Origin of the sequence: Stenotrophomonas sp. 704A1, from assembly GCF_030549525.1 — a bacterium.
GTDB lineage: Bacteria > Pseudomonadota > Gammaproteobacteria > Xanthomonadales > Xanthomonadaceae > Stenotrophomonas > Stenotrophomonas tuberculopleuritidis.
In genome coordinates this window covers 397,501-453,923 of the sequence record NZ_CP130831.1, presented here as the reverse complement: position 1 = coordinate 453,923, position 56,423 = coordinate 397,501, and the positions used below count along the sequence as shown (strand labels likewise).

Sequence of the window (56,423 nt, the reverse complement as noted above, 5' to 3'; positions counted from 1 at the left end):
TGTCGCCCAGCACGTCTGGTTCGGCTTCTATGGCGAGATCGATACCGCAGTGGTCGAGGTCTCCGCCATCCGCGAGGACGGCTCGCTGGTGCCGTCCACCTCGGTCGGCAACAACAAGACCTGGCTGGACCTGGCCAAGAAGGTGATCGTCGAGGTCAACGAATGGCAGCCGGCCGGCGTCGACGGCATGCATGACATCTACTACGGCACCGCGCTGCCGCCGCACCGCAAGCCGATCCCGCTGGTGAACGCCAACGACCGCATCGGCGACACCGCGCTGCGCTGCGACCCGGACAAGATCGTGGCGGTGGTGCGCACCAACGGCCCGGACCGCAACAGCCCGTTCAGCCCGATCGATGCCACCAGCGAACAGATCGCTTCGCACCTGATCGACTTCCTGCAGCACGAAGTGAAGAAGGGCCGGCTGCCGCCGAACCTGCTGCCGCTGCAGTCGGGCGTGGGCAACATTCCCAATGCGGTGCTGGCCGGCCTGGCCAAGAGCGGTTTCCGCGACCTGGCCGCGTTCACCGAAGTGATCCAGGACGGCATGCTCGACCTGCTGCGCGACGGCGTGCTGAGCTATGCCTCGTGCACCGGCTTCGCGCTGAGCCCGCAGGCCAACGAGACGTTCAAGGAGAACATCGATTTCTACCGCGAGCGCATCATCATGCGCACGCAGGAGATCTCCAACCATCCCGAGCTGGTGCGCCGCCTTGGCTGCATCGGCATGAACGGCATGATCGAGGTGGACATCTACGGCAACGTCAACTCGACGCACGTGATGGGCACGCGGATCATGAACGGCATCGGCGGGTCCGGTGACTTCGCCCGCAACGGGTTCCTGTCGGCGTTCCTCAGCCCGTCCACGGCCAAGAACGGCACCATCTCGGCGATCGTGCCGATGGCCAGCCATGTCGACCACACCGAGCACGATGTCTCGGTGATCGTGACCGAGCAGGGCCTGGCCGACCTGCGCGGGCTGACCCCGCGCAAGCGCGCGCAGGTGCTGATCGACAACTGCGCGCATCCGGATTTCCGCCCGCAGCTGCAGGACTACTTCGACCGTGCCAGCCGCGAGAGCTACGGCAAGCACACCCCGCACCTGCTGCCCGAGGCGCTGTCGTGGCACCAGCGCTGGCTGGATACCGGCACGATGAAGGGCTGAGGTTCGCCGGGCATGGCCCGGCGCTACCGGGGCATCGCGATTCGCCGGGCGTGGCCCGGCGCTGCCTGGGCATTGCGATTCGCCGGGCTTGGCCCGGCGCTACCTGGGCATCGCGGTTCGCCGGGCGTGGCCCGGCGCTACCGGGGCATTGCGATTCGCCGGGCGTGGCCCGGCGCTACCGGGGCATTGCGGTTCGCCGGGCATGGCCCGGCGCTACCGGGGCATTGCGGTTCGCCGGGCGTGGCCCGGCGCTGCCTGGGCATCGCGGCTCGCTGGAGGTGGACCCGCGCTACCGAGGCATTACGGTAGCGCCGGGCCATGCCCGGCGGATGCCCCGCATCAGCTGCGCAATGCGGCCAGCGAATCGGCCTGGATGCGCTCGTAGATCGCGAACTCGTCATTCACCGCCACGCCCAGCGCCTGCTCGAAGGCCTCGCGGTTGGCATGCGCGGCATAGGCGCGCTGTTCTTCACCGCCCAGGTTCGACTGGAAGATGCCGGCGGCGCTGACCGGCAGGAAGTCTTCGTAGACAATCGGGTCGGCCGTGGCCAGCCCGGCGGCCACCAGCACTTCGGCCGGCAGGTCGGCCACCCGCTCCGGTGCGGCGCGACCGGCATCGGTCAGCTGGTAGCGGTAATACCCCAGGCCTTCCTGGCGCAGCGTGTCATGGTCATCCGGGAAGCTGGCGAACACCGCCTGCAGGCGCTGGCCGTAGTCGCCACCGGTGCTGCCTTCGCCACCGGCATCGCGCGCCTGCGCCAGCAGCTGGTCGTACAGCGCGCGGCCCTTCGGGGTCAGGGCCAGGCCGCGCTGTTCGATCTCGCCGAAGCGCGCAGTATGGGTGCCGGCGTCGCCACCGTCGGTATCCGGGAAGTGCACCGCCTCTTCCAGCGCCTTGAAACTGGTCTGCCGCAGCAGGATCGGGCAGGCGCGGCGCGGCGGGCCTTCGATCACCGCCTTGGCCGCCATGCCGTGCTCGATCATCGCGGCCTGCGCGGCATCGATGTCCAGCGTGCGCGGGGTCAGGTGGTTGATGTGCGGGCCCCGGAAGCTGACCACGTCGGCCACCAGGCGATGGGCGTTGTGCAGCGCGTGGTAGGTCGGCAGGTCAACCGTGGCGTCGCTGTGCCAGCGGAAGGTTTCCAGCGCCTGTTCGATGAAGCGCTCGGCGTCGGCCTGCGCCAGCCCTCCATCGCGCTCGGCCTGCTCGATCAACGCCAGCGCGCCGTCGGTGAAGATGCGGCGACGGGCCAGGATCTGCGCCGACTGTGCGCGCAGGGCCTCGTCTTCGATCAGCTCCAGGCGCAGCAGCGAGGTGAACACCCGGAACGGGTTGTGGGCCAGCGCCTCGGCGGTGAGCGGTCGGAACGCGGTGGAATGCACCGGCACGCCGGCCACCGACAGGTCGTAGTAACCCACCGGGTACATCCCCATCACCGCGAACAGGCGCCGCAGCGTGGCCAGTTCCTGCACGGTTCCGACGCGGATCGCGCCATGGCGTTCTTCATCCAGGCGGCCGCGCTCGTCGTTGCGCAGCAGCTGCGCGGCCAGCGCCGGGTCCTGCTCCAGCACCTGCGTGTTGATCCGCTCCACCAGCTCCACCAGCGTGCCGTACAGCGGCACTTCGGTGCGGTACATGCGGGACATGGCCTGGGCGAACAGGCGGCGGATCACATCAGGCGAAACGAAAGAGGCGCTCATCAGTCACTCGATTACGGGAACGGGGAACGGCGAGAGCCGTATTGTCGCCGGAGTGCGCGATGGGGGCGATATGCAGAGCAACATGACGACTGCCGTTCGCCGGAAACACCCCGGTAGCGCCGGGCCATGCCCGGCGGGCTCCCTGGCCGCGCTGCACGCTCGCCGGGCATGGCCCGGCGCTACCGCTTCAGCTGGCGCTTCAGCGTGGCATCGAGGGTGATCGGCCGGTCCCAGTGCTCGTAGCTGGCCACGATGGCGTGGCGCACGGCGCGATAGTGCAGGTTCTGCGGCTTCACCGGCAGCCGCGACACCACCGCCTCCCAGCCGCCGTCCGGATTCTGGCTGAAGGCCCGCACGCTGTCGCGGCAGCTCAGGCCGCTGGCCTTGGCCCAGAAGCAGGCGAAATAGATGTCACCGGCCTGCCACTGATGGGTGTTGGCCAGCGCCGCGATGTAGCTGCGCGGAATGCCGGCATAGCGCGAGACCTCGTCGAGGAAGGCGTCGGGGTAGCGCTCGGCATAGTGGTTGATGTCGGCCAGCTGGGCGTCGATCCAGGCATCGCCGGTATTCACCTCGTAGGCCGCCGAGCGTTCGGCGGTCTGCTGGGCCAGCGCGATGGCCGGCGCCAGCAGCAGGGACAGCAGCAGCGCGCGCAGTGACAGGTTCATGCCCCGATTCTGCCGCAGCTGCCGCGCCCTGTCAGGCCGCCGCAGCGGCCTTGGCCTCGATCGCGGCCAGCGCGGCCGGCCAGTCCCACGCGGTATCGGCGTTGACCATGCGCGGTTCGTCGTCGGCGACGCCGTGCTGGGTCTCGTGCGCCCAGGTCACCGCATACGGAGTATGGATGCCCCAGCCACCCAGGGTGATCACCGGCTCGATATCCGAGCGCAGCGAATTGCCCACCATCACGAACTGCTGCATCGGCAGGTCGAATTCGGCCAGCACGCGGGCGTAGGTGTCCGGGTCCTTCTCGGACACGATCTCGATGCGCGGGAACAGGTCCGACAGCGCGGCGACCTTGATCTTGGCTTCCTGGTGGAACAGGTCGCCCTTGGTGATCAGCACCACCGGATACTGCGCGGCGATGGCGGCAACCGATTCGCGCACGCCGTCGATCAGCTCGACCGGATGGCGCAGGGTGTCATGGCCGATATCCAGGATGCGCTGGATGTCGTTCGCTTCGATGCGCTGGGCGGTGATCTCGATGGCCGCTTCGATCATCGACAGCGTCATGCTCTTCACCCCGTACCCGAACACGCCGAGGTGGCGCTGCTGCACTTCCAGCAGGTGGCGGGCGATCTGGGTGTCGTGGACGTCGATGTAGCGCGACAGCAGGTCCAGGTAATCCTGCTCGGCCTTGCGGTAGTAGTCCTCGCTCTTCCACAGCGTATCGTCACCGTCAAAACCGACCAGGCCGATGGCGCGCGACGGCGCAGGCGTGGAGGTGTTCATCGGCCAAGGATACAGGGGCGGCGATGACGAAAAAAACCCGGGCGGCCGCAGCCGCCCGGGTCTCCCATGCGCCGGTTGTCCCGAAACAACCGTGGATCAGCGGCCCTGGCCGGCGGCAGTGCCGCCCGCGCCGGCACCGGCCTGCTGCGCGGCCACGTAGGCCTTGTACTCATCGGCACTGAGCTGGCCGTCCTTGTTGGCATCGGCCTGGTCGAACACCTGTGCCAGGCCTGCGTTCACCTGCGCCTCGCTCTTGCTGATGGTGCCGTTGCCGTCGGTATCGATGCTGGCCCAGGTCTGGCCACCACCGTTGGCCTGGGCCGATGCCGCCGCGGCCGCGTCGGTCGCCTGGTCGGCGGCCTGGCCGGCCTGCGCCGCCGACTGCTGGGCCTGCGCGGCCTCGTTCTGCGCCTGCGCCGCCTGCTGCTTGGCGGTCTGCGCCATCGCCGGAATGGCCAGCACGCTGCCGGCGGCGACGATCAGGGCGATCAGGGGCTTGCGGTTGCGAATAGTCATCTGGGGTGTCTCCTTTGGGTGGTTGCGCGGCCTGTTGTTTCCGCACGGCCTCCACCCTGCCACCGTGTTTCTGAATCGATTTTGCGCCGCGATCAGCGCCCACACGCCGGGTTAACCACCGGCGCCATGGCATGCATTAGCGCGCTGGTTAGCGTGAAGTGAGTGAGGAGTAAGACGCGCATTCAGCGCCGGCGGATTTAACCGGCAGCGAACGAAAAAGCTGCGTCAGTCGACGGTTTTTTCCGCTGACCGCGAACTGAACATCAGCCATCCCAACGCAACACCGGCGAGTGCGCCGGCGATCTCCAGCACCACGCGGCTGCCCAGTTCGTTGGGATCGTGGATGGTGGACAGGAACAGGCGTGCGTACAGCGGCGACTCCAGGCGCACGATCCCCATGTAGAACAGCTTCCAGGCATCGATGCCGGCGGAGAGGATCACGGCGATGACGCATGACCAGCCGATGGCGTGGCCCATCGTCCAGTGCAGCAGCCGGCACACGCGATGCCACAGCAGGTACACCAGCAGGCCGACCAGCAGGGCGATGGCACCCGCTTCGAGCGTACCGAGCAGGCCGAAATGCAGGGGAAGGTTCATCAGCGACGCAGGGGTGAGAAGGCCGCCAGTGTAAGGGCATCGGCTGGGCTGCGCCCGGCACCCACAGGCGTCCTGGCCGTTGCCGCCGGCAACCCGTGCGGGGCTCGCCCCGCCCTACCGGACCGGCACGTCGTACGCGGTGCCCGGGTCCGGTTCGGGCTGCAGCGTGTAATGCCACCACTCCTGCGGGTAGTTGGCGAAGCCGTGGCGCGCCATCGCCCGCAGCAGCTGCTGGCGGTTGGCCACCTGCGCCGCGCTCAGCCCGGGGCTGGCGGTGTGCGCACGCGGGCCGAAGAAATCGAAGTCGGTGCCCATGTCCATCGCCGTGCAGGTGCCGCTTCGGCAGTCGAGCAGGCCCAGATCCACGGTGGCACCGCGGCTGTGCCCGGAGTGCTCGGCGATGTAGCCCTCGGCCAGCAGCCGAGGCTTGTCCAGGTCCGGATACTGCAGCGCCCTGCGCGACTGTTCCTGCGGATCACGCACCCAGGCCATGAACGCCTGCACCGCACGCACCGGGCGGTAGCAGTCGTAGATGCGCAGCGCGAACCCTGCGGCGCGCAGCTCGGCCTCGACGCGGGCCAGCGCCTGCGCGGCCGGTGCCAGCAGGTAGCACGCCGGCGCCTGGTAACCGGGCACGCGCACACCGGTGAAGTTGTCTGCACCGGCGTAGCGGATGTCCAGATCGATCTGCGGCGCCAGCGCGCGGATCTCCACCAGCCCCGCTGCAGCAGGATCGCTGGCCGTCGATACACGGGGTGGCTCAGCCGCGCGCGCCGCCGGCAGCAGGACAACCGCCAGTGCGAGTGAAATGCAGGTCCTGGAAGTCATAGCTGAAGTCGATCTCCGGATCGATGGCGCGCAGTTGCAGCGTCGGCGTGCCTTCGCCGGGCTGCAGCCATGCCTGCGCCGAAGGTTCCAGCGTATCCCAGCGCAGCAGCCAGCGCCCCTGCAGCTGCTGCACCTGCGCGCGAAGCCGCGGTGACTTGTCGACACTGAAACGCAGGCCATCGGCCTCCGGGCACAGCGACGCCGCTCCCAGCCAAGGGTCGCGATACCGTCCCTGCGCCTGCAGCAGGTCGGCCGCGCCCGCCGGACGTGCGGCGCGGGTGGACGGTGCCACGTCGCCGCGGGCGGCACGCGTCGCGCGCTCGCCTGCCAGCTCCGCCAGGTAGTACCTCGCCGGCTGCGCCTCCTGCGGCGCGGTGAACCGTTTCAACGTCGCCTGCATCAGCGCGCTGCGGGCGTCCTCGCCGTCACCGTTCATCAGCATCACCACCCCCACCCTGCGCTCGGGCAGCAGCGCCAGCGAGGAGTACATGCCGGACAACGTGCCGGTGTGCGCCACTTTCCACTGCCCATCCATGTCCGACACGCGCCAGCCATAGCCGTATCCCAGGAAACGGGCGTTTTCCCAGTCGCGCTGGCGCCTGCCCAGCGGCATCGGCATGTGCAGCGTCCACAGGGTTCGGCGCTGCCCGGCATCCAGCCAGTCCGGTGCCAGGGAAGGGTCCAGCAGCACCTGCATCCAGCGCGTCATGTCGCGCAGCGAACAGCGGATGCCACCGGCCGCCATCGAGGCCAGGTCGGGGCTGATGGTGCCATCGGCGCCAGCCACCCGCATGCGGCCATCGCGCCGCACGTGCGGCTGGGCCACGTTGCCGACCTGCTTCACCGACCAGGCACCGACCTGGCAGCGGCGCATTCCCAGCGGCGCGAACACCCGCTCGCGCAGCAGCTGGTCATACGGCTTGCCGCCGGCCGCCGCCGCCACCTCCCCGGCCACGACATACATCAGGTTGTCGTAGGCATAGCCGCTGCGGAAGCTGCTGGCCGGCTTCAGATGTGCCAGCCCGGCGATGATGTCGGCGCGGGTGAAGGCGTTGGGCTCGGGCCACAGCATCAGGTCACCGGCGCCCAGGCCGAGGCCACTGTTGTGGATCAGCAGGTCGCGGACCTGCAGGTGCTCGCCCACCCAGGGGTCATGCATGCGGAACGCAGGCAGGTGGCGGCGCACCGGATCGTCCCAGCGCAGCAGGCCGTCCTGTACCAGCGTGGCCAGCAGCGCGGCGGTCATCGCCTTGCTGTTGGAGGCGATCTTGAACACGGTGTCCTCGTCGATGCGCCCGCCATCACCGCGCACGCCCTGGGCATGCCGATAGACCACCTGGCCGTCCTCGACCACCGCCATCGCCAGCCCGGGCAGGCGCTCGTGCTGCATCACCGCCGCGACATCCGCGTCGATGCGCGCGCTGTCGGCCGCCGACGCCGGCGCGCCGGCCCATGCTGCCGGCAACAGCGCCAGGCCCGCGGCGACCAGGGGCCCATGGCAGCGCCGGGCGATGCCCGGCGGCCGCGGTGGCGCAATCCTCAGTAGGCCCACGTCACCGTCAACTGTGCGTAGCGCGGCGACTGGAAGCCGGTACCGTAGCCATACAACGGGTTGGGCGTACCGATGCTGTCCTGCGGCTCGTAGTCCTGGTCCACCGTGACCACGCGCTGCTGGTTGAGCACGTTGTACACCGCCAGCTTCAGGCGCAGGTCGGTGGGGATCGGCACCTTGTAGGAGACGCTCACGTCCAGGTCGTAGGTCCATGGAGTGCGGCCGTCGCCACCGCGCGGCGAATGCACGAACACGCGCTCGGACGGCACCGTCGACTGGCAGTTGGACACGCACACGTAGTAGCTGTGGAAGTCGGTGTCGTCAAACGGATTGCCGGCACCGAAGCGGGTGATCGGGCTGCCCGACTGCACGCCCAGGGTGGCCGCCACGCTCAGGTTCTCGGTCAGCGCATAGCTGCCACGGAACTTGAACTGGTGGCGGCGGTCGTTGGCCAGGTAGCCATAGCCCCGGTAGTTGACCCACGGATTGTCGAAGTTCTCGGTGCGGCCGGCATCGGCGAAGTCGGTATCGGAGTTCACCGGGCCTTCGGCGTTGCCGCGGCCATAGGCCAGCGTGTACGAAGCATTGAAGCCCCACCTGCCGTCCCACGCACGGTCGACCTGCAGTTCGAGCGCCTTGTAGTCACGCTTGGGCTTCACCCAGCCGCGCTGGCCCACGTAGTTGCCATCGTCGTCATACAGCGCCCAGCCTTCCTTGGACGTATCGATATCGATCCAGCCATCGTTGCTGCCATCGCAGTTGGTGTCACCCCACACCGTGTTGGTGCGCCCGGGGTTGCCCATGATCCACACCCCGTCGATCGCACCGCATTGGCCGGTGGCGGTGATGTTCATGTCATCGATGGCGTTGTGCAGCCGGCGGTAGGTGACGCTGGCGGCAACCGACCACGACTCGCTCAGCATGTGCTGGAAGCCGAGGATCGCCTCGTCCTGGTAGACCGGATCCATGTCACGGTTCACCTCGGCGCGCAGGTCGGGCACGCTGCCATCCCCCTGCGAGTTGTCGACCGGGCCGATCTGCCCGCCCAGCGTGGGAATGTTGTTGGCCGCGCCGGTGTAACCGAGGAATTCGTACCAGGTGCGCTCGTCGAGGAAGCCGCCGGCCTGCTTGATGTTGATCACGTTGGCCACCGGCAGGTAGTAGCGGCCCAGGTTGCCGAACACCTTGGTGGTGCCGTCACCGCGCACATCCCACGAGAAGCCCAGCCGCGGGGCGACCATGTTGTCGATCTTGATGTAGCTGTCGCCGTCGCCACCCTTGTTGTCGAAGCCCTCCACGCGCGCGCCGATGTTGAGCAGGAGGTTCGGGGTGACCTGCCAGTTGTCTTCCAGGTAGTAGGCCGAGTTGATGGTCTCGAACGAGCCGGCCACTTCGTAGCGGCGGGTACGTGCGACCAGGCCGCTGGCCGGCACGGTGCCGCCGTTGAGCGAACTGCCCGGCGTGCGGTAGTAGATGTCGTAGCGCAGGCCGCCCGGGCCGGGATAGGCGCGCTCGTAGTCGGAGGTGTTCTCCTCGCGGTCCAGGCCGAAGCGCAGCAGGTGGTTGCCGATGGACCATTCAAAATCGGCGCGCGCGGCCTTGCGCGTATCCAGCGCCGACTCCAGCTGCGAGCTGCTGGTACAGCTGCGGTCACCCTGCAGGTTGGACGGCACGCCCTGGCTGGCCGTGCGGTTGTCGAACACGCGATTGCAGTTTTCGTCCATCAACGAACTCTGCGTGCGGTTGCGCTTGTTCTCGCCATACATCAGCTTCATGGTCAGATCGTTGTTGACCTGCCAGCTGTAGGTGCCCGACCAGTTCCGGCCCCCCACCGTGTTGTAGATCTGGTTGTTGCGCTCGGCCGCGACGGTGCCGGTGTCATGGTCGTAGCGATAGACGTCGGTGACGGTATCGCTCTTGTCGGAGAATCCGAACAGCGACAGCATCTGGTTGTCGGTGATCTGCCAATCCAGCTTGCCGCCCCAGAACGGGTCATCGGCCTTGCCCCGGTTGAACACGGTCCCGGCATCGTTGGTCGAGTTGGGCGTGTAGTCGCGCGCTTCGTACATGCCGAAGAAGAACAGCCGGTCCTGCACCAGCGCGCCGGAGGCGAACACATTCAGTGCACTGCGCGAGTAGTCGTCACGGCTGGCGGTGATGTAGCGGCTGCCTTCGCCGTCATAGCGGTCGCGCGCCTGCGACTGCCACGCACGCGGCTCGAACACCAGTTCCGCGCCGGCCTTGAAGTCGTTGCTGCCGGAACGGGTGACGGCATTGATGACGCCACCGGTGCTGCGCCCGAATTCCACCGAGTAGCCGCCGGTCTTGACCTGGAACTCCTGGTAGAACGCGAACGGCACCGACGAGAAGCCGACCCGGTTGTAGAAGTCGGTGACGTTCAGGCCGTTGATGTAGACCGTGTTCTCGGCCACCGACGAACCACCGAAGGAGATGCCCTGCCCGCCCAGCGAGCCCTTGCCCTTCACCGCGCCCGGCGCCAGCAGCGCCACGGCGGTGATGTCGCGGTCCACCGGCAGCCGCGACAGTTCTTCGCGGGTGATGTTGGTAGCCGATTCGGTCGACTTCACGTCCACCATCGACACCACCTGCGGCGCACGGACTTCCACCGTACCCAGCGTGCTGACCGCACCCAGCGGCACGTTCACCGTGGTCGCACTGCCCAGGCTGACGGTGACCTGGCCGACACGGCTGGCCGCCCCGCCCGGCAGGCTCACCTCCATCTCGTAGGTGCCGATCGGCAACAGCGGAATGCGGTAGCTGCCGCGGCTGTCGGCCTGCACCGAACGCACGAAGCCGGTGGCCGGATTGCGCACGGTGACCGTGGCACCGGCCGGCACCTGCCCGACATCGCTGGTCAGGCGGCCGACCACGGCACCGTCCTGGGCGAAGGCACTGGGTGCCAGTGTGGCCAGGCAGGCGCCAAGGGCGACGCACAACGCCGCCCGCTTGATGTTGTAAGCCTTCATCCCCTGCTCTCTCCTGCAAGAATTGAATGGTGGTATGGGTGATATGTCGCGCTAGCGTTGCCCGGCTGGCAGGACTCGCCACTGGAAGTCATAGCTCCATTGGTCGAAGTACAGGTTGCCGCCTGCCCACTCGGCCTCGCCGCGCTGCGAGTCGACCGTTTCCGAGCGGAAGTGCTGCTTGGCCGGCACCAGGGCCTGGCCGAAATCGTCGTTGAAGGCAATGCGGTAGCCATCCAGGCCACCCAGATAGAAGTCGCGCAGGGCGGCGACGTCGCTGCCCAGCGCCCCTGTGGTTACGTCCATCGGCAGCCAGCCATACGGCGCCAGGTAGACCTGGCCCCAGTCGTGCAGATTGTTGTAACCACTGCCATCGTCGGAGAACACCATGCCCGACTGCCAGCGCGCGGGAATGCCGTTCATGCGCAGCAGCGCGATCAGCAGCAGGGTCTGCTGCCCGCAGTCGGCATGGCCGGCACGCAACGCGTAGTCGCTGATGTTGCTGATCGTGGAGTATTCGCGCGCCCCCGCCCATGGAATACGGTCGACCGCAGCGAACAGCCTGCGCACCACTTCATGGGGGCGTGTTTCCCCCTGCAGCACCTGGTCGGAGAACAGCTTCAGCGCCGGGGTGAAGCGCACATGCGGCAGCTGTTCGGCCAGGTAGGGTCGCAGCGCCGGATCGGCCGGGGTCGGTTGCACCTGCGCCGGGTCAATCGAGGTATGTCGCGCAAGGATCGTGAGCGCGTAACGGATCTCGAAGCGCGTCGGCTGCCCGGCCACCGCTTTGGCTTCCAGGTAGGCGGTGCGCTGCAGGGCGCTGGCCGGTGCCACCCGCGCCTTGCCGGGGGTGCTGCCCAGCCACTGCACGCGTTCCTGCTGACCGGGTAGTTCGCGTGGGTAGGGAATCCACGCACGAACCGTTTCGCCCGCCGGCACCGCATCGGCCTTCACCGTCAGCGATTGGGTGAATTCGATGCGCTGCGGCAGCACCGAGGCCTGGCCGCTCTGGTCGGCCGCGGCCACCACGCGCGCATGGTGCGCATTGAGCACCTCGTTCGGGCCAGGGGCCGGCATCGGCGCGTCCGCGCGGCGGCGTGCACGCGCCTCGTCACTGAGCAGGAACAGGTTCGACGGTGCGCGCTTGAAGTACCAGCGCGTGCCATCGACATCGAGATGCTCGATCAGGCCAAGCTGGTCCCAACGCGCGAACTCCTCGTCGGTCAGGTCGGGAATCCAGCGCCGCACGGCGGCCTTGGCGGCGGCTTCGTCGAGGCTGAAATCCAGGCGGATGCGCCGCATGCGCTCCTGCTGGAAACCGATGTCCTGTTCGCTGACGCCGGGCTCCGCCGCATCGGCTGCCGCCCATGTGTTCAGTTCGCTCCCCGCTTCGGCGAACCGCCCGGCATCGATCCTCTGCACGACCTGCGCGAACTGGATCGCCGAAGGCGGCGGCTGCGCGCCTGCCGACCACGCCCACAGCAACAGCGCAGCCCCCAGGCTGGCAGCAGGCAGACGCAGTTTGCGAACGGCAGGATCCACAGCGACACTTCCCCAGCGCGGGTGGTAACGGCTGTGTAACACGGGCCGGGAGACCGGTCAATAATTTATTCTTGCTTTCGGCGCCGAAAGGAATAAATATTCCAACAGGCATTCGAGGAGGGTGTGCAGCGCATGATCCTGGCGTCCCGCGAACCGCGCTGGCCTTGGCCGTGCCGGTTGACTCTGGCCCTGTGCCTGCTGGCCGCCCCGGCCTTCGCACAGGCGGCACCACCCGCACCCGATCCCGGCGCGCCACTGCCCTATGTGATCGGGCTGCACGAGGCCTACCTGACCCCGCAGTACTGGGCGGCGCGGCTGGACAACACCGATGCGCCGATCCTGGGCCGCAGCCAGATCGAGGCGCAGAACGCGCGGATGCGGGCACAGGACACCCACATCCAGGACATCACCGCACTGCCCGCGCAGCTGGATGCGGCGGCGGTGCGCGCCAGCATCACCGCGCTGTCGCGCTGGCCCAGCCGCACCCTGTACAACGACAAGGGCCAGGTGATCGCGCCCGCATTGCGCAGCGTGATCGAAGCCAATCTGGGCCTGCAGTCCATTCCCGCGCAGACGACACCGCAGTACGGCCTGGTGGTGAAGCGTGCCGCGCTGCGCACCTTCCCGACCCGCGAGCGCGTCTTCAGCAGCGTCGGCGACACCGACATCGACCGCTTCCAGGAATCGGCCCTGTTCCCCGGCGACAAGGTCGCCGTGGTCCATCGCAGCGCCGATGGAGGCTGGCTGTTCGTGCACAGCGAGCGCTACAGCGCATGGATCGAAGCCGATGCCGTCGCTAGCGGCGACAAGGCCACGGTGCTCGGCTACGGCGCGAAGGGTCCGTACCGGATCGTCACCGGCGCCACCGCGCAGACCGCCTACACCCCGGAAGAGCCGCGCGTCTCGCGCCTGCAGCTGGACATGGGCGTGCGCCTGCCGGTGCTGGCCGACTGGCCGGCCGCCGACCCGGTGAACGGCCAGCAGGCGCATGCCGCGTGGGTGGTGCAGCTGCCGGTACGCGAGGCCGATGGTCGATTGAAGCTGGTGCCCGCGCTGCTGCCACGTTCGCAGGACACCGCCGCCGACTACCTGCCGCTGACCCCGCGCCTGCTGCTGCAGCAGGCCTTCAAGTTCCTCGGCGAACGCTACGGCTGGGGCCACGACTACGACACCCGCGACTGCAGCGGGTTCGTGTCCGAGATCTACCGCAGCTTCGGCGTGCTGCTGCCGCGCAATACCAGCGCGCAGGCGGTCAGTCCGGCGCTGGATCGCCTGCCGTTCACCGCCACCGACGGCAAGGCCGTGCGCGACCGCGCCGTCACCGCCCTGCAGGTGGGCGACCTGGTCTACATCCCCGGCCACGTGATGATGGCCATCGGCCACGTCGAGGGCCGCACCTGGGTCATCCACGATACCGCGGGTGGCAGCTGGTACGGTGCCGACGGCAAGCGCGTGCAGGCCCATCTCAATGGTGTTTCGGTCACGCCGCTGGAGCCGATGATGGCCAGCGACAGCGTCCGCTACATCGACCGCATCACCAACATCCAGCGCCTGCGCGCCAAGACTCCTGAATGAAGATCACTGCCATCGAACTGGGCATGCTGCGCGTGCCGCTGAAGACGCCGTTCAAGACTGCCCTGCGCACGGTGGAAACCGTGGAGGACGTGGTGGTGCTGATCCGCACCGACACCGGCCACACCGGCTACGGCGAGGCCCCCGCCACGGCGGTGATCACCGGTGATACCCATGGCTCGATCATCGAGGCGATCCGCCACTTCATCGCGCCGCGCCTGATCGGCCAGGACGTGGTCAACCTCAACCGCCTGTGCACCCTGGTGCAGACCGCGATGGAGCGCAACAGCAGCGCCAAGGCAGCGGTGGAGATCGCGCTGTACGACCTGTGGGCGCAGCTGCATGGCGCGCCGCTGTACCAGATGCTGGGCGGTGGCGACCCGGTGATCACCACCGACATCACCATCAGCGTCGACTACATCGACAAGATGGTGGCCGATTCGCTGTCGGCGATCGACCGCGGCTTCGAATCGCTGAAGATCAAGGTCGGCAAGGACATCGGCCTGGACATCGAGCGGGTCAAGGCGATCCATGCCGCCGTCGAAGGCCGCGCCCTGCTGCGCCTGGACGCCAACCAGGGCTGGACCGCCAAGCAGGCGGTGCACGCGATGCGCACGCTGGAAGAGGCCGGCGTGGTGCTGGAGCTGCTGGAGCAACCGGTGAAGGCGGCTGACATCAGCGGCCTGAAGTACGTCACCGACCGCGTCAACACGCCGGTGATGGCCGACGAAAGCGTGTTCAGCCCAAGCCAGGTGATGGACCTGATCCAGCAGCGCGCGGCCGACATCATCAACATCAAGCTGATGAAGACCGGGGGCCTGTCCAACGCCATCCGCATCGCCGACATCGCCGGCATCTACGGGGTGCCCTGCATGATCGGCTGCATGATCGAATCGAGCATCAGCGTGGCTGCGGCCGTGCACCTGGCGGTCGCCAAGAGCGATGTGATCACCAAGGTCGACCTGGACGGCCCGTCGCTGGGCCAGTTCGACCCGGTCAGCGGCGGCGTGCGCTTCAACGAATCGGAGATCAGCATCGGCGACGTGCCGGGGCTGGGCATCACCGAAGTGCGCGGGCTGGAGATGCTGGGTTGAACCGCGCAGTCGAGCATGGCTCGACGCTACAAGGGCCGTGCCCCGGCAGATCCACGCCATGGGTGGATGCTCCTGCTCTTGCTTCTGCCCTACCCCGTACCCCCTTCGCGGCTGGCACCCGCCCGATCCATTCCATGACACGCTCTATGCTGCCAACCGCAACGCCTTTGCAGACACCCGGACACCCCGCATGCCGCCCCTGCTGAAGATCCGCACCGAGCGCGGGCAGATGTCGGCCATCGAGCGCCGCATTGCCGACTTCATCCTCGACAACGCCCACCTGCTGCGCGACTACTCCTCGCAGCAGCTGGCCAGCGCGCTCGGGATCAGCCAGTCCAGCGTGGTCAAGTTCAGCCAGAAGCTGGGCTTCAAGGGCTATCCGGACCTGAAGTACTCCATCGGCCAGGATGTCGCCCGCGCCGGCGCCACGCCGCAGCAGCCCCCGCGCGCGCCCGACGGTGGCGACGACTACCTGCGTCTGGGCGAGGCGCTTGGCCGCAGCAAGGTCCAGGCCGAGGAGGAAACCCGCCAGGCCAACCCGCGCGAGGAGATCGAGCGCATCGTGCAGCTGCTCGACGGTGCGCCCAAGCTGTTCGTCCACGGCCTCGGTGATGACGGGCTGTACGCCCGCGAGTTCGCCATGCGGTTGTCGCTGCTGGGTTTGCTGGTGGTGCCGCATACCGACCCGATCCTGATGCTGGCCAACCTCTCGGCGGCACGGCCCGGCGATGTGCTGCTGATGTTCTCCGAGTTCGGCAACCTGCCGCAGCTGTCACAGCTGTCGCGCCAGTTCCAGGACATGGGCGGCAAGGTCATCTCGATCACCCGCCACACCGCCAATCCACTGCGCGCGCATGCCGACGCGTCACTGGCTGTGTGTGCGCACGATCGCACGCCACAGGTGGCGCAGCTGCTGTACCGTAGCGCCATGCACGCCCTGCTCGATTTTCTGTTCGTGCTGCTCTGCCATGCCAATCCGGACCGCCAGCAGCAGCTTGCGGTGAACCTGGAGCGGATTGACCACCTGCTGGATTCCTGACCGGAGCGCACATTGATGACATCGCTGGCCCGTCTCGCCACTACTGCGCTGCTGCTTGCCGCTGCGGTGTCCGCCCACGCTGCACCGCTCGATGGTGCACGCCAGCTGATCGTGGTCACCAGCGAGAACTGGGACAGTACCCAAGGGCAGCTGCAGGCCTATGTGCGCGATGGCAAGGGCTGGCATGCGCACGGGCAGGGCTTCCCGGTCGCGCTGGGCCGTACCGGCAGCGCGTGGGGCCTGGGCCTGCACCCGGCGCAGGCGGACGGACCGCAGAAGCAGGAAGGCGATGGCCGCAGCCCGGCCGGCGTGTTCGCGCTGGGCAGTGCGTTCGGCTATGCCATCACCCGCCCTGGCACCGCGATGGCCTACCAGCCCATGCTCGAAAGCAGCTACTGCATGGATGTGCCCGGTTCACCGTTCTACAACCGCATCGTCGATGCGAAGAAGGTCGGCAGCGCCGCGGTCAAGGGCTCCACCGAGCCGATGCGGCTGGACCTGCACAACAAGGGCGATGTGCGCTACCAGGAAGGCTTCGTGATCGCGCACAACCCGGACAACCAGCCCGGCAAGGGCAGCTGCATCTTCGCCCACCTGTGGCGCGCGCCCGGTGAGGCCACGGCGGGCTGCACCGCCATGCCGCAGGCCCGCATGAACGCGCTGCTGGACTGGCTGCGACCCCAGGACACCCCGCGCTTCGTGCTGCTGCCGCGCGCCGAGTACCGGCGCCTGCAGGCACAGTGGCAGCTGCCCGCGCTTGAAGGAGCCGCGCCATGAGCACGCCAGACGAACCGCAGCTGCAGCGCGCGGTCAGCCGCTGGCAGATCGTCGGCCTGTCGATCAACGATGTGATCGGCAGCGGCATCTACCTGCTGCCGGCCGCCACGGTCGCGCTGCTCGGGCCGTTCAGCCTGTGGGGCGTGGTCGCCGCCGGCATCGTCGTGGCGCTGCTGGTGCTGTGCTACGCGCAGGCCGCCAGCTACTTCGATGAGCCCGGTGGCAGTTACCTGTATGCCCGTGAAGCGTTCGGCCGCTTCGCCGGATTCGAGATCGGCTGGATGATATGGCTGACCCGCATCAGCTCGGCCGCCGCGCTCAGCAACGCGCTGGCCGATGCGGTGGCGCGGTTCTGGCCGTGGGCCGGTGCCGGCCTGGGCCGCATCGCAATCATCGTGGTCTCGCTCGGCTTCCTGACCGGGGTCAACATCATCGGCGTGCGCTCGGCCGCCCGCACCGGCATCGTGCTGGTGATCGGCAAGCTGCTGCCGCTGCTGCTGTTCGTGGCCATCGGCGCGTTCTACATCGACCCGCAGCTGGCCTTCTCCGGCCAGCGTCCCGATCCGCATGACCTGCAGCGCATGGGCGAGGCGGCGCTGCTGTTGCTGTACGCCTATGCCGGGTTCGAGAACATCCCCGCGGCGGCCGGCGAGTACCGCAATCCGCGCCGCGACATTCCGTTCGCGCTGATCACCATGATCGTGACCGTCACCGTCATCTACGCCGCCGTGCAGATCGTCGCGCAGGGCACGCTGGCGGGCCTGGCCACGTCGGCAACACCGCTGGCCGATGCCGCCGCCGGCTTCGGCGGCGAGGCGCTGGCACTGATCCTCACCGTGGGCGCGACCATCTCGATCCTGGGCACCAACAGCAACACGATGATGATGGGACCGCGCTTCCTGTTCGCCCTGGCCCGCGATGGCTACGGCCCGAAGGTGCTGGCCCAGGTGCACCCGCGCTTCCGCACGCCGGCCGCGGCGATCTTCTGCCAGGGTCTGATCGCATTGGCGCTGGCACTGTCCGGTTCGTTCGTGCAGCTGGCCCTGCTGTCGATGACCACGCGCCTGTTCGCCTACATCGGCACCGCGGCGGCCGTGCTGGTACTGGCCAAGCGCTACGCCGACCGCCCCGGTGCATTGAAGCTGCCGGGTGGACCGTTGATCCCGGTGCTGGCGCTGCTGCTGTGCGTGGCCCTGTTCGCCAGCGCCAGCTGGCAGAACATTGCCGCCGCGCTGGTCGCCTTCGCCATCGGTGCGGTGATCTACAGACTGCCGCGCAAACCGGAACCGTAACCTGCTCGACGCTACAGACCCGGCCTTCACGCAACCGGCCCGGACCGTTAACCGCCGCGCAGGCACGATCAGGGTTCGTCCACCACGGAACCCGACCGATGCCCGACTACCAGATCCCCGGCCGCGTGCCGGAAGACGGCACGCCCCGCCAGACCGTATCGGACTACTGGCGGGATCGCTACACAAGCGAGCCCTACTACGACAACCAGCTGTTCTTCGATGACTACGAGCCGGCCTACCAGATCGGCCACAGCGCACGCGCGCAGGACATGATCCGCGCGTACGAGGAGATCGAGGGCGAACTGGAATCACGCTGGTCCAGCGAACGTGGCAAGAGCCGGCTGGAATGGGCGCAGGCCCGCGCGGCAGTGCGCCGTGGCTGGGACGAGGCGGTCAACCTTGACCCGCGGCTGGACAAGGGCGTGCCCCGCGGTACCTGACAGTGCGGCCACCCGGTAGCGCCGGGCAGGGCCCGGCGCTACCGCCGCCTCACTCCTGTTCCGGCAGCGGCGGCACGACCGCGCTGCGCGTGCCGTCCGTCCCCGCAGCGGCAATCAGGTCACGGGTGTTTTTCTGCACCGCCACCGCACCGAACAGCGACAGTGCGAATGCCATGCCATAGAAGCCCTTCTCGCTCAGCAGCAGGGTGGCGTTCCACAGGCCGACCAGCAGCAGCAACAGTGCCGACAGCAGCGCGAACCAGCACAGTGCGTAGTACAGACCGCTCACCGGGATGGCTTCCACCCGGTCGCGCACGCTCTTCTGCAGCGACACCGCCGCGAACAGGCCGAACAACAGCAGGGTCAGGTAGTAGCCCTTCTCGTTCAGGGCCATTTCGGCATTGAACAGCCCGATCAGGTACGCCACCGCGCCGAGCAGCAGGGCGACCCAGGAAGCGGCGATGAAGGCGGGTGATGGGCGATGGATGGCGGGAGGGGTCATTGCAGTTCCTTGGCAGACAAGCGGGCAGGCTTTGCCCGGGCGTGAACACCCTAGACCATCCGTGCCAGGGCGCACAGGGGTGGCAGGACCTTCGGGCCACGACCGTCACCGGTCCGGTGGTATACAAGGGAGAGCCCGGCCATCCGCATCCCCACGCTGGAGATACCCATGACCCGCACGCCCCTGTTGCTCGCCCTCGGCCTGTTGCCGATCCTTGCCACCACCGCCTGCAGTGCCGCCGGCCCCGATGCTGGCGGGCAGAAGGTCGCCGCGGCCCCTGCAGCCAGCGCCGGGCAGCGGCCCTTCACCGCCACCGAGGTCAGCCGTTTCGACCAGCCGTGGGCGATGACCTTCCTGCCCGATGGCAGCCTGCTGGTGACCGAGAAGCGCGGCAAGCTGCAGCACCTGGACCTGGCCAGCGGCCAGAAGCATGAAATCACCGGCGTCCCCAAGGTCGCCTACGGCGGCCAGGGGGGCTTCGGCGATGTGATCCTGCATCCCGACTTCGCCCGCAACAACGTGGTCTACCTCAGCTACGCCGAGGAAGGCACCCTGGATACGCGCGGCGCTGCGGTCGCCCGCGCCACGCTGGCGCTGGACGCCACGGGCGCTGGCCAGCTGAAGGACCTGAAGGTGATCTGGCGGCAGACACCGAAGGTGAGCGGCGAGGGCCACTACGGCCACCGCCTCGCCTTCGGCCCGGATGGCAAGCTGTGGATCAGCTCCAGCGAACGGCAGAAGTTCGATCCGGCGCAGGACATGAGCGGCAACCTCGGCAAGATCATCCGCCTCAACGACGATGGCAGCCTGCCGGCCGACAATCCGTTCGCCTCGCAGGGGGGTGTTGCCGCGCAGGTCTGGTCGCTGGGCCACCGCAATGTGCTGGGCATTGCCTTCGACGCCAACGGCAGGCTGTGGGCACAGGAAATGGGCCCGGCCGGCGGCGACGAGCTGAACCTGATCGTGCGCGGTGCCAACTATGGCTACCCGATCGTCTCCAACGGCGACCACTACGACGGGCGCCCGATTCCCGACCATGACACCCGCCCGGAATTCGAAGCGCCGAAGGTGACCTGGAACCCGGTGATCTCGCCGGCCGGCCTGATGTTCTACAGCGGCACGCTGTTCCCGCAGTGGAAGGGCAGCGCGTTCATCGGTGGGTTGTCGTCCACCTCGCTGGTTCGCGTGACCTTCGACGGCGACAGCGCCCGCGAAGCCGAGCGCTTCAACATGGGCGAACGCATCCGCGAGGTGGAACAGGGGCCGGACGGCGCGCTGTGGCTTCTGGAAGACGGCAGCAAGGCACGGCTGCTGAAGCTGACGCCAGCCAAGGCCTGATGCCCACACGGAACGGCCCCGCATGCGGGGCCGTTTGCGTTCACTGGATGGTGATGACCTTCACTTCGGTGCGCGTGCAGGCCTTGTCCAGGCACTGACCGTTCAACCAGACCTGGCCATCGCCGATCATCACGCCCTGCTGGTTGACGAACACCGCGTTGAAGTCCTGTGCGGACACCGCCTTGACCACCGCCGGGGTGATGATCTTTTCGTAATTGCGCTGGAACTCGCCCGGTCCGGTGATCTTCCTGCCACCGGCGATGTTCAGCGGGAAGCGCACTTCCTCGACCACCGCTGCGCGGTCACCGCCGACCACGGCGGCCTTGAACGCGTTGAAGACCTTTTCGTACTGTGCCGAATCCCCCAGCACGGCGTCGATGCGCGCGTGTACATCGCCCCCTGCGCCGGTCTCGGCAGTGGCAGCGGGGCCAGCTGGCGCCGCAGCTGCCGCCGCATCGGCGGCCTGCGGTGCGGCGGCGGCATCCGGCGTCGCGCTGGCCGCCGCTTCGGCCGGGGTGGCACCGGTCATCGGCGGCGGCGCATCGGCAGCAGGCTCGGCCGGCGGTGCCGGCTGCGAACAGGCGGCCAGCAGCAGGGCCGGAATCAGGAAAGCCATCTTGCGCATGCGCGAACTCCATCGGATCAAGGCCCCGATGGTAGCGCCGGGCCCTGCCCGGCGTGTTTGCCAGGGGTGAGGACGCCGGGCACGGCCCGGCGCCATCCCCCTAGGCTCAGGCCTTCAGCAGCTCGAACTGCACGGCCTCACCCAGCGCCGACGAGGCACACACCCACAGGTCGAACTGTCCCGGTTCGGCACGCAGCACGCCATCGCGGCCGGTGAACGCCAGCTGCTCACGGGTCAGGGTGAACACCACCTCGGCCGACTCGCCCGGCTGCAGGGCGACCTTGCGGAAGTCCTTCAGCTCACGCACCGGGCGCACGCGGCTGGCCACGCGGTCGTGGATGTACAGCTGCACCACTTCCTCGCCGGCCACGGCACCGCTGTTGGTCAGCGTGGTGGTGATGGTCAGGCTGTCGTCCCAGCCGAGCTGCGGATGGCTCAGCTGCGGCACGCCATAGGCGAAGGTGGTGTAGCCGATGCCGTGGCCGAACGGGTACAGCGGCTCGTTGGGAATCTCGCGCCAGCGGGCCTTGAACTCCGACATGGTCGGCAGTTCCGGGCGGCCGGTGCGCGGGTGGTTGTAGAAATACGGCTGCTGGCCGGACACCTGCGGGAAGCTGACCGGCAGGCGGCCGGACGGGCTGTAATCGCCGAACAGCACATCGGCGACGGCATGGCCGGTCTGCGTACCGAGGTACCAGGTGACCGCCACGGCGTGCGCATTGCGCACCGCGCCCTGCAGCGCCAACGCGCGGCCGTTGCGCAGCAGCACCACCAGCGGCTTGCCGGTCATCGCCACGGCTTCGGCCAGCGCCTGCTGGGCCGGCGGCAGGGTGATCTCCACGCGCGACTGTGCTTCGCCGCTGTAGCGCTGCGGCTCGCCCAGCGCCAGCACCACCACGTCGGCGCGCAGCGCGGCGGCCACGGCCGCTTCGGTTCCACCGGGGATCGCGGCTTCCAACTCGCAGCCCGGCACGATCTCCAGCAGCGTGTCATCACCGATGGCGGCGCGCACGCCGGTTTCCAGGTCCACGTAGCGCTGCTTGTCGCCGAACAGCGTCCAGCAGCCTTCGATGTTCTCGCGGTCCTGCACGAACGGGCCGATCAGCGCGATCTTCTGCCCGCGCTTCTGCAGCGGCAGCACGTTGTCGCGGTTGTTCAGCAGCACGATCGAACGGCGGGCGGCATCGCGTGACAGTTGGTCATGGGCGGCGATATGCGAGGTATCGGCTTCGCGCGCCGGGTCCAGCGAACGGTACGGGTCGTCGAACAGGCCGATGGTTTCCTTCAGCCACAGGATGCGGCGCACGCCTTCATCCAGCACGTCCATCGGCACTTCGCCGCTCTCGACCAGGCCCGGCAGGTGCTCGGCATAGAAGCCGCTCTGCATGCTCAGGTCCAGGCCGGCGGTGAACGCCTTGGCGGTGGCATCGCGGTCGTCGGCGGCATAGCCGTGGGCGACCAGCTCCATGTCGGCGGTGTAATCGGAGATCACCACACCCGGGAATTTCCACTCGCCGCGCAGGATGTCGGTCAGCAGCTCGGCGTTGGCGCTGGCCGGCACGCCGTTGATGTCGTTGAACGAGGACATCACGGTGATCGCGCCGGCATCGAAGGCGGCCTTGAACGGCGGCAGGTGCACATCGCGCAGGGTCTGCGGCGAGATGTCCACCATGTTGTACTCCATGCCCGCCATCACCGCGCCGTAGGCGGCGAAGTGCTTGGGCGTGGCCAGCAGCGAATCGTCGGCGCGCAGGTCATCGCCCTGGAAGCCACGCACGCGGGCAGCGGCGAAGGCACAGCCCAGCACCACGTCCTCGCCGGCCCCCTCGGCACCGCGGCCCCAGCGCTGGTCGCGGGCGATGTCCACCGCCGGCGCATAGGTCCAGTGCAGGCCGGCGGCGGTGGCTTCGATGGCGGTGGCGCGCGCGGTGCGCTCGGCCAGCTCCGGCTCGAAGCTGGCGGCCTCGCCCAGCGGGATCGGGAACACGGTACGCATGCCGTGGATGACATCGGCGGCCAGGATCACCGGGATGCCCAGGCGGCTCTCCTCGGTGGCGACCTGCTGGATGCGCCGGCCCAGTTCGGCGCCGACACCATTGAACAGCGAGCCGACCTTGCCCTCGCGCACCTGCTGCAGCACCTGGTCGGCATTGCGCACGTTGGCTTCCGGGTTCACGTCCGGGGCGAACGGGCGGACCATGTCCGCGAAGACACCCAGCTGGCCGACCTTTTCCTCGACGGTCATCTGGGCAATGAGGGATTCGATGCGATCGGAGGCCACCGGCAGTCCTTGATGAAAACGTTTACAAGCCCGGCATTCTAGCGATCCCGGGCCGTTTGGCGAGAGGTTTCGTCATTCAGTTTCAGCCACCAGCGGGGTCCGTACGGTCCTGCCGGCGGCTTCGCAGCTTACTCCGACCCGGCCAGCTGGCGCTGCCCGGCCATCAACATGGCGTCGCTGGAGGCCTGGAACACGCGCAGGCCGAAGGCCGGCAGGATCGCCAGCAGGTGGTCGAAGATGTCCGACTGCACGGCCTCGTACTCGCCCCAGGCGGTGCTGCGGGTGAAGCAGTACAGCTCCAGCGGCAGGCCCTCGGTGGTCGGCTGCAGCTGCCGCACCAGCAGGGTCATGTCGGTATGGATGCCGGGGTGGCTGCGCAGGTAGCGCTCCACGTAGGCGCGGAAGGTGCCCAGGTTGGTCACCCGGCGGCTGTTGACCTCGGCCACGCCCTGCTCGCGCAGGCGCCCGTTCCACTGGCCCAGCTCCTGCGCCTTCTCCTGCAGGTAGTCGCGCAGCAGCGCGAACTGGCCGAGGAAGGCCAGGTCGCCCTCGTCCAGGAAGCCGACGCTGTGCTGGTCCAGGTACAGCGCGCGCTTGATCCGGCGACCGCCGGCCTCCTGCATGCCGCGCCAGTTCTTGAACGACTCGGTCACCAGCTTCTTGGTCGGGATGGTGGTGATGGTCTTGTCGAAGTTCTGCACGGTGATGGTGTGCAGCGCGATATCGATGACGTCACCATCGGCGTTCTGGCTGGGCATCTCGATCCAGTCACCGATGCGCACGCGGCCATCGCCACTGATCTGCACGCTGGCCACCAGCGACAGGATGGTGTCCTGGAAGATCAGCATCAGCACCGCCGTGGCCGCGCCCAGGCCGGTGACCAGCGGGCCCAGCTTCACGCCCAGCAGGGTGGCGACGATCGACAGGCCGGCAGCGACGAACACCACGATCTTGACCACCTGCAGGTAGCCCTTGATCGGCTTGTTGCGCGCATCCGGCTTGCGTTCGTACAGGCTGTTGGCCGCGTCCAGCGCGTGCGAGAACGCCATCGACACCGTCAGCACGGCCCATACGATGCACAGCTTGATGACGATGTTGACCAGGCTGGGCGGCAGGTCGGGGATGAGGGTGATGCCCGAGGCGATCACCTGGCTGGGCACCACGTTGGACAGGCGCGAAATGACCCGCATCAAGTGGCTGCCACGCCCGGACTCGGCGCCCGGCAGGCGCTGCAGCAGGCGCCGCAGGCCACGCACCAGGATGCGCTTGGTCACCCAGTTGGCCAGGCCCGCTGCGATCAGCAGGGCCGAAATCATCAACGCCAGGTAGGCGCCGGGATAGGGTTCCAGTGTGTTCTGCAGCCGTTCCAGCCACTGTACCGCCACCACCGCATCCACCATCAGCTGTCTCCTTTCTGTTCCAGGGTTGTTCGATGGCCGGCCGGGTCAGTCCCGCGAGCGCTCGATGATCACGCCGACCGCACGCGCGCCGCGCACGGCGCCGGGCTTGCTCAGCTTCAGGCGCAGCCAGCGCACGTCGAACTCCTCCAGCACGATCTGCGCGCAGCGCTCGGCCAGCGTCTCGACCAGGCCGAATTCCGACTCGCGCACGAACTGCTCCAGGCGCTTGCTCACCGCCTTGTAGTTCAGGGTATGGGCAATGTCATCGCTGGCGGCCGGCCGACGGTTGTCGAAGCCCATCTCCAGATCGAACACCAGGTCCTGGCGGATCCGCCGTTCCCAGTCGTAGATGCCGATCAGGGCGTCGATCGTCAGCCCTTCGATGAAAACCTTGTCCATTGCGGTTACCAGCCGAAAACAGGCGGCCATGGTAACGGGACGGCGGTGAGCCTGCCCGGAACGGGCGCTGGGGCACCGGGCTACGCGCGCGCGCCGGCGCACCGGGCGCAGTGCCAGCGGCTCAGACCGCCGGCAGCGTCGCCATGTCCCAGCGCGGGGTCACGTCCACCTTCGGCGGGCTGTGCTGGCCGGCCTGCAGGCGCAGCGCACCGGCGAAGGCGATCATCGCGCCGTTGTCGGTGCACAGGGCCGGCCGCGGGAAACAGGCGCGCCCGCCCAGGCGCTCGGCCATCTGCTGCAGGCGTGCACGCAGGCGCTTGTTGGCCCCCACCCCGCCAGCCACCACGATCACGTTGGTGCCGGCCGCCTCCAGTGCACGCTCGCACTTGATCGACAGGGTCTCGACCACGGCGTCTTCAAACCCGCGCGCGATGTCGGCGCGGGTCTGCTCGCTCTGGTCGCTGTCGCGCCAGGCCATCAGTACCTGGGTCTTCAGGCCCGAAAAACTGAAATCCAGCCCCGGCCGATCGGTCATCGGCCGCGTGAAGCGGTAGACCCCCGGCGTGCCCTGCTCGGCCAGCCGCGCCAGCTGCGGGCCGCCCGGGTACGGCAGGCCCATCATCTTGGCGGTCTTGTCGAAGGCCTCGCCGGCCGCGTCATCCAGGGTTTCGCCCAGCAGCCGGTAACGGCCGATGGCATCGACCGCGACCAGCTGGGTGTGGCCGCCCGATACCAGCAGGGCCACGAACGGGGCCTGCGGCGGATCGTCTTCCATCAACGGGGCCAGCAGATGACCTTCCATGTGATGCACGCCGACCGCCGGGATCTCCAGCGCCCAGGCCAGCGAACGGGCGACACCCGCGCCCACCAGCAACGCGCCGACCAGCCCCGGGCCGGCGGTGTAGGCCACCCCGTCCAGATCGTCGATGCCCAGCCCGGCCTCGGCCAGGGTCTGCCGCACCAGCGGCAGCAGCTTGCGCACATGGTCCCGGCTGGCCAGCTCCGGGACCACCCCGCCGTACTCGGCGTGCAGGGCGATCTGGCTGTAGACCGCATGGGCGCGCAGGGCCGCGCTGCCGGACAGGTCGGTGTCATACACCGCCACGCCGGTCTCGTCACAGGAAGATTCGATGCCAAGGACTCGCATGCCTGCTATTATGACGCCCCTGTCGACCCCTCGGGGACCCGGCAGATCCCCATCGCATGCAATCGACTGCCCCGTATTCAGGGTTCGGCGCTTGCAGTTCGTTTATTCGCCGCTATAATGTGCGGCTCGCCGGGCGTGACCCGGTTCTACTGTGTCCCGGAGATTCCATGCCCAGCGTCAAAGTCCGCGAGAACGAGCCCTTCGAGTTTGCTCTTCGCCGCTTCAAGCGCACTTGCGAAAAGGCCGGTGTGCTGGCCGAAACCCGCAAGCGCGAGTTCTACGAAAAGCCGACCCAGGAGCGCAAGCGCAAGGCCGCCGCTGCTGTGAAGCGTCAGCTGCGCCGCTCGTCGCGCGACGTCACCAAGCGTCAGCGCCTGTACTGATCGGACGCATCTTCATTGCGGTGGGCATGCCCTGCCGCGATGGAGCCGAAGCCGGCACGCGCGAGCGTCGCCGGCTTTTTGCGTTTCCGGGCCCGGGCATCCGCCCCGCCCCACCACCACCACGAGGTTCCTCATGAGCATGAAGCAGCAGCTCACCGACGACATGAAGGCCGCCATGAAGGCGGGCGAGAAGCACAAGCTGGGCGTGATCCGCCTGATCAACGCGGCCATCAAGCAGCGCGAAGTGGACGAGCGCATCGAGCTGGATGACACCGCGGTGATCGCCGTGCTCGACAAGATGGTCAAGCAGCGCAAGGACTCGGTCAGCCAGTACGAAGCGGCCAAGCGCGAAGACCTGGCCGAGATCGAACGTGCCGAGATCGTGGTCATCGAAGCCTACCTGCCGGCCAAGATGGGCGAAGCCGAGATCGTCGCCGCCATCCAGGCTGCCATCGCCGAGACCGGCGCCAGCAGTGCAGCGGACATGGGCAAGCTGATGGGCGCGCTGAAGCCCCGGCTCGCCGGCCAGGCCGACATGGGCCTGGTCTCCAAGCTGGTCAAGCAGCAGCTGTCGTAAGCCGGCGCTGATGCGGTGGTGCCGGGCATCGCCTGGCGCCACCGATGCGTCACCTGCTTCACCGCGCCTTCGACTCCCGGCTGCTACAACGGCAGCATGGTTGAACCCGCGACCCCTGTTCCCGTGAATCTGCGCAAATACGTCCAGCGCCTGCAGGACAGCTTTCCGATGGCTGTCGGCAAGCGCTTCGTCGAAATCGACGTCCTCACCCAGGCCGCCTCGGTCTCGTTCTACGCCCTGCTCTCGATGGCCCCCTTGCTGGTGCTGCTGCTGTGGCTGACCGCTTCCCTGTATCCGCCCGCGCAGCAGGCCCTGGTCGAACAGATCAGCGCCGCCGCCGGCAGCAGCGCGGCCACCGTGGCCGAGACCGTGCTGAAGAACGCCGACAACCAGCCCGACGTGGGTTCGCTGGCCGGGTTGTGGAGCACCCTGCTGCTGTTCATTGGTGCCACCGCCGTGTTCGCGCAGCTGCAGAACGCACTGAACCTGATCTTCCGCACCAGCGGCGAGCGCCTGGACGGGATCAAGGCGTGGCTGCGCAAGCGCGTGTTTTCCTTCGGCGTGGTGCTGGCGCTGGGCTTCCTGCTGATCCTGTCGATGACCGCCACCACCATGCTGCAGGTGGCGTTCGCCCAGCTGCCTTCGGTCCTGCCGGCCATCGGTTATCTCACCAGCCTGCTGCTGTATGCGGTCGGCTTCGCTTTCATGTACCACTACCTGCCGGACCGCCGCGTGGCCTGGCGCCAGGCGTTCATCGGCGGTGTCATCACCTCGGCACTGTTCGCACTGGGCCGCTATGGCATCGGCGTCTACATCGCCACCGTCGCCCCCGGCAGCGCCTACGGTTCGATGGGCGCGCTGGTCATTTCGCTGGTCTGGATCTACTACGCCACCGTGGTGTTTTTCGTCGGCGCGCTGATGACCGCGGTGATCGACGAGCGCCTGCGCGCACGCACCCACCTGGCAGCCGCCGGCATCGATCCTGCGCAGGCCAGCCCGCTGCCCGGCAGGGAGTAGACTAGGTGGACTGATCGTTCCGCCTCGCGTGGCCTGCTGGCCGCGCCCTGCCTCGTTGCCCATGGCCCGTATTCCCGACGCTTTCATCGACGACCTGCTGGCCCGCTCCGACATCGTCGAGGTGGTGGGCAGCCGCGTGCCACTGAAACGCCAGGGCAAGGAGTACGCCGCGCGCTGCCCGTTCCATGATGAACGCTCGGCCTCGTTCACGGTCTCGCCCACCAAGCAGTTCTACCACTGCTTCGGGTGCGGCGCGCACGGTACTGCCATCAGCTTCCTGATGAACTACGACCGTCTCGAGTTCCTCGACGCGGTGGACGAACTGGCCAAGCGTGCCGGCATGGAAGTGCCGCGCAGCGAGAACCCGCGCAGCGCCCAGCAGCAGGACGACAGCCGCGAGCTGTACTCGGCGCTGGATGCGGCCATGAAGTTCTTCCAGAAGAACCTGGAAGGCAGCGACAAGGCCCGCAGCTACCTGGACGGCCGCGGCGTGGACGAGGAGAACCGCGCGCGCTTCCAGATCGGCTATGCACCCGATGGCTACAGCGGCCTGCGCGATGCACTGGGCAAGGACGAGCGGCGGATGAAACTGCTCGACCGCGCCGGCCTGTTCTCCAAGAACGACCGCGGCCACGTCTACGACAAGTTCCGCGACCGGGTGATGTTCCCGATCTTCGACCGGCGTGGCCGGGTGATCGCGTTCGGCGGCCGCGTGTTCGAGAAGGACGACGGCCCCAAGTACCTCAACTCGCCCGAGACCGCGCTGTTCCACAAGGGACGCGAGCTGTACGGGCTGTGGCAGGTGCGCCAGGCCAACCAGAAGATCGAGCGGCTGATCGTGGTCGAGGGCTACATGGACGTGGTCTCGCTGTTCCAGTTCGGCGTCACCCAGGCGGTGGCCACGCTGGGCACGGCGACCACGCCGGATCATGCCGAGCTGCTGTTCCGCAACGCGCCGGACGTGTTCTTCTGCTTCGACGGCGACGCTGCCGGCCGCCGCGCCGGCTGGAAGGCGCTGGAATCGGTGCTGCCACGCATGAAGGATGGCCGCCAGGCCTTCTTCCTGTTCCTGCCCGATGGCGAAGACCCGGACAGCATCGTGCGCAAGGAAGGCGCCGCGGCCTTCGATGAACGCCTGAAGCAGGCCACGCCGCTGTCGCAGTTCTTCTTCGATGAACTGACCCGTGAGATCAACCTCAACACGCTCGACGGCAAGGCCCGCCTGGCCGAGCGTGCCAAGCCGATGCTGGCGCAGATTCCCGACGGTGCCTTCGGCGATCTGATGAAGCAGCAGCTGGCGCAGCTGACCGGGCTCGGCGGCAACGCCCAGGCCGGGCGCGCGCCGATGCCGCAGCGCCCGCCCTCGCGAACGATCCAGCCCGTGGCCAAGCGCAGCCTGGTGCGCGGCGCGATCGCCGTGCTGCTGCAGCAGCCATCGCTGGCGCTGACGCTGGGCGGCAAGCACCACTTCCAGGGCCTGCGCCTGCCGGGCGTGGAACTGCTGCTGGAGCTGCTGGGGCTGGTCGAACAGCGCCCGGACATCAGCACCGGCGCCCTGCTCGAGCACTTCGACGGGCGTGAGGAGCAGGCCGCGCTGCACACGTTGGCCGCGCAGACCATGCCCGGCGACGAAGCGATGTGGACCCAGGAGCTGCACGATGCGGTGGCCCAGCTGGAGAAACAGCTGCTGGTGCAACGCCTGGAGGAGCTGTTGGCAAAGCAGCGGCAGCAGGGCCTGGACGATACTGACAAATACGAACTGCGCGAGCTGCTGAAGGCCCGCGCCACCCTGCGCCTGTAGCGGCGCCACGCTTCCCCGGAGGGACCATGCTGCTGCGCCTGACCTGCCTGCTGTTGTTGTCGCTCTGTCCGATCGTGCCGGCCTGGGCCGAAGGTACCGATCTGCCGGAAGTCCGCCCGGGCCTGTATGCCGGTGGCCAGCCCACGGCGGCCCAGCTGCGCGAGCTGGCCCGCCAGGGGGTGCGTACCGTGATCGATCTGCGCCAGCCCGGCGAGGACCGCGGGTTCGATGAGACCGGCGTGGCCGAGTCGCTGGGCATGCGCTATGTGCGCATTCCCGTCGCAGGCGCCGAAGGGCTGGATGCGGCCAACGTGCGCGCCGTGCATCAGGCGCTGCAGCAGAGCCAGGGACCGGTGCTGCTGCACTGCGCGTCCGGCAACCGCGCCGGTGCCGTGCTCGGCCTGGTCAACGCACGCTACGAACACGCCAGCCCGGAACAGGCGCTGCAGCTGGGCCAGCGTGCCGGCCTGCGGTCATTGGAAACGGCTACGCGCGAGCGCCTGGCGTCGCCCGCCCCCACCCCCTGACTTCCCGCACCAAGGAGCCTGTCCACCATGACCCGCTGGTGGTCGCGCCTGCGACCGGACAATTTCACCCTCGCCCTGCTCGGCACCGTTCTGCTGGCCTCGCTGCTGCCGATGCAGGGCGCCGCGGCGCTCGTGCTCGACGATGTCACCACCATTGCCATCGCAGCACTGTTCTTCCTGCATGGTGCGCGCCTGCCGCGCGAGTCGATCATCGGCGGCATGCTGCACTGGCGGCTGCACCTGACCATCCTGGCCTGCACCTTCATCCTGTTCCCGCTGCTGGGGCTGATGTTCAAGCCACTGTCGGGCTGGCTGCTGACCCCGGAGCTGTACCTGGGCGTGCTGTTCCTGTGCACGCTGCCCTCCACCGTGCAGTCGTCCATCGCGTTCACCTCGATGGCGCGCGGCAACGTGCCGGCTGCGGTGTGCAGCGCGTCGCTGTCGAGCATCCTCGGCGTGTTCCTGACCCCGCTGCTGCTGACCGCACTGGCCGGCACCTCCGGCGGCATCCACGACCCGCTGCATGCCATTGGCGGCATCCTGCTGCAGCTGCTGGTGCCGTTCGTGGCCGGCCACCTGCTGCGGCCGTGGATCGCCGGCTGGGTAGAGAAGCAGCGCGCGCTGCTGCGCTACACCGACCAGGGCACGATCCTGCTGGTGGTGTACTCGGCCTTCGGCGAAGCCGTCACCGAGGGCCTGTGGAGCAAGACACCGCTGCTGTCACTGTTCGCGGTAGCGGTAGTGGCGGCGGTACTGCTGGGCATCGCGATGCCGCTGATCACCTTCCTCGCCCGCCGCCTGCACTTCAACCGCGAAGACGAGATCGCCATCGTGTTCTGCGGCTCGAAGAAGAGCCTGGCCACCGGCGTACCGATCGCCAAGGTGCTGTTCGCCGGTGGCAGCCTCGGCGCCATCGTGCTGCCGGTGATGATCTACCACCAGATCCAGCTGATCGTCTGTGGCGTGATCGCGCAGCGTTATGCGCGGCGCAGCTCCTGATCCCTCGGAACACCGCCGGGCATGGCCCGGCGCTACCACGGCGCCTCCGGTAGCGCCGGGCCATGCCCGGCGGCTTCAGCCGGTCACAGCCAGGGCAGGATCCAGTGGTCCACCAGCAGGAAGGCGAACAGCGCCATCAGGTACACGATGGAGTAGCTGAACATCTTCATCGAGAACAGCTCATCCGGCGGATCGAGCATGCGCCAGGCGTACCAGAGGAACACCGCATTGAGCACGATCGCGCCGCCCAGGTAGAACGCACCGCTCATGCCCACCACGTACGGCAGCACGCAGACCAGCGCCAGCACCACCGAGTACGCCATGATCTGCTTGCGCGTATGCACCACGCCGTGCGTCACCGGCAGCATCGGGATCTCGGCCTTGGCATAGTCCTCGCGGCGGAAGATCGCCAGCGCCCAGAAATGCGGCGGGGTCCAGATGAAGATGATCAGCACCAGCAGCGACGCGTACGCCCAGTCCGACGAACCCTGCATGCCGGTCACCGCCGCCCAGCCCAGCATCGGCGGCATCGCCCCGGCCAGGCCACCGATGACGATGTTCTGCGAAGTCGCGCGCTTGAGATACACGGTATAGATCACCGCGTAACCGATCAGCGAGGCAAAGGTCAGCACCGCGGTGATCAGGTTCACCCACAGCACCAGGATCGTCATCGACAGCACGATCAGCGCGCCGGCAAACACCAGCACCTGCCACGGCTTGACCTTGCCCACCACCAGCGGGCGCCACGACGTGCGTGCCATCTGCGCATCGATGTGCGCATCCAACAGCTGGTTGATGGCCGCCGCCGCCGAAGCGGCCAGCCAGATGCCGAGGAAGCCCAGCAGGCCGGCGCGCACCTGCTCCCAGCTGGGCACGCCGGGAATGGCCAGGACCATGCCGACCAAGGCGGTAAAGACGATCAGCGCGACGACCTTGGGCTTGGTCAGGTCCCAGTACTGGCGGTAATTGGAGAACATGCAATCAGTCCGGGGCACGCAGGCGGGCCAGCAGGCTGACCAGCACGAACAACAGGGCAACGGCCACGCCGTTGTGGGCCACCGCCACTTCCAGCGGCAGCGCCAGCTTCACATTGAGGATGCCAAGGGTGACCTGCAGCACCAGCAGCGCCACCAGCGCGCTGGCCCAGCCGCGCATGCTCGGCAGGCGGAACAGGCGCAGCCCCAGCCATACCAGGTAGACCGCAACCACGATGGCGAACAGCCGGTGTGCCATCTGGATCGCGATACGCGAGGCACCATCCAGCACGCCGCCTTCGTAGTCCACGCCGATGCCACGCCAGAGGGTGAAGCCTTCGCTGAAGTTATGCTGCGGCCACCACTGGTTGGCACAGCGCGGGAAGTTGTCCAGCGAGGCACTGCCGCCACCGCAGGCCAGCGCCGCGTAGTTGGCACTGACCCATCCGCCCAGCGCGATCTGGGTGACCAGCACCGCCACACCGACGCGCAGCAGCCACTTCAGCTTTGGCGCCTCAGCCAGGGTGATCGGCATATGCGTGGCCCGCCACGCCATCCACACCAGCAGGCCGAACATCAGCATGCCGCCGAGCAGGTGGCCCATCACCACGATGGGCTTCAGCAGCAGGGTCACCGTCCACATGCCCAGCAGCGCCTGGAAGATCACCACCGCCAGGGTCAGCAGCGCGGCGCGCGCCAGGTCGATGTTGCTCCAGCGCAGCGCGGCGATCAGCAGGATGGCCTCGCCCACCAGCGCCAGCGCGCTGGCCGTGACATGCCACCCCATCATGTACAGCGGTATGCCGGCGGCCACCAGCACGCAGGCCGTGATCACCGCCGTGCTTCCGAAGCGGCGCCTGCGGGTCGCCAGCAGGGCCAGGGTCAGGATCTCGATGCCCAGCGCGCCAGCCAGGAAACGATGCACCTGCTCACGCCAGGCCTTGTGTGTTTCCAGCGGGCGGATCTCCACCGCCGGGTGGCCGATCGTTTCTTCCACATGCTGCGGCCAGGTGGCCTGCCCATAGCAGGTCGGCCAGTCCGGGCAGCTCAGGCCGGCATCGGACAGACGCACGAAGGCGCCGAACATGATCGTGCTCGCGGTCATGATCATGGCGAACCACGCCAGGCGGTGGAAATTGCGGTGCAGCGCCGGACGCGCGGAAAGGCTCATCAAACGGGACTCACTTCAGTTTCAGCAACGTGGCCATGTCCTTGCGCAGGCCGCCGAGATCGCTCCCGGGGGCATGCCGCATGATCACGAAGCCGTTCGGATCGATCACGTAGACCGGCAGTCCAGCCGGATCATCGACGCCAGGCAGCGCCGCGCGCAGGGCTGGCGACGGTGCCAGCGGCCGCAGCGCGGGCAGCGAGGCGATCGACGCCGGTGGCGTTCCCAGCCACAGGATCTCGACATTATCGGCGTTATGGCCAAACAGCTGCCACACCTTGCCCAGTCCCTGCGACAAAGTGACGCACGCGGCGTCGCAGGTGCCGGCCGGGGCCACCAGCAGGCGCCAGGTCCGCGCCTCGGGGTTCCACGCATAGGGGGTGCCGTCGGCCAGGGTCGGCGCCTGCTGGCGCAGGTCCACCGGCGGTTTCAGCAACTGCCCGCTGTTTCGGTGAGCGGTCGGCTGCCAACCCGAGAAGCGCAGCACGGCGGCCACTGCCATCGCCCCGAAGAAAATGGCGAACAGCAGCACCAGGGTCCGGCGGCCGTTGCCGCGCGCCTGCGGGGTCGTAGCAGTGTTCATGCGGTGCATTTTCTCATGGTTGGAGGGGGGATGCGGTCGGCGCCCGGTCGTTCCGGCCGCAGGCCGGCATCCCGAGCGCCAAGGGGTTGCCGGCCGGCGGCCGGCACTACCGGGTGATTCGGGACCTCCTGCGCCACTCCAGCACCAGTGCCACGATCAGGACGGTCAGCGCCAACCCGAACCACTGCACCGCGTAGCCCAGATGACGCTGTGGTGGCAGCGTGTTCGGCAGCAGGTCGAGGTCGCGCTCATCACCGAAGGGCAGCGCCGGGTCCAGGCGCAGGACGCGGTCGGGCAGCACCGCCAGCCCCAGCGCGCGGGCCAGCCCGTCGGCGGGCAGGCGGCTGGCCAGCCAGCGGTCGGCCTGGCCGGTTGCGGAGAACGCCGGTCCCAGTGCCAACCCGGCCGCCGGCGGCGGCGCCAGCAGGCCACGCACGGCCACCGGCGAAGGCGGTGGGGGCACGTCCGGCAGGCTGCGGTCGGCCGGCAGCGCGCGCCAGCCGAGGTCGACCAGCAGCACGCTGCCGTCGTCACTGCGGAACGGCCGATAGATCTTCACCCCGGCACGGCCATGGCGCACCTGGTTGTCCAGCAGCACCACCCCCGGCAGGAAGCGCCCATGGTCGGCCACCCCATGCAGGGTGCCGGGCGCCGCCAGCGCCTGCGCCAACGGCCCGGCCTGTGCCAAGGCAGGCGCCTGCGCATCCAGCAGCGCTTGCTTGGCATGCATCCGTTGCAGCTGCCACAGGCCCAACGCGGTGAATCCAGCCATGGCCAGCAACGCCATCAGCCATCCGACCAGGCGCGTGTGCTGGCGCATCATGACAAGTCCGTGCAAACGCGGTCAGATAGGCACATCCACCCTGCCCTCGAGCCGCGCATGAGTGATTCGCTGAAGACCCTGCTGGTAATCGCGTTTCTGATCGTCATCGTCTGGAATCTGGGCGCCGGCCTGTATTACCTGCTGGTCGACCGTGGCCAGACCAAGCGCACGGTCAACGCACTGACGCGCCGCATCGGGGTGTCGGTGGCCTTGATCGTACTGGTGATCGTGAGCATCTACATGGGCTGGATCAAACCGCACGGCATCGGCGGCTGAGCCCACGACAGCACAGGCGGGGCCGGCGGAACGCGCAGCCCACGGCCGTGTGATCAAAGCACGTAGACGAACAGGAACAGCATCAGCCACACCACGTCGACGAAGTGCCAGTACCACGCCGCGGCTTCAAACGCGAAATGGTTGTCGCGGGTGAAGTGGCCCTTGGCCGAGCGCAGCCACATCACGATCAGCATGATCGTGCCCAGCAGCACGTGCGCGCCGTGGAAGCCGGTCAGCATGAAGAAGGTCGAGCCGTAGATGCCCGAACCGAGCGTCAGGTTCAGTTCCTTGTAGGCATGGATGTACTCCTCCGCCTGCAGGGCCAGGAAGCCGAGGCCGAGCAGCACGGTCAGTCCCAGCCAGACCAGCAGCTGGCGGCGGTGGCCCGCCTTCAGCGCGTGGTGGGCGATGGTCAGGGTCACACCGGAGGTCAGCAGGATCAGCGTGTTGATCAACGGCAGGCCCCAGGCCGGAATGGTCTGGAAGGCCCCGCCGATGGCCGCCGGGCCATTGGTCGGCCAGCCGGCCGAATAGCCCTGCCACAACAGTTCGTTGGTCATCACCCCGCGGCCTTCGCCGCTGAGCCAGGACAGGCCCAGATTGCGCGTGTAGAACAGCGCGCCGAAGAACGCGCCGAAGAACATCACTTCGGAGAAGATGAACCAGACCATCCCCATCCGGAACGAGCCATCGACCTGCCGGTTGTAGTTGCCGGCCTGGGATTCGCGTACCACGTCGCTGAACCACCAGAACAGGGTCAGCACCAGCATCGCCAGGCCGATGTAGAAGGTCCAGCGCCCCCAGCTGGCGTCGTTGAGCCAGCTGGCCACCCCCACCATGGTCACCATCATCGCGATGGAGCCGACAAAGGGCCACTTGCTCTGGGCCGGTACGAAGTACACGTTGGCGTCGGAAGGTGTCTGGGCCATGGTCGGTATCCGGGTCAGGGCGCGGCGTGCGCGCCTTCCGATGCAGCGGCCGGGGCCAGCCGATCGGAAAGCGCGTCGTTGCGATAGAAGGTGTAGGACAGGGTGATGGTCTTGATCTCCGGCGGCAGGTCCGGGTCGACGATGAAGCGCACCGGCATGTCGCGCTTCTCGCCGGCCTGCAGCGTCTGGGCGGTGAAGCAGAAGCACTCGGTCTTGCTGAAGAAGCCCGATGCGCGTGCCGGCGCCACCGAAGGCACGGCACTGCCGACCACGGCCTGCGCGCTGTCATTGCGGGCGAAGTACAGCGCCTCGTTGAGCTCGCCGGGCACCACGTCCATGGTCAGCTGTTCGGGATGGAACGACCACGGCAGGCGTGAGTTGACCCCACCATCAAACTCCACGCGCACGGTGCGCCTGGCGGTGCCCGCGCTGGCGCTGGTTTCGCTGCCCGGGCCGCGCTCCAGGCGCACGCCGAACACCTTCTCGCAGGCAATGCGGTACAGCGGCACCAGCGAGAACGTCAGCAGGAACACCACCACCGCCACGCCGATCAGGCGCGGCAGCCCGGCGCTGCGGGACGGAGCAGTGGCCGGCGCGTCACTCATCGGCCGAGCACCCCGCTGAGGATGAAGCCGACATAGACCAGCACCGCGATGGCGCCGACCCACATCGCCGTGCGCTTCGCGCTCTGGCGTTGCTGTTCGATGCGGCTTTCCGGGGCGTCGCCCTGGCTGTTGCAGAGCCGAGCCATGCTCGGCTGCTTTTCGCCAGTCGAGCAGGGCTCGACTCTACACACGGCATCAGTCGAGCAGGGCTCGACTCTACCGATCTGCAGCGGGCTCTCGTTATGCATGCCCCACCTCAATGCGTGATGTCGTCATGCGCCAGGTCGCCCGGGCGGATCGTCGGCGGCGTGGTGAAGGTATGCGCCGGTGCCGGTGACGGCAGCGTCCACTCCAGTCCGCGCGCGCCTTCCCAGGAGCGGGCCTCGGCCTTCTCGCCATTGCGCAGCGAGGACAGCAGGATCGCAGCCATCATGAACGGCGTGGCGAACATGCCGAACGCACCGATCGAGCTGATCAGGTTCCAGTCGGCGAAGGCCACGCTGTAATCGGGGATGCGGCGCGGCATGCCGGCCAGGCCGAGGAAATGCTGCGGGAAGAACAGCAGGTTGACGAACACGATCGACCACCAGAAGTGCACCTTGGCCCACTTCTCGCTGTACATGCGCCCGGTCCACTTCGGCCACCAGTAGTACACCGCCGCGATCAGCGCGAACACCGCACCGGTCACCAGCACGTAGTGGAAGTGGGCCACCACGAAGTAGGTGTCGTGGTACTGGAAGTCGGCAGCCACGATCGCCAGCATCAGCCCGGAGAAACCGCCGATGGTGAACAGGATGACGAAGGCCACCGACCACAGCATCGGCGCTTCGAAAGTGAGCGAGCCACGCCACATGGTGCTGACCCAGTTGAACACCTTCACGCCGGTCGGGATCGAGATCAGCATGGTGGCGAACATGAAGTAGATCTCACCGCCCAGTGGCATGCCGACGGTGAACATGTGGTGGGCCCAGACGATGAACGACAGGAACGCGATCGCCGCAGTGGCGTACACCATCGCCTGGTAGCCGAACAACGGCTTGCGGCTGAAGGTCGGGATGATCTCGCTGACCACGCCGAAGGCGGGCAGGATCATGATGTAGACCTCTGGGTGCCCGAAGAACCAGAAGATGTGCTGGAACATCACCGGGTCGCCGCCACCGGCCGCATTGAAGAAGCTGGTGCCGAAGAACTTGTCGGTCAGCAGCATGGTCACCGCACCGGCCAGCACCGGCATCACCGCGATCAGCAGGAAGGCAGTGATCAGCCAGGCCCAGCAGAAGATCGGCATCTTCAGCAGATCGATGCCGGGTGCACGCATGTTCAGCACGGTGGCGATGATGTTGATCGCGCCCATGATCGAGCTGATGCCGGCCACGTGGATGGCGAACACGGTGAAGGCGACGTTGTAGCCGCCCTGCAGTGACAGCGGCGGGTACAGCGTCCAGCCGCCGGCCGGCGCGCCGCCGGGCAGCAGGAAGGTCAGCAGCAACAGGCTGAAGGCCACCGGCAGCAGCCAGAACGACCAGTTGTTCATCCGTGGCAGCGCCATGTCCGGCGCACCGATCTGCAACGGGATCATCCAGTTGGCCAGGCCGACGAAGGCGGGCATCACCCCGCCGAAGATCATCACCAGGGCGTGCACGGTGGTCAGCTGGTTGAACTGCTCGGGGCGGATGAACTGCAGGCCCGGTTGTGCCAGCTCCAGGCGGATCAGCACACTCATGAACGCACCGATGACGAACATGATGAAGCTGAAACCCAGGTACAGCGTGCCGATGTCCTTGTGGTTGGTCGAGAAGAACCAACGCTCGAAGAAGCTCTGGTGATGATGGTGATCGTCGTGCCCAACTGCCGAGTGCGCCATTGCAAAACACCTCTCAGAATCGGTTGTCGCCACGGCCGCGATGCGGCCGCGGGCAGTCATATCAGGCGCCGCTGGCTGCCGGTGCCGGCGCACTGCCGGTGTCGGCCGCCGCCGGTGCAGCCGGCGTGGCCGGGGCGTCAGCAGCCGGTGCGGCGGGTTCAGCCGGTGCGGCCGGCGCTGCAGGGGCAGGCGCCGGCTTGCGCTGGGCCAGCCATTGCCTGAAGTCTTCCTTGGACACCGCCTCCACCACGATCGGCATGAACCCATGGTCCTTGCCGCACAGTTCGGCGCACTGCCCGCGGTACACGCCCGGCTGCTCGATGTTGGTCCACGCCTCGTTGATGAAGCCGGGGATCGCATCCTGTTTCCAGCCCAGCGCCGGCACCCACCAGGCGTGGATCACGTCGTCGGAGGTGATGACGAAGCGCACCTTGGTATCCACCGGCAGCACCAGCCGGTTGTCGACATCCAGCAGGTAGTGCGGATGGCTCTCGCGGGTCGGCACCTTGCCGCTCTGCCGCATGCGGTCGGACTCGCGGTCCAGGCGGCTGGTGAAGGCCACGTTCTCACCCAGGTATTCGTACTTCCACATCCACTGGTAGCCGGTCACCTTGACGGTCAGCTCGGCATCGCGGGTGTCGTACATCTTGATCAGGTTGGCCGTGGCCGGCCACGCCATCACCACCAGGATGATCACCGGGATCACCGTCCAGATGACCTCGGCCTTGGTGTTGTGGCTGAAGGTGGCGGCAACGGCGCCCTTGGACTTGCGGAACGCGAACATGGCGTAGGCCATGGCACCGAACACGATCACGCCGATCACCGTGCACACGATCAACGAGAGGTTGTTCGACTCCCAGGCCAGGCGCGAGGTCTGGGTCACCCCCTTGCCCATGTTCAACTGCCACGGCTTGGGATCGGCCGCCTGGGCCAGCACCGTCCCCGGCATCGACAGCAGGGCCCCCATCGCGGCGGCCATTGCAACGCACTTCGTGCCCCACCCTCTGCTTTGCTTCATTGCCTAGACCCTTAGCGTCGTCGGTTGCCGCCATCGCTGGCGGCGAGCAAATCTTCAAGCGTTTCAACAAGCGTTTGACGTTCGGCCGGCGCGAGGAAACTCCCCACCTCCACCTGCCGGCCGCTGGATGCCAGCCGGACCCTCTCATCGTCGGTGAGCAGGCGCACCCAGTGGGGATGGGCCCGGAACACCGGCGAACCACCGGGTACGGGGATGACCTCCACGCACGCCGGCACCACCCGGATCTCCTCCTGCCGTTCACCGCTGCGCCACAAGGCACGCAGCGCGGCTGCCAGCAGCAGGCTGTACAGCAACGCGAACAGGGGAGCGAAAGCATTGCCGGCCACCCACCCGAGGGCGGACACCAGCCACATCACTCCCGACAACACGGCAAACAACAGGACGAACTGCCGGGCATCGAGCGCCCGTGGGGGACGCAGCCGCAGCTGCGTACCTGACCCATCCGGAGCTGTAAGCACCTCGATCATGTCGCAACCGCGTTCCTGCCGCGGGAAACGTCTCGATGGTAGCCCTGCGCTCTCGCCGGTAGCAAGGGTGCATTCACATTTTTTCCGATGTTGCAATACAGCATGACCTCAGCGGCGCGAATGACGAATTCGGCACAAATTCGACGGACTTTGCTGAACAGGCTGAATCCACCACGGTTAGGGGCTATCAGCATTCACGAAGGTGGCTGCGGGGCACTTCCGGAAGGCGTAAAAATGATTAAAATCGCCAAGTTTTCCACTGGCCGGACCGGCATGAACGCACCTTCCACTTCCCCCGCTCCCAGCGACGCTCCGCGTCCCTCGGCGCTGCTGTCACCGGAGCTTCCGGCGTCTCCAAACCCTTTCCGCCAGGCCATTACCGATGCCTGGCTGAAGGATGAGGCCAGCCATGTCCGCGAGCTGCTGGCGCAGGCGCGCCTGCCCGCCGACGAACAGGCCAGGGTGCAGGCGCTGGCCGCCGACCTGGTGGCCCGGGTGCGCGTGCGCGCCAAGGACCAGGGCGCGATCGAAGCCTTCATGCGCCAGTACGACCTGGGCAGCGAGGAAGGCGTGCTGCTGATGTGCGTGGCCGAGGCGCTGCTGCGCATTCCGGACCAGGACACCGCCGACAAGCTGATCCGCGACAAGCTGGCCGATGCCGACTGGGAAAAGCACCTGGGCGGCAGCGACTCGGTGCTGGTCAACGCATCGACCTGGGGCCTGATGCTGACCGGCAAGCTGGTGCAGATGAACGATGCCACCCGCGCCGATGCGCCGAGCGCGTTCAAGCGCCTGGTCGGCCGCGTGGGTGAGCCGGTGGTGCGCCTGGCCGTGCGCCAGGCGATGAAGATCATGGGCCACCAGTTCGTGATGGGCCGCACCATCAGCGAAGCGCTGTCGCGCTCGCACAAGGGCGACAACGCCAGCTACCGCTACTCCTTCGACATGCTGGGCGAAGGCGCGCTGACCATGAAGGACGCGCTGCGCTACCTGGAAGACTACCGTCGTGCGATCCACGCCATCGGTGGCGATCACAAGGCACGCGGCGGCCGTCCGGAGGGCGACGTCAACAACGCACCGGGCATTTCGATCAAGCTGTCGGCGCTGTACCCGCGCTACGAGCATGCCAAGCGCGAGCGCGTGCTGAAGGACCTGGTGCCGGGCGTGCTGGAACTGGCACAGCTGGCCAAGAGCTACGGCATCGGCTGCACCGTCGACGCCGAAGAATCCGACCGCCTGGAACTGTCGCTGGACATCATCGAGCAGGTGTTCTCCGATGCGTCGCTGGCCGGCTGGGATGGCTTCGGCGTGGTCGTGCAGGCCTACCAGAAGCGCACCCCGTACACGATCGACCACCTGGCCGACATGGCGCGCCGCGCCGGTCGCCGCCTGCAGGTGCGCCTGGTCAAGGGCGCCTACTGGGATGCGGAGATCAAGCGCGCGCAGATCGAGGGCTATCCGGGCTACCCGGTGTTCACCCGCAAGCAGAACACCGACGTGTCCTACCTGGCCTGCGCCAAGCGTCTGTTCACCCATGCCGACGCGATCTACCCGATGTTCGCCACGCACAACGCGCACACGATCGCAGCCGTGCGCAGCATCGCCAACGGCGGTGTGTACGAGCACCAGAAGCTGCACGGCATGGGCGACGACCTGTACGCCGAAGTGGTGCCGGCCGACCGCCTGAACCTGCCGTGCCGCGTGTACGCACCGGTCGGCTCGCATGAAGACCTGCTGCCGTACCTGGTGCGCCGCCTGCTTGAAAACGGCGCCAACTCCAGCTTCGTCAACCGCATCACCGACGAGCGCGTGCCGATCGCCGACCTGATCCGCGATCCGGTCGAGATGGTTGCTTCGTTCGAATCGATTCCGCATCCCAAGATCCCGCTGCCGGTTGACCTGCTGCGCAGCCAGAACCACGACAGGAAGAACTCCATGGGCGCCAACCTCGCCAACGACAACGAACTGCGCGCCCTGGCCGAGCAGCTCAACGCGGCCATCAAGCCGTGGCAGGCCGCCCCGCTGGTGCCGGGCGCCAACCCGGCCGGCGCCTCGCTGCCGGTGACCAACCCGGCCGACACCCGCGAGGTGGTCGGCCAGTGGCAGGCCGCCGACGCCGCTACCGTGCAGAAGGCACTGGCCAATGCCGTGGCCGCACAGCCTGCCTGGAACCGCACCCCGGCCGCCAGCCGTGCGGCCATCCTCGAACACGCCGCCGACCAGCTGGAAGCGCGCATGCCGGAGTTCATGGCCCTGTGCGTGAAGGAAGCCGGCAAGAGCCTGCCCGACGGCATCGCCGAAGTGCGCGAAGCCGTGGACTTCCTGCGCTACTACGCCAAGCAGGCGCGCGAGCAGTTCGCCCACGCCGAGAAGCTGCCGAGCCCGACCGGTGAATCCAACGAGCTGCAGCTGCATGGCCGCGGCGTGTTCGTCTGCATCAGCCCGTGGAACTTCCCGCTGGCGATCTTCCTGGGCCAGGTCGCTGCCGCACTGGCCGCCGGCAACAGCGTGATCGCCAAGCCCGCCGAGCAGACCAACCTGATCGGTTACTACGCGGTCAAGCTGCTGCACGATGCCGGCGTGCCGGCCGAGGTGGTGCAGTACCTGCCGGGCGACGGTGCCACCGTCGGCGCCGCGCTGACCGCCGACCCGCGCGTGGCCGGCGTGGCCTTCACCGGTTCCACCGACACTGCACGTGCGATCAACCGCGCGATGGCCGCACGCGACGCCGCCATCGGCGTGCTGATCGCCGAAACCGGCGGCCAGAACGCCTTCATCGCCGATTCCTCGGCGCTGCCGGAACAGCTGGTCAAGGATGCGATCGGTTCGGCCTTCACCTCCGCCGGCCAGCGCTGCTCGGCCGCGCGCGTGCTGTTCGTGCAGGACGACATCGCCGACAAGGTGATGACCATGCTGGCCGGCGCGATGAAGGAACTGAAGGTCGGCAACCCGGGCCTGCTGTCCACCGACGTCGGCCCGGTGATCGACGCCGATGCACTGAAGATCCTGCAGGACCATGCCGAGCGCATGGACCGCGAAGCGCGCCTGATCGCCGCCGCCGAGCTGTCCGCCGATGCCGCCAACGGCACCTTCTTCGCCCCGCGCGCCTACGAGCTGAACAACCTCGACCAGCTGCAGAAGGAAATCTTCGGGCCGGTGCTGCACGTGATCCGATGGAAGGGCGACCAGCTCGACGCGGTGATCGACCAGATCAACGCCACCGGCTACGGCCTCACCCTGGGCGTGCATTCGCGCATCGACGAAACCGTTGATCGCATCAGCAACGGCGTCCATGTCGGCAACGTCTACGTCAACCGCAACCAGATCGGTGCAGTGGTCGGCGTGCAGCCGTTCGGCGGCCAGGGCCTGTCCGGCACCGGTCCGAAGGCCGGCGGCCCGCACTACCTGCTGCGCTTCGCCACCGAGAAGACGGTGACGGTGAACACCACCGCCGCCGGCGGCAACGCCTCGCTGCTGACCCTGGGCGACTGATTGCAAGCGTCATGACGTGAACGAAAAACCCCGCGCACGCGGGGTTTTTTGTGCGGTTGCGGTAGCGCCGGGCCATGCCCGGCGACCATCACGCCACCACGCTGAACCGGGTCTCGGCACGCGTGGCCAACGCCTCCAGCACCCGCGCGACCCGTGTATCCAGGTCGCCCTCCAACAGCACATGGTCGACCCCGCGCGCCTGCAGCTGGTGCTGGTACCACGCGTGTTGCTGCGCACGGAAACCCTCGCCCACCCGCGTCCCATCCTGCTCGAACGGAATGTCCGGCGCACACAGGAACAGCAGGTCGTATGCCCGCTCGGCCGCCCGCAGCAGCGGCTCGGGCGTCGTACCGAACATCCAGCCGCTGTAGCCCAGTGTCACCAGGGGCGTGGTATCGCAGAACAACCAGCGATGCGCCTGCTGCGCGGCCTGGTCCTCGTGCTGCGCCTGTGTGGCCGCAATGCGCAGCAGATCCTGCGCCAGAAGATCACCGCCCTGCTGCTCCCACAGGGTGCGACCGAACTCCGGTACCCACACCGTGCCCAGCCGCTCGGCAAGCACGCGCGCCAGCGTGCTTTTGCCGGTGGACTCACCGCCGATGAAGGCCACCCGTTGCACATGGTCAGCGTATACCGCCGGGCTCAGGCTGCTCCGATGCGCATGCGGGTCGACCCGCAGCTGAGTGCCGCTGGCCTGACCGATATCGGTCGAACGCTCGAGCCGATGGTGCTGCACGGGCGCATTGAAATGCTGCGCCAGGACCTCAGCAAAACCATCTCCATAGTCTTCGCCAGTGAAAACAGCCTGCACCGGTCCACCAAACAACGCCACGCACAGCCAGGCAGTGAACGCGCGTTGCACCTGCTCGCTGTCGTTGTCATGCGGCAGCGCACGTACGGCAATTCCCCGTTGCCTGCACAACGCCGCCAGCCGCGCATCATCCAGCACCGCCACAATCGCCTGCGGAAAGCGCGCGCGCAGCCAGCGCTCGCGGCGCGCCGCGCTGTAGCCGGCAAAGCCCGGCTGCGACCAGCCGATCACCAGCAGCTGTGCGCAGCGTGCGGCAGCGAATTCGATCAGGCGCTCGTGGCCGAGGTGCAGCGGGCAGAACTTGCCGACCACCAGCCCGCGCGCAGCGGGCTCAGGCAGCGCCATCGGCGCCCCTGGCCTGACCGCGCATCAGGTGGCGCCAGTGGCGCAGCGCGACCAGCGCATTGATCCAGAAGCCGACATACAGGATCGAGGTCAGGTGCAGGCCGCGGCTGTAGTACAGCGGCACCGCGATGGTGTTCACCAGCAGCCAGACCCACCACGATTCCAGCTTGCGCCGCATCATCAGGATCTGCGCGATCACGCTCAGCACCAGCACCGCCGAATCGACATAGGGCGCATAGGCATGGGTCAGGCGGGTCAGCATCCAGCCGTAGCCGAAGGTCGCCACGACGGCCAAAGGCAGCAACCATGCCCACGCACGTGGCCGCACCGGGGTGATCGGCAGGGGCGCGCCGTGGTCGCCGCGCAGCCACTGCCACCAGCCCAGCACGCTGATGGCGATGAAGAAGAACTGCAGCACCATGTCCGCATACAGGTGCGAGCGTTCGAATACGGCGGCGAACAGCGCGCAGCCGACGATGCCCAGCCACCACGTATGCACATTGTTGCGACCAGCCAGCAGGATCGAGCCGGCGACGGCGATGTTGGCAGCCAGCTCCAGCTGGAAGTTCGGATCGGACAGGTTCATGGCGCCATTGTCGTCGATCCGTCCCCTGCACGGAGGGTCCGTGGCGGCTGCGTCCACGCAGGGCGCGGTGGTTGGCGTGACACCCGCGCCACGCGCAGGCACCTGCCCAAGGCGTCAACGGCGCAGAAAAAAGGCCCCGCTTGCGCGGGGCCTTCTTGTTACTGCGTCAGGCCGTGGCCCGGATCAGAACTTGTAGTTGATGGATGCCGCCAGCACGTCGCCCACGACATCGTACTTGCCACGCACAACGTTGCCGGTGTCCGAGGTCGCGGTGACGGTCGGATCCTTGGCGAAGATGTGCAGGTAGCCCAGGTTGAACTCCATCTGCTCCGAGGTGGCGTAGCTCATGCCCAGCGTGACCCACTTGCGGGTGGTATCCGGCACCCGCACGTCACGGTGCGCATCGGTCGTCGGGGTCTGGTCGTAGGCCAGGCCGCCGCGCAGGGTCAGCTTGTCGTTGACCTTGTAGTCGGCACCGATCGAGGCAAAGGTGGTGTCACGGTAGCTGAAGTTCAGCACCGAGTTGGCCTGGTTGGAATCGTAGTCGATGGTGACCGAGTCAAACGCGGTCGACCAGGCGGTACGGGTGACGTCGGCGGCGATCAGCAGCTTGTCGTTGACCTGGTGGGTCACGCTGAAGGTGGCCGAGGCCGGCAGGGTCACGGTGGCGCGGCCCTTGGTATCGACGAACCAGCCCGGACGTGCTGCGGCCAGGACGGCCTTCGGGCCGTTCGGAACGTCGAACGTTGCATCACCGTCGGTGATCTTGTGTTCGACCTTGGAACGGTAGCTGATACCGATGTGGGTGTTCTCATCCGGGCTGAACAGGCCACCGACGGTCCAACCGATTTCGTTGTTGTCGCCCTTGACCTTCAACGAGCCGTCAGCGCTGCCCGGTGCATAGCCCGGAACGCGCGACTGCGCCATGATGGCGCCGAAGTCGATGGCGTTGCGCAGTTCGATGTTCATGCGCTCGACGAACACGCTGGCACCGAAGGACACGTAGGGATTGACGTCGTAGGAGGCCGAGAAGCCCAGGTCGACGGTTTCCATCTCGGTGCGGGTGCCGCTGTAACGGCCGACCCAGTCGGTGTCGTACTTGGTGGCGAAGCCGTACGGCACGCTCAGCGACACGCCGAAGTGACCCTTCTCGCCGAGCGGGGTGTGGAAGTAGGCGGCCGGGATGGCAGCGATCTTGCCGGCGTCGCCGCCGTCGCCACCACTGATCGCGGTGCCGGTACCCGGACCGGTCGGGCCGGCATTGCGGCCAGCGCCCTTGAACTCGGCCGAGAAGCTGACCGCGCTGGCGTCGAACTGGACCTGGCGTCCGTCGAGCTGGCGCATGCCTGCCGGGTTGTTGACGATGATCGAGGCGTCATCCGGCGCACTGGCCGAGCCGGCGAAGGCGCGGCCCAGGCCCTTGGCGCTGTTTTCCTTCAGCTGGAAGGCGGCGGCATTGGCGTCGGCGGCGGCCAGCGCACCGGCAACGCCGACGGCCAGCAGGGTCAGGCGGGCAATGGTGGAAGCGGTTTGCATCGTAGTTCTCTCTCCGGTAAGCGGTGATGGTGCTCTGAGTGCGCCTGCGCCCGTCAGGCCGGGTGGCCCTTCGAAGCGCGCCGGATTCCCCTCCCGACATACGACGCCGTATGCGAGTATTACCCAGAGCCGTTAATGAAACAATAACAGCAGCGGCGCTTTTTTCGCCGCAAAAGCTGAACAGGACTTTCCCCGCGAAAAGCGCGCGCACGCTAGGCTAGCGCCATGTTCGTCTCCCTCCCCTCGCGCAAGAAGGCGACCCTGCGATGGGCCACGCCCGTGCTGTTTGCGGCACTGTGGCTGGCCTTCCTGTGGTCGATCTCGCGCCCGGACGATGCCCGCGGGAGCCTCTGGCTGGACTGGGGCGCCCTGTCCACCGGCCTGACCCGGCCGCTCGACTGGTGGGCGACCCTGCAGGACGGCAGCGTCCTGCGCCTGTTCACCGCCCTGTTCCTGCATGCCGACTGGTCGCACCTGCTGGGCAATCTGGTGTTCCTGCTGATCTTCGGCCTGCCGGCCGAGCGCGTGCTGGGCCCGTGGCGGCTGCTGCTGCTGTTCCTGGTCGGCGGTGCCATCTCCAATCTGGTGGCGATCTACACGATGGGCAGTCCGGACCAGATCATCATCGGCGCCAGCGGCGCGGTGTCGGCACTGATCGGCGCCTACCTGGCACTGTTTCCCGGTGCGCGGCTGGGCGTGGTCATTCCGCTGGGCCTGTTCCTGGAGTTCGTGCGCGCCCCGGCCTACCTGCTGATCGGCGTGTGGGCCGCGCTGCAGGTGGTGTTCGCCCATATCGGCCCCAGCTTCGGCATGGTCGCCTGGTGGGCGCACATCGGCGGCTTCCTGTTCGGCCTTCTATACGGCGTATACGTGCGTGCGGCGATCGCCCGCAAGCTGCGCAAGCGGCACGGGTTCTGATACCTGGCAGTAACGGCTGCGGCCCGGCACCTGTGAACCCGACGCTTTCGGGTTGGGCAGAGGGTTCGCCGGGCATGGCCCGGCGCTACCGTCAGGGCTTGGCCGGGGCCGGCGTGGGCTTTGCTTCGGGCTTTGCTTCGGGCTTGGCCGCAGGCGTGGTTGCGGGCTTCGCGGCCGCCTTGGCCGCCGCGTCCGCTTCAGCCTTCGCGGCGTCGGCCTTCAACCGTGCAGCCACCGAACCGGGATGCTTCAGTTCGGCCAGCGCGTCGTTGATCGGGCCATCCCCCGGCAGCACGGCGCCGGCGCGGTAGCCTTCGGTGCCTTCCTCGTCGCCGCGCAGATGGCCCGGCAGCGTCGCTTCGCTGTAGTCGCTCAGGCTGGCCGGCAGCGCGTCTTCGCCGGGCTGCGGTGCGGCCTTCAGTTCCACCTCGGGCACGATACCGGTGGCCTGGATCGACTTGCCGCTGGGCGTGTAGTAGCGGGCGGTGGTCAACTTGACCGAATCGCCATTGTCCAACGGCAGCACGGTCTGCACCGAGCCCTTGCCGAAGGTACGGCTGCCGATCACGCGCGCACGCGCGTTGTCACGCAACGCCCCGGCCAGCACTTCGGACGCACTGGCCGAACCGGCGTCCACCAGCACCACCACCGGTGCGCCCTTGAGCAGGTCGCCCGGGGTGGCATCGAAGCGGGCATCGCTGATGCTGATGCGGCCACGGGTACTGACGATGTTGCCCTTGTCGAGCAGGTCGTCGGCCACCTGCACCGCAGCGGTCAGCAGCCCGCCGGGGTTGCTGCGCAGATCCAGCACCAGCCCCTTCAGCGTGCCGCCGGACTGCTTCTGCAGCTGCTGCAGATGCTTCTGGAAATCGGAACCGGTATCGGCCTGGAACGTGCTCAGGCGGATGTAGCCATAGCCCGGCTCCAGCAGGCGGCTGCGCACGCTGGTCACGCGGATGGTCTGCCGGGTCAGGCTGACATCGAACGGCTTGGCCTTGCCCTCGCGCACGATGGTCAGCACCACCTTGCTGCCGGCCGGGCCACGCAGCGGCTCACTGGCATCGATGGCACTGATCGGCTTGCCGTCGATGGCGATGATCAGGTCGCCGGCCAGGATGCCGGCCTTGGCGGCCGGTGTGTCGTCGATCGGCGAAATCACCTTCATGCTGGCGTTGTCCGGCTGCTGCTGCAGCTCGACGCCGATGCCTTCATAGGCGCCATTGGCCTGCTCGTCGAAGGCCTGCGCATCTTCCTTGTTGAAATAGGTGCTGTGCGGATCGAGGTCGAGCAGCAGCCCGCGTACCGCCGACTGCATCAGCTTGTTGTCATCCACCGGATCGACATAGGCCGCGCGCACCGCGTTGTAGACCGCCACGAAGCGCCGGATGTCTTCCAGCGGCACCTTCGAGGTCACGGCCTCCTCGTTGCTGGCGGCCTGCCCGGTGCGCTCTTTCAGCGGCACCGGCGCGGTCTGCTGCGCCCAGGACAGGGCCGGCAACAGGGCCAGCAAGAGGGTGGCGGTACGGGCTGCGCGCATGAAGCACTCCTGTCGACGATGGCATCGTGCCCAAGGCACATGCACCGATTATGCGCGAAGCATGGCTAAATTCCCGTTGAATCCACCGCAGCCGCGGCGTCGCCGGATTCAGCGCCGCTGCAGCCAGCTGTCCGGATTGACCGGCTGGCCACCACGACGCAGCTCGAAGTAGAGCGCGGTGACGCCCTGGCCACCGGAGTTGCCGACCTTGGCCACCGCGTCGCCACGGCTGACCCGTGCCCCGGCGTCCTTGAGCAGGGTGTCGTTGTGCGCGTAGAGGCTCATGTAGCCATTGCCGTGATCGACGATCAGGATCATGCCGTAGCCGGTCATCCAATCGGAGAACACCACGGTGCCATCGGCCACGGCGGTGACGGTGCTGCCGGCCGGCGCGCCGATCAGCACACCGCTGCTGGTGCGACCGTCGGGCAGCTTGCCGCCATAGCGCGCCAGCAGGTTGCCCGACAGCGGCCAGCCGAGACCGCCGACCTTCGGCGCAGGCGCCGAGGCCACGGCCGGCGGGACCTTGGTCGCCGGTGCCGGACGGCCTTCGGCCTTGGCCTGGCGTGCGGCCTTCTCGGCCGCCGCCTTCTCCGCGGCGGCCTTGCGCGCCGCAGCGCGGCGCTCGGCTTCGGCACGGGCGGCAGCGGCCCGCAGGTTGGCCAGCAGTGTCTCCAGCGCCTTGGCGTCCTGGCCCAGCGCCTGTTCCTTCTCGCGCTGGTCCTTGAAGCGCTCTTCAAGCGAGGCCACGGTCTGAGCACGTTCCCGGCGGTCCGATGCCAGCGTGGCAATCTGCTGTTTCTGGTCGCGCTGGGTGCCCTGCAGCTGCTGCTGGCGCTCGGCGATCTGCGCCTGCAGCGCCTCCAGCTCCTTCAGATCGGCGGTCAGGGCGGTGATCCGCTGCGCGCGTTCACGCTGCAGGTAGCGGTGGTAGGCCAGCGCACGGTTGGCGTCGGCCACCGTGTCCTGTGACAGCAGCAGCTTCAGCGGGGCGTGGTTGCCCAGCTGGTAGGCCGCGCGCAACAGGCCGGCCAGTTCGCGATGCTGCCGGGCCAGGGTGGACTGCAGCGCATTGCGCCGCTGCTCGGCGTCGGCCAGGGCCTGGCTCTGCTCGCGCAACGCCGATTCGGTCTGGGCCAGCGCACGTCCACTGCGCGCGACCTTCTCATCGGCCTCGCGCAGCTGCCGCGAGGCCTGGCCACGCTGGCCTTCGATCTGCCGGCGCTCCTGCGCCACGCCCTTCAGTTCGTTGCGCAGCTTCTGCAGCTTGCGCTCGGCCTCGCGGGTCGAGGACGTCTGCGCGCTGCCCGGCACGGGCAACGCCAGCGCCAGCGCCATTCCCAGCAACAGGCAACGCCCACCGCGCAGGGGGACCATGTGATGCCGGCGTGAGGGGAAGGCGTTGTTGCGCAAGGGCTTTCCAGTGACTTCAGGCAGATGCGGGGAATCCCGGGGAATGGTGACATCTCCGCACGCGGCCTGCCAGCCGCACAACAACGAGGTTCCCATGAAAGCTCTTTCCATTCCGCTGCTGTTGGGTGTCGCGCTGGCGTGTGGCCCGGCCTGGGGCCAGGCGGATGTCAGCAAGGTCAACGGCAGCATCAGTGCCGATCCGGGCCAGCGCTACGGGAAGCTGGATACGGTCAATGGTGGTATCCGTGTCGGCGAGGGTGTGGAGACCGGCAGCATCGACACCGTCAACGGTGGCGTCAAGGTTGCCGATCGCGCGCGCACCGGCAGCATCGAGACGGTCAACGGCGGCGTGCGCCTGGGCCGCGAGGTGACTGCCCACGGCGACGTCAGCACGGTCAACGGCAGCATCTTCAGCGACCGCGGCAGCCAGATCGAGGGCGGCGTGGAGACGGTCAATGGCGGCATCGGGCTGGTCGGCAGCCGGGTGCGCCGGGACGTGGAGACCGTCAACGGCGACATCACCGTCGGCATCGGTTCGCAGGTGGGCGGCGGCGTGCACGTGCGCAAGCCCAACTTCAGCGTCTCGCTGACGGCCAGCCGCAAGCCGCGGGTCATCATCGGCCCCGACGCCGTGGTCGAAGGCAGCCTGCTGTTCGAGCGCGAAGTGGTGCTGTATGTCCACCGCAGCGCCCGCATCGGCCCGATCACCGGCGCCGATCCGATTCCGTTCGACACCGACACCGCTCCGGCGGACTGAGCGTACCGATTGGGGGATACTCCCCCTTACCGGCCGTGCCCGCCGCGCGGTCGTCCCTTGTGTTTCCAGGAACCGATGATGCCCCGCAAACTCCTCCTGTGCCTGGCCGCTGCGGCCGCGCTCAGCGCCTGCAAAGGCGAAGACACCCCGGCGCCGACACCCCGTGCCGACACCGCCGCCAAGCCGGCTTCGCATGCGTTCTCGCCCGAGATCAACGCCGCTGATTTCGGCGAGATGGTGAAGACGCTGGCCTCGGACGCCTTTGAAGGCCGCTCGCCCGGCAGCAAGGGGGAAGAGCTGACCGTCAACTACATCCGCGACCAGATGCAGCGCATCGGCCTGCAGCCCGGCAACGGCGACAGCTGGTTCCAGGACGTGCCGATGACCGAGACCACGGCCGATGAATCGACCGTGCTCACGCTCAACCAGGGGGGCAAGACCACCACGCTGAAGTTCGGCACCGACATGGTGGTCGGCACCCGTACCGGCCAGACCGAGGTGAAGGTCGACGCCAGCGATCTGGTCTTCGTCGGCTATGGCGTGGACGCGCCGGAACAGAAGTGGAACGATTACGCCGGCCAGGACTGGAAGGGCAAGACGGTCGTGATGTTCGTCAACGACCCGGGCTTCCATGTCGATGACCAGACGCTGTTCGACGGCAAGCGCATGACCTACTACGGCCGCTGGACCTACAAGTTCGAGGAAGCCGCACGCAAGGGCGCCGCGGCCGCGCTGATCGTGCATGACACCGCCGGCGCCTCCTACGGCTGGGACGTGGTGAAGAATTCCTGGGCGGGCCCGCAGTACGACCTGCCGGCCAAGGATGACGCCGAGCCGCGCCTGCCGGTGCAGGGCTGGCTGAGCGCCGACGCAGCCAAGGCCCTGTTCGCCGGTGCCGGGCTGGATCTGGCGCAGGCCTACAAGGACGCCAGCAAGCGCGGCTTCAAGCCCGTGCCGCTGAAGGCCACCGCCTCGGTGGACCTCAAGAGCCAGGTGGCACAGAAGCAGTCGCGCAACGTGGTGGGCGTGCTGCCGGGCAACACGCGCGCCGACGAGGCCGTACTGTACATGGCGCACTGGGATCACCTGGGCAAGCATGAGGGCGAGACCGGCGACAACATCTACAACGGCGCGGTCGACAATGCGACCGGCGTGGCCGGCATCCTTGAGGTGGCCGAAGCCATGGCCCACCAGCAGCCGAAGCCGGAGCGCTCGGTGGTGTTCCTGGCGGTAACCCTGGAGGAATCCGGACTGCTGGGCTCGAAGTACTACGTCGCCCACCCGACCTTCCCGCTGGACAAGATCGCCGGTGTGATCAACATCGATGCGATGTCGGTGGCGGGGCGTGCCAAGGACATGACCGTCACCGGCTTCGGCAGCTCCGAACTGGAAGACATCCTCAAGCCGCTGGCGGCCGCGCAGGATCGCACCCTGCACGGCGAGACCTCGGTGCAGAGCGGCTTCTACTTCCGCTCCGACCACTTCAACTTCGCCAAGGCCGGCGTGCCGGCCCTGTATGCCGACGGGGGTGAAGACCTGCGCGATGGCGGCATCGAGGCAGGCCGCAAGGCGGCGTCCGATTACGGTGACAACCGTTACCACGGGCCGAAGGACGAATACGATCCGGCCACCTGGAAGCTGGACGGCACGGTTGAAGATCTGCAGCTGATGTATGGCGTCGGCAAGGAACTGGCCGGCGGCGATCGGTGGCCGAACTGGTACGAGGGCAATCCGTTCAAGGCTGCCCGCGACGCCATGATGAAGGGCAAGTCACCGGCTCCGGCAGCGAAGTAGGTTCGCCAGCACGTGAGTGGCATGGAAAGCGGCGCCCTCCGGGCGCCGCTTTTTTTGTGCGTGCGAAGTCTGTACCCGGCCGCGCCAGTCAGTCCCGGCCGCTGGCCGGCAACCTCATGAACGCCACGTGCCTGCAGCGGACTGCCGGCCGGCGGCCGGCACTTCCCGCGTTTCCCCCGTGCAAAGAAAAACCCCGCTGCGTGAGCAGCGGGGTTTTTGGGGTGTAAACCCTGGCGATGACCTACTCTCGCATGGCTTAGGCCACACTACCATCGGCGCAGCTACGTTTCACTTCCGAGTTCGGGATGGGATCGGGTGGTTCCATAGCGCTAATTTCACCAGGGAGACGGTTGCAGCAGCGCTTGCAGCGCCAGCCTCGCGATCTTGCCCTTGGGGCGGAAGCCACTCGGAAAAGCAGTGCCTTCACTTAATAAGAAAAACCCCGCTGCATGCGCAGCGGGGTTTTTGGGGTATAAACCCTGGCGATGACCTACTCTCGCATGGCTTAGGCCACACTACCATCGGCGCAGCTACGTTTCACTTCCGAGTTCGGGATGGGATCGGGTGGTTCCATAGCGCTAATTTCACCAGGGAGGCGGTTGGAGCGTCGCCATCCATGAAACGGATAAGGCGCCTGCCTCTCGTAGTTCTTGTGACGTAGCGTGCAGCTTGGATCTATCGACATGTCATGTCGGCCAAGGCAACTTGAGGTTATATGGTCAAGCCTCTCGGATCATTAGTATCAGTTAGCTCAATACATTGCTGTACTTACACACCTGACCTATCAACCACGTAGTCTACATGGTTCCTTCAGGGGGCTTGTGCCCCGGGAGATCTCATCTTGAGGCGCGCTTCCCGCTTAGATGCTTTCAGCGGTTATCGCTTCCGAACATAGCTACCCGGCAATGCCACTGGCGTGACAACCGGAACACCAGAGGTTCGTCCACTCCGGTCCTCTCGTACTAGGAGCAGCCCCTCTCAAATCTCCAACGCCCATGGCAGATAGGGACCGAACTGTCTCACGACGTTCTGAACCCAGCTCGCGTACCACTTTAAATGGCGAACAGCCATACCCTTGGGACCGACTACAGCCCCAGGATGTGATGAGCCGACATCGAGGTGCCAAACACCGCCGTCGATATGAACTCTTGGGCGGTATCAGCCTGTTATCCCCGGAGTACCTTTTATCCGTTGAGCGATGGCCCTTCCATACAGAACCACCGGATCACTAAGTCCTAGTTTCCTACCTGCTTGATCCGTCGATCTTGCAGTCAAGCACGCTTATGCCTTTGCACACAGTGCGCGATGTCCGACCGCGCTGAGCGTACCTTCGAGCTCCTCCGTTACTCTTTAGGAGGAGACCGCCCCAGTCAAACTACCCACCATACACGGTCCCCGACCCAGATAATGGGCCCAGGTTAGAACGTCAAGCACGACAGGGTGGTATTTCAAGGATGGCTCCACTGCAGCTAGCGCCACAGTTTCATAGCCTCCCACCTATCCTACACAGACGAACTCAACGTTCAGTGTAAAGCTATAGTAAAGGTTCACGGGGTCTTTCCGTCTTGCCACGGGAACGCTGCATCTTCACAGCGATTTCAATTTCACTGAGTCTCGGGTGGAGACAGCGCCGCTGTCGTTACGCCATTCGTGCAGGTCGGAACTTACCCGACAAGGAATTTCGCTACCTTAGGACCGTTATAGTTACGGCCGCCGTTTACTGGGGCTTCGATCAAGAGCTTCGCCTTGCGGCTGACCCCATCAATTAACCTTCCAGCACCGGGCAGGCGTCACACCCTATACGTCCACTTTCGTGTTTGCAGAGTGCTGTGTTTTTGATAAACAGTCGCAGCGGCCTGGTTACTGCGACCCTCTTCAGCTATAGCTCGCACGAGCCACCAAAAAGGGTGCACCTTCTCCCGAAGTTACGGTGCCATGTTGCCTAGTTCCTTCACCCGAGTTCTCTCAAGCGCCTGAGAATTCTCATCCTACCCACCTGTGTCGGTTTACGGTACGGTCTGCGTAAGCTGAAGCTTAGGAGCTTTTCCTGGAAGCGTGGTATCAGCGACTTCGTCTTAAAGACTCGTCTCGGTGCTCGGTCTTAGAGGATCCCGGATTTGCCAAAGATCCAAACCTACCGCCTTTCCCCGGGACAACCAACGCCCGGTACGCCTAACCTTCTCCGTCCCTCCATCGCACTTACGCGAGGTGCAGGAATATTAACCTGCTTCCCATCGACTACGACTTTCGTCCTCGCCTTAGGGGCCGACTCACCCTGCGCCGATTAACGTTGCGCAAGGAAACCTTGGGCTTTCGGCGTGCGGGTTTTTCACCCGCATTATCGTTACTCATGTCAGCATTCGCACTTCCGATACCTCCAGCGGACTTCTCAATCCACCTTCAACGGCTTACGGAACGCTCCTCTACCGCGCATAACAAAGTTATGCACCCCAAGCTTCGGTTCTGTGCTTAGCCCCGTTAAATCTTCCCCGCAGACCGACTCGACCAGTGAGCTATTACGCTTTCTTTAAAGGGTGGCTGCTTCTAAGCCAACCTCCTGGCTGTCTGTGCCTTTCCACATGGTTTTCCACTTAGCACAAAATTTGGGACCTTAGCTGTGGGTCTGGGTTGTTTCCCTTTTCACGACGGACGTTAGCACCCGCCGTGTGTCTCCCATACAGTCCGTCTCGGTATTCGGAGTTTGCAATGGTTTGGTAAGTCGCGATGACCCCCTAGCCATAACAGTGCTCTACCCCCGAGAGGATACATATGAGGCGCTACCTAAATAGCTTTCGAGGAGAACCAGCTATCTCCGGGTTCGATTAGCTTTTCACTCCTAATCACAGCTCATCCCCGTCTTTTGCAACAGACGTGGGTTCGGGCCTCCAGTACCTGTTACGGCACCTTCACCCTGGCCATGACTAGATCACCCGGTTTCGGGTCTACTGCCCGCGACTAT

At 67.1% G+C, this 56,423-nt stretch carries 49 protein-coding genes and 3 rRNA genes (2 of these 52 only partly in view); 19 read left to right on the top strand and 33 right to left on the bottom strand.

Translation table 11 applies throughout. The features are described from left to right. A protein-coding gene (gene scpC / locus Q5Z10_RS02035) for a succinyl-CoA:acetate CoA-transferase ScpC (protein ID WP_303637687.1) crosses the window boundary here: on the top strand, nt 1–1,165 show its 3' portion. It extends 350 nt beyond the left edge of the window; the window shows 1,165 of its 1,515 coding nt (coding positions 351–1,515); its start codon lies beyond the left edge, outside the window; its stop codon occupies nt 1,163–1,165. A 339-nt stretch (nt 1,166–1,504) separates the two neighbouring features. Here scpC and hglS read toward each other — a convergent pair whose 3' ends face one another. The 9 genes from hglS to Q5Z10_RS01990 form a co-directional block, all read right to left on the bottom strand. Next, nucleotides 1,505–2,866 (bottom strand): 2-oxoadipate dioxygenase/decarboxylase HglS, encoded by a 1,362-nt coding sequence (gene hglS / locus Q5Z10_RS02030; protein WP_303637686.1) that lies wholly within the window; start codon nt 2,864–2,866, stop codon nt 1,505–1,507. Between the two features lie 179 nt (nt 2,867–3,045). Continuing rightward, the gene (locus tag Q5Z10_RS02025; protein WP_303637685.1) at nt 3,046–3,534 is read right to left on the bottom strand and encodes a hypothetical protein; all 489 of its coding nucleotides are present in this window, start codon (nt 3,532–3,534) and stop codon (nt 3,046–3,048) included. A gap of 31 nt (nt 3,535–3,565) precedes the next feature. Beyond that, complete coding sequence (locus Q5Z10_RS02020) at nt 3,566–4,318, bottom strand: HAD family hydrolase (protein ID WP_303637684.1); 753 nt, start codon at nt 4,316–4,318, stop codon at nt 3,566–3,568. 96 nt (nt 4,319–4,414) lie between these two features. Beyond that, nucleotides 4,415–4,834, bottom strand: coding sequence for an EF-hand domain-containing protein (locus Q5Z10_RS02015; RefSeq protein WP_303637683.1), 420 nt, complete (start codon nt 4,832–4,834; stop codon nt 4,415–4,417). A 225-nt stretch (nt 4,835–5,059) separates the two neighbouring features. Next, nucleotides 5,060–5,431 carry a hypothetical protein gene (locus Q5Z10_RS02010; protein WP_303637682.1) on the bottom strand — a complete coding sequence of 124 codons (372 nt, stop codon included), beginning with the start codon at nt 5,429–5,431 and terminating at the stop codon, nt 5,060–5,062. A gap of 114 nt (nt 5,432–5,545) precedes the next feature. Continuing rightward, nucleotides 5,546–6,259, bottom strand: coding sequence for a M15 family metallopeptidase (locus Q5Z10_RS02005; protein ID WP_303637681.1), 714 nt, complete (start codon nt 6,257–6,259; stop codon nt 5,546–5,548). Beyond that, nucleotides 6,192–7,772, bottom strand: a complete 1,581-nt coding sequence (locus Q5Z10_RS02000; RefSeq protein WP_442758954.1) for a serine hydrolase domain-containing protein — start codon at nt 7,770–7,772, stop codon at nt 6,192–6,194. Before Q5Z10_RS02000 ends, Q5Z10_RS02005 begins: the two co-directional genes overlap by 68 nt. Before the next feature lie 26 nt (nt 7,773–7,798). Continuing rightward, a complete protein-coding gene (locus Q5Z10_RS01995; protein ID WP_303637680.1) occupies nt 7,799–10,798 on the bottom strand; it encodes a TonB-dependent receptor in 3,000 nt (999 codons plus the stop codon). 51 nt (nt 10,799–10,849) lie between these two features. Beyond that, nucleotides 10,850–12,337 (bottom strand): transglutaminase-like domain-containing protein, encoded by a 1,488-nt coding sequence (locus Q5Z10_RS01990; protein ID WP_303637679.1) that lies wholly within the window; start codon nt 12,335–12,337, stop codon nt 10,850–10,852. Between the two features lie 132 nt (nt 12,338–12,469). Here Q5Z10_RS01990 and Q5Z10_RS01985 point away from each other — a divergent pair, with 132 nt between their 5' ends. The 6 genes from Q5Z10_RS01985 to Q5Z10_RS01960 all read left to right on the top strand — a co-directional run bounded on the left by Q5Z10_RS01985 (nt 12,470) and on the right by Q5Z10_RS01960 (nt 18,551). Then, nucleotides 12,470–13,912, top strand: a complete 1,443-nt coding sequence (locus tag Q5Z10_RS01985; RefSeq protein WP_303637678.1) for an SH3 domain-containing protein — start codon at nt 12,470–12,472, stop codon at nt 13,910–13,912. Further along, nucleotides 13,909–15,003, top strand: coding sequence for a dipeptide epimerase (locus Q5Z10_RS01980; protein ID WP_303637677.1), 1,095 nt, complete (start codon nt 13,909–13,911; stop codon nt 15,001–15,003). The genes Q5Z10_RS01985 and Q5Z10_RS01980 overlap by 4 nt, the downstream gene beginning before the upstream one ends. Nucleotides 15,004–15,193: 190 nt before the next feature. Further along, the gene (locus Q5Z10_RS01975) at nt 15,194–16,042 is read left to right on the top strand and encodes a MurR/RpiR family transcriptional regulator (protein WP_303637676.1); all 849 of its coding nucleotides are present in this window, start codon (nt 15,194–15,196) and stop codon (nt 16,040–16,042) included. Between the two features lie 15 nt (nt 16,043–16,057). Then, a complete protein-coding gene (locus tag Q5Z10_RS01970) occupies nt 16,058–16,819 on the top strand; it encodes a L,D-transpeptidase family protein (RefSeq protein WP_303637675.1) in 762 nt (253 codons plus the stop codon). Continuing rightward, a complete protein-coding gene (locus Q5Z10_RS01965) occupies nt 16,816–18,111 on the top strand; it encodes an APC family permease (protein WP_303637674.1) in 1,296 nt (431 codons plus the stop codon). The genes Q5Z10_RS01970 and Q5Z10_RS01965 overlap by 4 nt, the downstream gene beginning before the upstream one ends. A 98-nt stretch (nt 18,112–18,209) precedes the next feature. Beyond that, a complete protein-coding gene (locus Q5Z10_RS01960; RefSeq protein WP_303637673.1) occupies nt 18,210–18,551 on the top strand; it encodes a hypothetical protein in 342 nt (113 codons plus the stop codon). Between the two features lie 49 nt (nt 18,552–18,600). On the opposite strand, the gene yiaA is transcribed toward Q5Z10_RS01960, so the two are convergent. Further along, a complete protein-coding gene (yiaA, locus tag Q5Z10_RS01955) occupies nt 18,601–19,053 on the bottom strand; it encodes an inner membrane protein YiaA (RefSeq protein WP_303637672.1) in 453 nt (150 codons plus the stop codon). A 168-nt stretch (nt 19,054–19,221) separates the two neighbouring features. Between yiaA and Q5Z10_RS01950 the strand changes: the two genes are divergently transcribed. After that, the gene (locus tag Q5Z10_RS01950; protein WP_303637671.1) at nt 19,222–20,391 is read left to right on the top strand and encodes a PQQ-dependent sugar dehydrogenase; all 1,170 of its coding nucleotides are present in this window, start codon (nt 19,222–19,224) and stop codon (nt 20,389–20,391) included. A 40-nt stretch (nt 20,392–20,431) separates the two neighbouring features. Here Q5Z10_RS01950 and Q5Z10_RS01945 read toward each other — a convergent pair whose 3' ends face one another. The 5 genes from Q5Z10_RS01945 to tsaD form a co-directional block, all read right to left on the bottom strand. Continuing rightward, the gene (locus Q5Z10_RS01945; protein WP_303637670.1) at nt 20,432–21,016 is read right to left on the bottom strand and encodes a hypothetical protein; all 585 of its coding nucleotides are present in this window, start codon (nt 21,014–21,016) and stop codon (nt 20,432–20,434) included. A gap of 106 nt (nt 21,017–21,122) precedes the next feature. Beyond that, complete coding sequence (locus Q5Z10_RS01940) at nt 21,123–23,297, bottom strand: glycoside hydrolase family 3 N-terminal domain-containing protein (RefSeq protein ID WP_303637669.1); 2,175 nt, start codon at nt 23,295–23,297, stop codon at nt 21,123–21,125. A gap of 128 nt (nt 23,298–23,425) precedes the next feature. Further along, entirely contained in the window at nt 23,426–24,697 is a 1,272-nt protein-coding gene (locus tag Q5Z10_RS01935; protein WP_303637668.1) for a mechanosensitive ion channel family protein, read from the bottom strand. Nucleotides 24,698–24,742: 45 nt separating this feature from the next. Then, the gene (folB, locus tag Q5Z10_RS01930; RefSeq protein ID WP_303637667.1) at nt 24,743–25,096 is read right to left on the bottom strand and encodes a dihydroneopterin aldolase; all 354 of its coding nucleotides are present in this window, start codon (nt 25,094–25,096) and stop codon (nt 24,743–24,745) included. A 121-nt stretch (nt 25,097–25,217) separates the two neighbouring features. Then, entirely contained in the window at nt 25,218–26,243 is a 1,026-nt protein-coding gene (gene tsaD, locus Q5Z10_RS01925; protein ID WP_303637666.1) for a tRNA (adenosine(37)-N6)-threonylcarbamoyltransferase complex transferase subunit TsaD, read from the bottom strand. Nucleotides 26,244–26,410: 167 nt separating this feature from the next. Between tsaD and rpsU the strand changes: the two genes are divergently transcribed. The 6 genes from rpsU to Q5Z10_RS01895 all read left to right on the top strand — a co-directional run bounded on the left by rpsU (nt 26,411) and on the right by Q5Z10_RS01895 (nt 31,547). Beyond that, nucleotides 26,411–26,626: a 30S ribosomal protein S21 gene (gene rpsU, locus Q5Z10_RS01920; protein ID WP_002808376.1), complete on the top strand. Its 216-nt coding sequence runs from the start codon at nt 26,411–26,413 to the stop codon at nt 26,624–26,626. Between the two features lie 133 nt (nt 26,627–26,759). After that, complete coding sequence (locus tag Q5Z10_RS01915) at nt 26,760–27,203, top strand: GatB/YqeY domain-containing protein (RefSeq protein WP_303637665.1); 444 nt, start codon at nt 26,760–26,762, stop codon at nt 27,201–27,203. Nucleotides 27,204–27,299: 96 nt separating this feature from the next. Next, complete coding sequence (locus Q5Z10_RS01910; protein WP_303637664.1) at nt 27,300–28,220, top strand: YihY/virulence factor BrkB family protein; 921 nt, start codon at nt 27,300–27,302, stop codon at nt 28,218–28,220. Between the two features lie 61 nt (nt 28,221–28,281). After that, complete coding sequence (gene dnaG, locus Q5Z10_RS01905; protein WP_303637663.1) at nt 28,282–30,021, top strand: DNA primase; 1,740 nt, start codon at nt 28,282–28,284, stop codon at nt 30,019–30,021. A gap of 26 nt (nt 30,022–30,047) precedes the next feature. Continuing rightward, entirely contained in the window at nt 30,048–30,548 is a 501-nt protein-coding gene (locus tag Q5Z10_RS01900; protein WP_303637662.1) for a protein tyrosine phosphatase family protein, read from the top strand. A gap of 27 nt (nt 30,549–30,575) precedes the next feature. Further along, on the top strand, nt 30,576–31,547 hold the full coding sequence (locus Q5Z10_RS01895) for a bile acid:sodium symporter family protein (protein ID WP_303637661.1): 972 nt from the start codon (nt 30,576–30,578) through the stop codon (nt 31,545–31,547). 83 nt (nt 31,548–31,630) lie between these two features. Here the strand turns inward: Q5Z10_RS01895 and cyoE are convergent, their stop codons facing one another. From cyoE to Q5Z10_RS01875, 4 genes are all read right to left on the bottom strand, one after another. Next, on the bottom strand, nt 31,631–32,524 hold the full coding sequence (gene cyoE, locus Q5Z10_RS01890) for a heme o synthase (RefSeq protein ID WP_303637660.1): 894 nt from the start codon (nt 32,522–32,524) through the stop codon (nt 31,631–31,633). Nucleotides 32,525–32,528: 4 nt separating this feature from the next. Then, nucleotides 32,529–33,692 (bottom strand): COX15/CtaA family protein, encoded by a 1,164-nt coding sequence (locus Q5Z10_RS01885; RefSeq protein ID WP_303637659.1) that lies wholly within the window; start codon nt 33,690–33,692, stop codon nt 32,529–32,531. A gap of 10 nt (nt 33,693–33,702) precedes the next feature. After that, the gene (locus Q5Z10_RS01880; RefSeq protein WP_303637658.1) at nt 33,703–34,272 is read right to left on the bottom strand and encodes a redox-active disulfide-containing membrane protein; all 570 of its coding nucleotides are present in this window, start codon (nt 34,270–34,272) and stop codon (nt 33,703–33,705) included. Between the two features lie 106 nt (nt 34,273–34,378). Then, the gene (locus tag Q5Z10_RS01875; protein ID WP_303637657.1) at nt 34,379–35,095 is read right to left on the bottom strand and encodes an SURF1 family protein; all 717 of its coding nucleotides are present in this window, start codon (nt 35,093–35,095) and stop codon (nt 34,379–34,381) included. 57 nt (nt 35,096–35,152) lie between these two features. On the opposite strand from Q5Z10_RS01875, the gene Q5Z10_RS01870 reads away from it, so the two are divergent. Continuing rightward, nucleotides 35,153–35,371 carry a twin transmembrane helix small protein gene (locus tag Q5Z10_RS01870; protein ID WP_010484233.1) on the top strand — a complete coding sequence of 73 codons (219 nt, stop codon included), beginning with the start codon at nt 35,153–35,155 and terminating at the stop codon, nt 35,369–35,371. 53 nt (nt 35,372–35,424) lie between these two features. On the opposite strand, the gene Q5Z10_RS01865 is transcribed toward Q5Z10_RS01870, so the two are convergent. From Q5Z10_RS01865 to Q5Z10_RS01840, 6 genes are all read right to left on the bottom strand, one after another. Continuing rightward, entirely contained in the window at nt 35,425–36,300 is an 876-nt protein-coding gene (locus tag Q5Z10_RS01865) for a cytochrome c oxidase subunit 3 (RefSeq protein ID WP_303637656.1), read from the bottom strand. A 14-nt stretch (nt 36,301–36,314) separates the two neighbouring features. Further along, on the bottom strand, nt 36,315–36,905 hold the full coding sequence (locus Q5Z10_RS01860; protein WP_303637655.1) for a cytochrome c oxidase assembly protein: 591 nt from the start codon (nt 36,903–36,905) through the stop codon (nt 36,315–36,317). Next, nucleotides 36,902–37,153, bottom strand: a complete 252-nt coding sequence (locus Q5Z10_RS21380) for a hypothetical protein (protein ID WP_442758935.1) — start codon at nt 37,151–37,153, stop codon at nt 36,902–36,904. The genes Q5Z10_RS01860 and Q5Z10_RS21380 overlap by 4 nt, the downstream gene beginning before the upstream one ends. An 8-nt stretch (nt 37,154–37,161) precedes the next feature. Further along, nucleotides 37,162–38,769 (bottom strand): cytochrome c oxidase subunit I, encoded by a 1,608-nt coding sequence (gene ctaD / locus Q5Z10_RS01850; protein ID WP_303637653.1) that lies wholly within the window; start codon nt 38,767–38,769, stop codon nt 37,162–37,164. Between the two features lie 61 nt (nt 38,770–38,830). After that, nucleotides 38,831–39,787, bottom strand: coding sequence for a cytochrome c oxidase subunit II (gene coxB / locus Q5Z10_RS01845; protein ID WP_442758934.1), 957 nt, complete (start codon nt 39,785–39,787; stop codon nt 38,831–38,833). Nucleotides 39,788–39,798: 11 nt separating this feature from the next. Beyond that, on the bottom strand, nt 39,799–40,275 hold the full coding sequence (locus Q5Z10_RS01840) for a DUF2244 domain-containing protein (RefSeq protein ID WP_303637651.1): 477 nt from the start codon (nt 40,273–40,275) through the stop codon (nt 39,799–39,801). A 273-nt stretch (nt 40,276–40,548) separates the two neighbouring features. Here Q5Z10_RS01840 and putA point away from each other — a divergent pair, with 273 nt between their 5' ends. Then, complete coding sequence (gene putA, locus Q5Z10_RS01835) at nt 40,549–43,767, top strand: bifunctional proline dehydrogenase/L-glutamate gamma-semialdehyde dehydrogenase PutA (protein WP_303637650.1); 3,219 nt, start codon at nt 40,549–40,551, stop codon at nt 43,765–43,767. An 88-nt stretch (nt 43,768–43,855) separates the two neighbouring features. Here the strand turns inward: putA and Q5Z10_RS01830 are convergent, their stop codons facing one another. The 3 genes from Q5Z10_RS01830 to Q5Z10_RS01820 form a co-directional block, all read right to left on the bottom strand. Beyond that, complete coding sequence (locus Q5Z10_RS01830; protein WP_303637649.1) at nt 43,856–44,923, bottom strand: AAA family ATPase; 1,068 nt, start codon at nt 44,921–44,923, stop codon at nt 43,856–43,858. Then, complete coding sequence (gene pnuC / locus Q5Z10_RS01825; protein ID WP_303637648.1) at nt 44,910–45,509, bottom strand: nicotinamide riboside transporter PnuC; 600 nt, start codon at nt 45,507–45,509, stop codon at nt 44,910–44,912. The genes Q5Z10_RS01830 and pnuC overlap by 14 nt, the downstream gene beginning before the upstream one ends. Nucleotides 45,510–45,692: 183 nt before the next feature. Continuing rightward, nucleotides 45,693–47,045, bottom strand: coding sequence for an outer membrane protein transport protein (locus Q5Z10_RS01820; protein ID WP_303637647.1), 1,353 nt, complete (start codon nt 47,043–47,045; stop codon nt 45,693–45,695). Nucleotides 47,046–47,270: 225 nt separating this feature from the next. Between Q5Z10_RS01820 and Q5Z10_RS01815 the strand changes: the two genes are divergently transcribed. Next, on the top strand, nt 47,271–47,963 hold the full coding sequence (locus tag Q5Z10_RS01815; RefSeq protein ID WP_303637646.1) for a rhomboid family intramembrane serine protease: 693 nt from the start codon (nt 47,271–47,273) through the stop codon (nt 47,961–47,963). Nucleotides 47,964–48,054: 91 nt separating this feature from the next. Here the strand turns inward: Q5Z10_RS01815 and Q5Z10_RS01810 are convergent, their stop codons facing one another. Then, complete coding sequence (locus Q5Z10_RS01810) at nt 48,055–49,500, bottom strand: S41 family peptidase (protein ID WP_303637645.1); 1,446 nt, start codon at nt 49,498–49,500, stop codon at nt 48,055–48,057. A gap of 108 nt (nt 49,501–49,608) precedes the next feature. Next, the gene (locus Q5Z10_RS01805; protein ID WP_442758953.1) at nt 49,609–50,877 is read right to left on the bottom strand and encodes a murein hydrolase activator EnvC family protein; all 1,269 of its coding nucleotides are present in this window, start codon (nt 50,875–50,877) and stop codon (nt 49,609–49,611) included. Nucleotides 50,878–51,007: 130 nt separating this feature from the next. On the opposite strand from Q5Z10_RS01805, the gene Q5Z10_RS01800 reads away from it, so the two are divergent. Together Q5Z10_RS01800 and Q5Z10_RS01795 are read left to right on the top strand one after the other, a co-directional pair. Next, nucleotides 51,008–51,670, top strand: coding sequence for a DUF4097 family beta strand repeat-containing protein (locus tag Q5Z10_RS01800; RefSeq protein ID WP_303637644.1), 663 nt, complete (start codon nt 51,008–51,010; stop codon nt 51,668–51,670). A gap of 78 nt (nt 51,671–51,748) precedes the next feature. After that, a complete protein-coding gene (locus Q5Z10_RS01795; protein WP_303637643.1) occupies nt 51,749–53,464 on the top strand; it encodes a M28 family metallopeptidase in 1,716 nt (571 codons plus the stop codon). A gap of 228 nt (nt 53,465–53,692) precedes the next feature. Here Q5Z10_RS01795 and rrf (Q5Z10_RS01790) read toward each other — a convergent pair. From rrf (Q5Z10_RS01790) to Q5Z10_RS01780, 3 genes are all read right to left on the bottom strand, one after another. Then, a 5S ribosomal RNA gene (gene rrf, locus Q5Z10_RS01790) occupies nt 53,693–53,807 on the bottom strand. A 134-nt stretch (nt 53,808–53,941) separates the two neighbouring features. Continuing rightward, a 5S ribosomal RNA gene (rrf, locus tag Q5Z10_RS01785) occupies nt 53,942–54,056 on the bottom strand. 123 nt (nt 54,057–54,179) lie between these two features. After that, nucleotides 54,180–56,423 (bottom strand): 23S ribosomal RNA (locus tag Q5Z10_RS01780); it runs 636 nt beyond the window's last position.

Bases quoted from the DNA above. Each gene is read 5' to 3' on its own strand.
- hglS (WP_303637686.1), bottom strand. From the start codon at position 2,866: ATGAGCGCCTCTTTCGTTTCGCCTGATGTGATCCGCCGCCTGTTCGCC.
- Q5Z10_RS02025 (WP_303637685.1), bottom strand. From the start codon at position 3,534: ATGAACCTGTCACTGCGCGCGCTGCTGCTGTCCCTGCTGCTGGCGCCG.
- Q5Z10_RS02020 (WP_303637684.1), bottom strand. From the start codon at position 4,318: ATGAACACCTCCACGCCTGCGCCGTCGCGCGCCATCGGCCTGGTCGGT.
- Q5Z10_RS02015 (WP_303637683.1), bottom strand. From the start codon at position 4,834: ATGACTATTCGCAACCGCAAGCCCCTGATCGCCCTGATCGTCGCCGCC.
- Q5Z10_RS02010 (WP_303637682.1), bottom strand. From the start codon at position 5,431: ATGAACCTTCCCCTGCATTTCGGCCTGCTCGGTACGCTCGAAGCGGGT.
- Q5Z10_RS02005 (WP_303637681.1), bottom strand. From the start codon at position 6,259: ATGACTTCCAGGACCTGCATTTCACTCGCACTGGCGGTTGTCCTGCTG.
- Q5Z10_RS01995 (WP_303637680.1), bottom strand. From the start codon at position 10,798: ATGAAGGCTTACAACATCAAGCGGGCGGCGTTGTGCGTCGCCCTTGGC.
- Q5Z10_RS01985 (WP_303637678.1), top strand. From the start codon at position 12,470: ATGATCCTGGCGTCCCGCGAACCGCGCTGGCCTTGGCCGTGCCGGTTG.
- Q5Z10_RS01980 (WP_303637677.1), top strand. From the start codon at position 13,909: ATGAAGATCACTGCCATCGAACTGGGCATGCTGCGCGTGCCGCTGAAG.
- Q5Z10_RS01975 (WP_303637676.1), top strand. From the start codon at position 15,194: ATGCCGCCCCTGCTGAAGATCCGCACCGAGCGCGGGCAGATGTCGGCC.
- Q5Z10_RS01970 (WP_303637675.1), top strand. From the start codon at position 16,058: ATGACATCGCTGGCCCGTCTCGCCACTACTGCGCTGCTGCTTGCCGCT.
- Q5Z10_RS01965 (WP_303637674.1), top strand. From the start codon at position 16,816: ATGAGCACGCCAGACGAACCGCAGCTGCAGCGCGCGGTCAGCCGCTGG.
- Q5Z10_RS01960 (WP_303637673.1), top strand. From the start codon at position 18,210: ATGCCCGACTACCAGATCCCCGGCCGCGTGCCGGAAGACGGCACGCCC.
- yiaA (WP_303637672.1), bottom strand. From the start codon at position 19,053: ATGACCCCTCCCGCCATCCATCGCCCATCACCCGCCTTCATCGCCGCT.
- Q5Z10_RS01950 (WP_303637671.1), top strand. From the start codon at position 19,222: ATGACCCGCACGCCCCTGTTGCTCGCCCTCGGCCTGTTGCCGATCCTT.
- Q5Z10_RS01945 (WP_303637670.1), bottom strand. From the start codon at position 21,016: ATGCGCAAGATGGCTTTCCTGATTCCGGCCCTGCTGCTGGCCGCCTGT.
- Q5Z10_RS01935 (WP_303637668.1), bottom strand. From the start codon at position 24,697: ATGGTGGATGCGGTGGTGGCGGTACAGTGGCTGGAACGGCTGCAGAAC.
- folB (WP_303637667.1), bottom strand. From the start codon at position 25,096: ATGGACAAGGTTTTCATCGAAGGGCTGACGATCGACGCCCTGATCGGC.
- tsaD (WP_303637666.1), bottom strand. From the start codon at position 26,243: ATGCGAGTCCTTGGCATCGAATCTTCCTGTGACGAGACCGGCGTGGCG.
- rpsU (WP_002808376.1), top strand. From the start codon at position 26,411: ATGCCCAGCGTCAAAGTCCGCGAGAACGAGCCCTTCGAGTTTGCTCTT.
- Q5Z10_RS01915 (WP_303637665.1), top strand. From the start codon at position 26,760: ATGAGCATGAAGCAGCAGCTCACCGACGACATGAAGGCCGCCATGAAG.
- Q5Z10_RS01910 (WP_303637664.1), top strand. From the start codon at position 27,300: ATGGTTGAACCCGCGACCCCTGTTCCCGTGAATCTGCGCAAATACGTC.
- dnaG (WP_303637663.1), top strand. From the start codon at position 28,282: ATGGCCCGTATTCCCGACGCTTTCATCGACGACCTGCTGGCCCGCTCC.
- Q5Z10_RS01900 (WP_303637662.1), top strand. From the start codon at position 30,048: ATGCTGCTGCGCCTGACCTGCCTGCTGTTGTTGTCGCTCTGTCCGATC.
- Q5Z10_RS01895 (WP_303637661.1), top strand. From the start codon at position 30,576: ATGACCCGCTGGTGGTCGCGCCTGCGACCGGACAATTTCACCCTCGCC.
- cyoE (WP_303637660.1), bottom strand. From the start codon at position 32,524: ATGTTCTCCAATTACCGCCAGTACTGGGACCTGACCAAGCCCAAGGTC.
- Q5Z10_RS01885 (WP_303637659.1), bottom strand. From the start codon at position 33,692: ATGAGCCTTTCCGCGCGTCCGGCGCTGCACCGCAATTTCCACCGCCTG.
- Q5Z10_RS01880 (WP_303637658.1), bottom strand. From the start codon at position 34,272: ATGAACACTGCTACGACCCCGCAGGCGCGCGGCAACGGCCGCCGGACC.
- Q5Z10_RS01875 (WP_303637657.1), bottom strand. From the start codon at position 35,095: ATGATGCGCCAGCACACGCGCCTGGTCGGATGGCTGATGGCGTTGCTG.
- Q5Z10_RS01870 (WP_010484233.1), top strand. From the start codon at position 35,153: ATGAGTGATTCGCTGAAGACCCTGCTGGTAATCGCGTTTCTGATCGTC.
- Q5Z10_RS01865 (WP_303637656.1), bottom strand. From the start codon at position 36,300: ATGGCCCAGACACCTTCCGACGCCAACGTGTACTTCGTACCGGCCCAG.
- Q5Z10_RS01860 (WP_303637655.1), bottom strand. From the start codon at position 36,905: ATGAGTGACGCGCCGGCCACTGCTCCGTCCCGCAGCGCCGGGCTGCCG.
- Q5Z10_RS21380 (WP_442758935.1), bottom strand. From the start codon at position 37,153: ATGCATAACGAGAGCCCGCTGCAGATCGGTAGAGTCGAGCCCTGCTCG.
- ctaD (WP_303637653.1), bottom strand. From the start codon at position 38,769: ATGGCGCACTCGGCAGTTGGGCACGACGATCACCATCATCACCAGAGC.
- coxB (WP_442758934.1), bottom strand. From the start codon at position 39,787: ATGAAGCAAAGCAGAGGGTGGGGCACGAAGTGCGTTGCAATGGCCGCC.
- Q5Z10_RS01840 (WP_303637651.1), bottom strand. From the start codon at position 40,275: ATGATCGAGGTGCTTACAGCTCCGGATGGGTCAGGTACGCAGCTGCGG.
- putA (WP_303637650.1), top strand. From the start codon at position 40,549: ATGAACGCACCTTCCACTTCCCCCGCTCCCAGCGACGCTCCGCGTCCC.
- Q5Z10_RS01830 (WP_303637649.1), bottom strand. From the start codon at position 44,923: ATGGCGCTGCCTGAGCCCGCTGCGCGCGGGCTGGTGGTCGGCAAGTTC.
- pnuC (WP_303637648.1), bottom strand. From the start codon at position 45,509: ATGAACCTGTCCGATCCGAACTTCCAGCTGGAGCTGGCTGCCAACATC.
- Q5Z10_RS01820 (WP_303637647.1), bottom strand. From the start codon at position 47,045: ATGCAAACCGCTTCCACCATTGCCCGCCTGACCCTGCTGGCCGTCGGC.
- Q5Z10_RS01815 (WP_303637646.1), top strand. From the start codon at position 47,271: ATGTTCGTCTCCCTCCCCTCGCGCAAGAAGGCGACCCTGCGATGGGCC.
- Q5Z10_RS01810 (WP_303637645.1), bottom strand. From the start codon at position 49,500: ATGCGCGCAGCCCGTACCGCCACCCTCTTGCTGGCCCTGTTGCCGGCC.
- Q5Z10_RS01805 (WP_442758953.1), bottom strand. From the start codon at position 50,877: ATGGTCCCCCTGCGCGGTGGGCGTTGCCTGTTGCTGGGAATGGCGCTG.
- Q5Z10_RS01800 (WP_303637644.1), top strand. From the start codon at position 51,008: ATGAAAGCTCTTTCCATTCCGCTGCTGTTGGGTGTCGCGCTGGCGTGT.
- Q5Z10_RS01795 (WP_303637643.1), top strand. From the start codon at position 51,749: ATGCCCCGCAAACTCCTCCTGTGCCTGGCCGCTGCGGCCGCGCTCAGC.